This is a genomic window from Legionella steelei, from assembly GCF_001468005.1.
In the GTDB taxonomy this organism is placed as follows: domain Bacteria; phylum Pseudomonadota; class Gammaproteobacteria; order Legionellales; family Legionellaceae; genus Legionella; species Legionella steelei.
Genome location: NZ_LNYY01000019.1, coordinates 2,066,112 through 2,123,782 on the forward strand (window position 1 = coordinate 2,066,112; position 57,671 = coordinate 2,123,782).

Below are 57,671 nucleotides of genomic sequence, written 5' to 3' on the forward strand. Positions count from 1 at the left end.
GCGCTCTTCTGCAGATCTTTTTCCTTGGAAGGCCCTTTTGAAGGATGAAGTTGCTACACTAATTTTGGCTAATAATTCAGGATAGTGATTTTTAGGCTCTAATTTCTTAAAAAAAGCATCCTTGGTGACACCATCTTCTTCAAAGCTAACCTGAAATGTTTCGTGAGAGCTATCCGAAATCTTTTCTGAATATTTGAGTTGACTATGCCAAAGTGCCTTTTTTGGAATTCCCATATTTTAGTCCATTAAATCACAGTCGTCCTTTTAGAATAGTTCATATTAGGCAGAAATATTCAATAAGTTCAAGAATAATTTTCAAACAGATAACAAGGAAACTAAACAGAAAAACAGGTCATACAGGGCATTTCAGTAAAGAAAACCATTGCAACATTGATAGGGTTTTCCAGTTCCGGATCACACAAATTACCATCATAATTAAGGCAAAGATGCCCCGCCCAGGAGGGAGATGGGTTCCCAGGCTAAAGGCTGTAGCGTTCATTAGCTACATTGGATTTAACTCATTTAACAAATGGCATTATTGACCAAATACCATTTTCGTACTCTTCTTCAACTTCTGCTTCTTCCGCTTCTTCTGGTGCGATAAGCTTTAGTACGCTCCTATCCACCGCTCTTATTTCTTCTCCGGAGGCTGATTGATTGAAAAACCAGAAATTTCCAGTCCAGTGATGTTTAAGTCTATTCGCTCCAGTAAGCGAAAAGACACTTATGAATATATTAGCAATAGCAATTAAAACATCAATTACATCCTTGTAGATTCCCGGCTCAAGTTGAGGGTCGACGATCTTAAGAATATCCTTTTCAGCTGCCTGTAATCGCGTACGCACTTTAGTATGGGGATTCATAAGCCCATCATAAGCAAGCATGTACAACTTTTTTCTGTATGACTCTTGTGCCCCTTTCCATTCACCATGCATTTTCTGATAGGATTCGGAACTGGACAAACGCTCAGAAATTACATTACATTGTGCCTCAACTTGCAAAATCACTTGTCGGAAACGGTTAGCTCGCTCACTCTCTTCTGCCGCCAACTCAACCATTGCTGCCTTGTTCTTTAAATCCGACATTAATGCGAAATTCTGCATTAACGTAACACAAATAAATCGCTCGCGTAAACATTGAGCTAAAACCAGTTGCAGTGGATCTTTGATGTCCTGCACTTGATGCCCTTGAGTTTGTACTCCGATCACACCGGCATAAAGAACTTTTATCAATGTTTTTCTATGAGTTTCATCTTCTATATGAGCCAACTGCGGCAAAAACAGACGCAATGCATGTCCCTTATTATCTTTCCCTAATACCAACTGATATTCTTGAGGCGTAATACCGCCCGTTTTCTTTAATAGAAACAGTGCCGTATTTGCAGCCAGCAACTCTTGGGTATTTAATTGATATAAACGCGCACCAAGCGCAGCATACCCTTCGAACTCTTTAGCAAAATGATGTTTAATTGAGTCCTGTAAATGCAGGTGAGGGTCTAAAACATGTTGCTCAAGTTTTTTAATATCAATAGTTTTTGTTTGATCTAAAGCAACTAGACTCGAAGCCATTAAAGGATAGGCTTCTGCTTCAGCACGGATATGCTGATACGCATCCACAGACAACTCTTTTCCTAACTCATTTTCTTTAACCCAGAAAATCAAACACAGCCGCTTACAGTCTTCATCAGGGAAATTATGAATGGTCATTAATTCGGCAAGTTTTGCAGGATCTTTAAAACATTCTTTGGCCTCTATAGCAAGTGCCGGCTCCAAGTCAATGAGCCTGTTTAAAGCTTGATAATAAGCAGCATTCGATAAAATAAGACGAATTTCTTCATCAGAATATTCCTGCTCTATTAAGAAGGGGATTAACTTAATTTGTGTTTCATCCCACATATAAGCGCTGAATTTGTTTATCAGTTCTCGATTAGTGAGTAATTGCCGATTTTGTTGCAGCAATCCTTTTTCATAAAATACGATGATAATTTTTAATAAACTTTTATTAATGCGCTCATCATCGGTGAATTGCAGTGCCTCAAGTTCCTGGCGTAATGGACTGGGCGGGTCGGCCAACAAATCTTTGAGTGTGTTACCCGACAAAGGAAATTCGTCTTGTATTTTATATTGAACAATCCTATCTAGGGCAAGATTATCTGCAAACAATGCGGGTAAATTAAGTTCAGCAAACGGAATAGGCCCGCGCAGCGTTACGCTTTCTTCATTGACTTGTAATTTTCGCATCAACAACGCAATACGTTGAACACGTAAATTAATTGCATTATCCCCATTGACTGCATGTTGCAATAAAGAACGGGGCAAAGTAGAACCAAGCTGCTGTAATAGCGGTTCTACAGAGGGGACTACGGAAACAGCCACGCCAGAATTAGGCACTTTAATAAATGGGCTTAAATCAAAACTGGATAAACAGAAAATCGACCTATCTTGGGGAACTGCATGGCCATTTTTGCCTAGAACCATGACCCATTGTGTCGGATCATCCTTGCGATACATCACCAATAGCCCACAATTCTCTCCTGCATCATTAACGTAGGAAAAACTCTGACGCACTAAATTCGTATGGCTAACGTCTGGATCTTCCCCCTCTTTTTTGAGCGGATTAGGTCCAAACAAAAAGGCCGAGTTACCGGCAGTCATATTTCCTTGTAAATAATATTTGCCTTGTGACTGGGTATACCAAATCTTAAAATGTCTTATTGCTTGTTGAACTGTACCTAGAAAATTAACGGCGGGAAAATCTCTGTAAACTATTTTTGTGTCATCTTTTTTTTCTGCAATAGCCCAGTCCTGTCCAAATGCATGGAAAATTTGTTGTGCATTTCCCTGTACCCAATAAGGCATAATTCATTCTCAACATGACAGATTGGGAGTATTATACCAATATTTCAACTAATGGTGATGCATTTTTACAAAAAATGCATTTTTAATACCTAAAATTGTAGCCTGGGTGCAGCGCAGCGGAACCCGGGAATTCATAAATAGATTTTTTAGCAAGAAAAAAATATGAAATGCAATATCATAGGCGCAGGCCGATTGGGTAAAAATATAGTATTGGCCTTATCTAAGGCGCAACTTATCAGCTCATTTGCCATTTGTAATCGTAGTTTAGAAAGCGCGCAAAAGGCCTGCCAGGAACTTGGTCTTGGGCAGGCAATCACTAAAATAGAGCATTTACCTGCGGCTGATGTGACCTGGCTCTGCTGTAATGATGATGCCATGAGCGATGTGGTAGCCACACTGGTGCAATCCCAAGTTTTAAAACCAAACTCATTTGTTATTCACTGCAGCGGCGTGCTTAATTCTGATTTGCTCAAGCCCTTAAAAAAACAAGGCTGCTTCGTTGCCAGTTTGCATCCGCTTAAAGCGTTCAAAACCAATTACCTCGATGCTTCGGCATTTAAGAATCTCGATTGTGTTTTAGAAGGTGATGCCGAAGTTTGTGAGTGGTTAACAAGCTCTTTTAGCCAATTAGGCGCTCAGCTCATTGCAATCGAACCTATAGCCAAAGCCGCCTACCATGCCGCCGCGTGCATGGCATCAAATTACTTAATTACCTTGGCAGCCTGTAGTGAAGAATTATTTCTGCAAGCAGGAATTCCTCCCCAACACAGTCGAACAATGATAGTCAACTTAATGCAAGGAAATTTAAATAATTTATTACAAACCGAACACATTGCCGACTCACTCACCGGTCCCTTGGTAAGAGGGGATGTGCGAACCCTTGCCCTGCATTTACAAGCTATAGAAAATCCCGAGATAAGACGTTTATATCAAAGTGCGGCCTTGAGTACATTGTCATTAACTTCATTATCTGAGGAGATAAAAGAGCAAATTAGAGCGCTTTGTAGTTTGAATGAAAATTAATTTTTTACTTAGTTAATGTTTAATTGCCCTGGGTTACGGACTTCGCCCTCACCCAGGGAAAACAATTACCACAGTTACTATATTACTCTTCGAACTACACTTGGATCTGTAGATGTAGATGTGGGATCTGAACTCACTCCAACACCAACTCCGCTGTCTAGATTACCCATAGTTGAAACTACTGGTTTTTTCTTTGGTTCTTCTACACTGCCAGCGTGTGTAAACCTTAATCCATCTCTTAGAACACCTGGACTACCAACACCAAAATCTTCTCCAGGATGTTGTGGCTCGTCTCTACGTACTTCCTCTCGTACGTGTACTTCTTCTCCTTTAAGTTTTCCTTGAGCTTTTTGCGCTTTTTTAAGTTCTTTTTGTGCGAGTTTCTCCATCGCACCTTTTTCAAACAAATCCTTTTCCTTCCCTGTTATTGGTTTGCCGTCTTTCTTCATAAATAATGGATCTTCATTGAGCACATCAAGTATTGCTTCGCGCGTTTTTTTCTCCTGACCTTTATGCGCTTGGGTTTTACTGGCACCAGTAGCATCAAGATGCATCTCTCTATCTGCCGCATTATTGGTGTCAAATGCAGACAAAACAAATTTTCTCCATGGGGGGATTGCGAGGAACGGTAAAGTTGCAATCGCAACTACTCCTAAGAAGAATTGAGTTGCGCTACGCAAGAAATCACTTTTAATGTCTTGTATCCATGAGAAACTAGCAACTTTTGCGGCACCACCTTGGTCTTCACGTGAAATGGCTGCAGCACCACCATGCAGGTTGCATTTACTTACGCCGACAGCAATTGCCTCACGTAATTTATCTGGATCAGCTGAGTTACCATTCGCATATTGGGTTAGTTGCGAATAAATAGCTTCCTCATGTGCCTTTAATTTAGCCCTACCGCCGTGCTGCACACGTTCATCAATACTTTTCAATAATGCAAAGCGTAACATGACGTCCTGATTGCGCTCATTACCGCTTTTACAGCCGCCAGTTGATGCATATTCAATATACATACTCAGAGTTTGCGCAAGTTGACCGTAACGAGAGTCCCAATGCTGATTGGTAGCAATCATGCGTGCCAAGGCATTGGACGCTAAGGTGGGTAAATCCTCCGTCTCTTCATTTTTCTGACTTAAATCTTTTGCTAACTGCTTTTTAAAGTTCCTAATATCATAAATTAAAGCCAAACCCTCATCTGATGCAGCGAAATATTTCTCTCTATCTTTTGGATCCTTAGTTAGGAAAGCGTTATAAGCCTGAAGCACTGCTTTATTTATGTCAGCAACTTGCTGTTTTATTTCCGGACTTAAGACACTATTTTCCTGTAGGGCATGCAGCATGGCCATTTCGGTACTTAAAGTAATATCATCCAGCTCCACAGAGCCAGTGACATCTAAAAAGCTTCTATCTACCTGATAACCTAAATCCCGAGTATGACGATTGGTTCCTATATTTTGCACGTATAAAAAGTTATTTGTTGGTTCCTGTTGTTGTAATTGTTCTTTTGCAGCCTCTAGTTCATCGTGTAGTCTGTTGTATTCTCTCTGCCATTCCCCATCGTCCATCATCATAGGTCCGTCTTTGGTATAAGCATCAAATTGAGCTTGCAACTCTTTTACACGATCGTAATAGCGTGCATTAAATTCATGCATAGCCTGCATCATGTATAGCGCACTAGCTCTTTGACGGTTATTTCTATCTCCTATTAGAGGCACACTATCAAAAGCCCCTGAATGGAATGAAGTAAATAAATGTTCTACGACAGGACCATCTTTGCCGCCACGCATCGCCCGCATTTGATCATGAAGGAAACCATATTTCTTTACTAAGTCGCCTCTAATTTCCTTGTCCGTCATTGACCTTAGCTGCCCATCTTTTCCTACTACTTCATGAAAAATCAGGGCTGGGGAAGGGATACGCGCACTCATCGCAGAAGTAGGTTGCAGCTCACCATTTTTATCTCGATAGGTATAGGCAACGCGTCTGTAGGCGGCTTGGTCTTCTGCTCGCTTCCCTGGTAAAAACTCAGGCTTTTCATGTGCTGTTTGCTGGGTGCCGCTGATGAGCATGCCTTGTTGCAGGTAATTAGACGTGTAAAAATAATCGTATCCTGTAGCAGTATGCGCGGTAAATTTATGTTTATCTAAGCTGCTACTTAATTGTTGCATGTACTTTAAAATTTCGTCGCGGCCCAATTTTTGTTCTTTTAAAGGGTCGACTTTTTGTTCTTTTAAATATGCAACCACTTCTTCTATAACCGCTTTTTTTGCAGCAGCAGCTAATTCGGTTCTTGCTTTTGCTAAACTCTTGTTCAGTTTTTCTACATCAACAACCCCTGTTTTTCTATCAGTCGCGTTCTTAACCGCTTCCTTATAAACTTTAGCCACTTCTGTCTGCAGTTTTTGTGCTGCTTTATGGCGAATATCTTGCCAAGCATCTTTACTAATCGTTCGCTTGTCTGTACCAAAGGTTATGGAGCGTCTCTCACAAGTTCCAGCCATTAAACACATATGAGCATAAGTTTCTTCAAAAGACGCAACCTGACTTGCTCTTTGATGAGAGGGGAGTGGCTGGGGACCATATTTTGCTAGAAAACTGTCCCTTAGCTTCATATGTACATCAGAGCCTTCTCCACTTAAATCAATGGAGCATAAAGTGGTATCAGTGGGAGTACGGCCACCAAGGGTGTCTTTGAGTGCATCTTTAAGATCGATACCGACTCTTCTAACAGCAACATTCGGTCTACCTACTGCCTCCTCCATCTTCTTGAGAACTTCGTCTTGTTCTTCTTCACTTAGCGTCAATTCATAAACCAAACGTCCTTGAGGATCAAATAATAGATTATCTTGCAGTATTGGTTCTCTGGTGTCTCTTTTTCTGGCTGTTACTACTTTTTCCAAAACTTTTTGCTGGAGGTACTCTTGATAGATAGCATTGGCTTTAGCTACATTATATCGCTGGCGTTCAATCAGTATTTCTTGGCGTACCTCAGGAGACAAATTATCGAAATCTTCATTTATAGTGTCTAAAGCCTTTTCTGCGTTGCTTTTATCCTGTATTACAGGATGTTGTTCTATCACTGCTTGGCGTGCGGCTGCTTTTGCATTTCGTTCGCGATCTTCTCCGGCCTGAAAGAGTAGCTTCTGATAAATTGCGATTTTGACATCATCTTCTAAAGCCTGAAATTGTCGTAGATGAGCAAACTCACCAGCATCAACAAACTGTTTAAATTTTTCTGAGAGTGACATACACCGACTCCTAATTGGCCCTTATGTTTATATTTTAGCACTAAAATATTATGTAAACCTTACGTTCAGACAAATTGGGCAGTTTATTGATAGTAAGCAAGATTTTTTAACGAAATTGAGTAATAACAAGAAAAAAAAGTGGCCTGGGTGCAGCGCAGCGGAACCCGGGTTGGCCGTAGAGAAGTAAGATCCCGGGTTTCGCTGCGCTGCACCCAGGCTACAAAATAATTGGAAGGAGGCGCCTAAAGCCCAGCTTCATGCAAATGTTCCGCCTTGGCATTCTTCTTTGCTTTTCTTTTTTCTTGCCAAGTGACCAACATCACGAAAAAGGCCGGCACAAAGACTACTGCCAGACAGGTTGATGCCAGCATCCCGCTACACACAGCAATACCAATTGAGCGTCGCGCGTTGGCACCAGCACCAGTAGCGAAAACGAGCGGCATCACACCGAGAATAAATGCAAATGAAGTCATCAAAATAGGGCGAAAACGGGTCTTAGCACCAATGACTGCAGCTTCCATAACCGATTTATTATGTAGCTCATGTTCTTCTCGTGCCACCTCTACAATCAAGATGGCATTCTTAGCCGCCAGGGCAATCAACAGTAATATCCCAATCTGGGTGTACATATTATTGGAAAGACCCAAAGCAGATAAGGCCAATACAGTTCCAATTAAGGCTAACGGTACGCTTAACAAAATCGCTGCCGGTGCGATCCAGTTTTCATATTGTCCCGCTAAAATCATATACACCAAAACGAGTGACAAAAGAAAAATATAATAACTCATATTCCCGGCAATTTTTTCCTGATAGGCAGTACTCGTCCATTCATAAGATACGCCTGCGGGTAGCACTTCTTTAGCAACGCGTTCCATCGCCTGCATGGCTTGACCCGAGCTATAACCTTTCGCCGCCATTCCATAAATATTACTGGAAGGATATAAGTTATACAGGGAAATAATCGGAGGACCTACTGTAGGTGACATATCGGTCAGTGTTCCTAATGGCACCATTTCACCGGCTTTATTGCGAACATAGAAATTACGTACATCACCAACCGTCATCCGTGAGTCCGCATCCGCTTGCACATAAACTTGAAAGACCTGTCCGAATTTTGAAAACAGGTTCACATAAGAGGAGCCCAGATAAGTTTGTAATGTTTCGGTTGCATCGCCAACAGTCACGCCCAACGTTTCTGCTTTAACCCGATTGATTGGCGCCGCAAGCTGTGGTGCTGAGGCACGAAATGAAGTCATCAATCGTTGCAACTCCGGTTGCTGGCTTGCATAGTAAATCAACTGATCCGTCGCTGCTTGTAATTTGCGATAATCAAATGAGCCATCTTGCAGTTCAAGTTGCATTTGGAAGCCGCCTGAAGTACCTAAACCCTGTATGGGTGGCGGGATCATCACCAATACTTTAGCGCCTAAGGTTTTTCCGGCAATCTCATTCAGCTTATTGTATAAGGAAAGTAAATCCTCACCTTTACCGCGCACACTCCAATCTTTAAACATTACATACAGAACCCCCCCATTGGCAAGGCTTGCACTATTATCTAATAGAGAGATCCCATCAATGGTAATGACATTTTCTATACCGCCAATTTTGGAAACTTGGTCGCTTAAATCATGTAACAGCGCTTCGGTGCGCCCTAAACTGGAGCCATCGGGTAATTGTACGTTCAACATCGCATAACCCTGGTCTTCAATGGGAATAAATCCCGTTGGGATGCGACTTAAGCCGATAATCGCCAAAACTACGAGGGCAATACCAACGAAGCATACGGCCTTATTTCTATGAACAAGTCGGTCTATGAAGTTAATGTAGTTATTTTCTATAGGGTAGTAATATTTATCAAATAAACGAAAAATGAAATTTTTCTTTTTCTTAGTATCAACGGGCCTAAGCCACATCGCACATTGAGTGGGTTTCAAGGTCATGGCGTTGATCGCACTGATAAATGCCGTTGCGGCAATAACCAAGGCAAATTGGGCATACATCGAGCCGGTTAATCCTGGCATAAAACCGGCGGGAACAAAGACAGCCATTAATACCAGCGTAATGCCAATAATAGGCCCTATTAATTCGGCCATCGCATTAATTGCCGATTGTTTGGGCTTAGTACCGCGCTCAATATGCTGGGTCACGCCCTCGACAATAACGATCGCGTCATCAACCACGATTCCGATTGCTAAAACAAGTGCAAATAAAGTTAATAAGTTGATGGAATAATGCAAAATAAACATGGCGAAAAACGCACCAATGATGGTCACGGGTACGGTGGTCGTCGGAACTAAGGTCGCACGCGCGTTTTGTAAAAAAAGTAGAATGACAATTAAAACTAAAATACCTGCTTCAAACAGAGTTTTATAGACCTCATCAACTGATGCTTTTACGAAAATAGTGGTATCAAAAGGAATGGTATACTCCATACCTGGAGGAAATTTTTCTGCCATTTTTGCCACGGCTTTACGCACTTCGTTTGCAACTTGCAGCGCGTTTGCTCCTGGGAGTTGATAAATACCAATAGCAGCCGTCGGTTTGTTATTCAGTTTTGCCAGCTGGCTGTAGCTGTTCGAACCTAACTCGACCCTCCCCACATCACGGATGCGTACAATTTGCGCACTACTGCTTTGATTGGCACTTTGATTGGGTTGCTGCGCTACTGTTTTCACAATAATATTTTCGAATTGACTTGCATCAGCAAGTTGTCCCGGCACATTCACTGTAAATTGATACGATTGCTTCCCTACCGCCGGTGGCGCAGCAACTTGTCCGGAAGCAACCTCTTGGTTTTGATGGCTAATGGCTTGCAGAACATCACTTGGATTCAGTGAGTAGGCCAACATTTTTTTAGGATCCAGCCAAACACGCATTGCATAAGTACCGGTTCCAAAAATAATCACATTACCTACACCAGGCAGCCGTGCCAGCTCATCTTGCATATTAATTGCTGCATAGTTATCAAGGAACAGCCCATCGTATTCACCATTTTTGGACGTGAGCGTAATAAATTGCAAAATTGCCGTCGATTTTTGCTGTACCACCACACCTTGTTTTTGCACTGATTGTGGTAACTGCGCCATAGCAGCTTGCACCCGGTTTTGTACCAGTACTTGTGCAAAATTAAGATCCGTACCAATAGAAAAAGTAACAATTAGCGTATAGGTTCCGTTATCCGTACTGGTGGATTGCATATACAACATGTTTTCCACCCCGTTTACTTGCTGCTCAATGGGCAGGGCGACGGTTTTGATTAATGTTTTTGCATCAGCACCAGGATATGTGGTTGTCACCTGAATGGTTGGGGGAACAATAGCAGGATATTGAGATACCGGTAGGGCAATAATCGCCACCAGTCCCAGCAACACGATGAGTAGCGCAATAACATTTGCCAATATAGGCCGCTCAATAAAAAATTTAGAAATCATTCTGCCGTCTTCTCACTTTGTGTAACATCACTCAAACAACGCCCCTGGCACATCTAAATTAATGCTTGGCTTTTCCATTGTCTTTATTGTCTTTATTGTCTTTATTGTCTTTTGGCAGTGTAGTCTGCTCTCGTGGCTCAACCTTATTGCCAGGAGTCGCGTTTTGCAGGCCATCAATAATGACTCTGTCTTGCGCAGTAAGTCCCGAAGTTACCCCGCGCATTCCATTCTCTACACTACTCAAAGTGACTCTTTTCAACACGACGACATTGTTGTTGTCTACAGTCAATACATAAGCACCGATTTGATCATAAAGAATAGCGGAATCAGGCACGGTTAACTGCTCTTTAGGTCTAGATATCGCCACGCGTACTTGCACAAAAAGTCCTGGTACAAAAACATAATCTTTATTTTGCAGTAGTGCACGCAACTCCATGGTGCCTGTAGATGCATTAAGGCCTGTATTCACAAAATCAAGTGTCGCTTTGTATTTGAAATCCGTATCACCTTGTAAGCCAATTTCGACAGGAATTTGTTTAATATCTTCTGGCTTAAACCCACTTGCACGAGCTGCCGCACGTAATCTGATTAAATCAATTTCATTCAGATTAAAGTAAACATAGATGGGATCAATTTGCTGTATGGTTGCTAAATTCGTAGCTTCACCGTGACCGACGAGATTGCCAATATCAACCAAATGTCGACCAATGCGGCCATCAAATGGGGCTGAAATATGGGTATAACTGTAATTAATGGCCGCATTTACTTCATCGGCCTCTGACTTATCTAATTCTGCAGCAATCTCTAGCGTTTTGGCATACCATTTTTCGACTTCATTTAGGGAGGTAGCATGCTCTTTATACATACGCTGTTGGCGTGCATACTCCGATTTGTTATAAACAAGCGAGGCCTTTGCAGCAGTTACAGTCGCCTTAGCGGCCCTAAGTTTTTCAAAATAAGGTTCGGGCTGAATTACAAAGAGTTCTTTGCCTTTTTTTACAAAGCTACCATCAACAAACTCAATTGAATCAAGAAAGCCTTCAACACGTGCAACCAAGTTCACTGAGTTATAAGCAACCGTATTCCCTGTTTGGGTAACATATTCAGCCATTTCTGCACGGATTGGTTTTTGCACCACCACCGCAGGCGGAGGGATCGTTGGCACTTTGCTTTTGCCAAAAAAATGCACCATCAAATAGATGAGAAGTAAAATAGCAACTGCTATCCCTACCATTTTGACTGACTTTGAATCTTTATTAAAGTTCATACCCGCTACCATTTTATTTATTTCCCAAATTTCCTTTTCTTTAAAGGTGAGGGTATATGCCTCATCCAATCCTATTTTTTCCTTACCATTTAGGTAAATAAAGTTCCTTTATTCTTTCCTTTTTAGTTAGAGGTGCTTCATGATTTTGCTGCTTGAGCAAAGTACCCCAATTTGTTCGTGCTGCCATTTCTGCTTTAATTTGTAGTGGCACCACATCATTAATACCACGTATTTCCCAGCCACCGCCAAGTGCTCGATAAAGAGCGACTAATGCCTGTGGAATATTCGCTTGTGCATTGACTAATGAAGTCTGTACACTCAGCTGCTGCTGCTCAGCATTGAGTACCGGCGTAAAGTCTGTTTCTCCGTTAATATAACGAATTATTGCCAGTTTTAATGTTTTAGTTGCAGCGGTATTCGCTTTAGTTAAGGCATGCTCTGCTTTTTTTGCTTCAATATAAGCCGTAATGTTGTTTTGCACTTCTTGCTGTGCTTTTAACACTAAATTAACGTAATTTAATACAGACTGCTGGAAGACGGCATCTTGTGCGCGTACCGCGTTGGTGATTTGGCCATAATTGAGGATGGGCCAAGACAGGGTCGGGCCAGCAGTGATTGAGCGATTCGACCAATTAAATAGCTCTGAAAGCGAGTTTGAGCCGATATTGTTTGAAGAAAAAACAAACGTTCCATTTAAGGCAAAAGATGGGAAGAGATTCGCTTTTGTTGCCCCGATTTTAGCAGATTGTGCTATAGCATCTAAACGGGCTTGATGGATGTCTGGCCGACGCGCTAATGTCTCTTTAGGGATGCCAACTGCTACCGATGAAGGCGCTTTGGGAATTCCCTTGCTTTTCTTTAGCTGTCCATCAACACCATTGGGCACCGTACCTAATAAAAGTGCCATGGCATTTTTTTGTTGCTCCAAACTATTTGCCAGTGGCGGTAAAGAGGCTTCTGTTTGTGAAAGCTCAGTCTGGGCTTGCTCCACATCAATTAAGTTGGTTTGACCCGCATTATATCGGGCTTTGGCTATTTTTAATCCTTCCTTCTGCACTACGATGTTGGCTTTTGTTACCTTGATTTGTGCTTCATAGGTACGAATTTGGATGTAGGTGCTGGCAATATCTGCAGTAAGTGTGACTAAGGCATTATCATAAGCAGCAAGCGAAGATAAAAATGTAGCATCATTAGCCTGAATTGCTCGACGATATTTACCCCAGAAGTCAAGTTCCCAATTCGCGGAAAAACCCATTGTGGCAGTTTCAAAAGTGGAAGGCAAAAGCGTTTGCAGCTCACTACCACCAAGTTGATAATAGGTGAAATTACCAACTGCGGCCTGTTGTTGCGGATACAACATACCAACTGATTGCGCCAAAAGAGCTCGAGTTTGTAAAACCCGCACCCCAGCAATCTGCACCGTCAGATTACTGTGATATCCTTGATCAATTAATGAAGTAAGCACAGGATCATGAAATACATGCCACCATTTGGCGGTTCTGAATGGGGTTTCTTTTACTGTTGCATCTTTTTTCGGCCAATGTGCTGCAACCGGTTTTCTGGGCTCTTTATAATTAGGACCAACCATAAAACAGGCACTAAGCAGCAGACAAGCAACAAAGGTAAAAATTTTTAACATGAGTGCTAAGATTTCCCTATCTAAACTATTTTCCATTATTGGCAATGATTAGCCATTATTACTTCTCAGAACTGTATCATTACTCAGAATTATTTGATAGATCACTAGGTTAAATATCGGATTAAGTGGCTTATTCACGTCGAGAAATCCCGGGTTACGGCTTCGCCTTCACCCAGGCTACAAAGATTATTTTCTACTTCAATTATTCTGAGGTAATAACTTGCAATTGAGTCACGTTTTGCAAGCCACGCGGCAATCGATTGCCTCGACGCCCACGCTCACCTTTGTAATGCTCCAGATCAGCCCCTTTCAAAGTAAAATGACGTTTACCAGCATGTACAGTAAGGGAGTCATCTGCAGAAAGTACTTGCAAATCAATCACATACTCTTCACGTGCTGCGGCTTTAGCAGAAGGGATACTGATCAACTTATTTCCCTTGCCGCGAGATAATTCAGGCACCTCTTTGGCCGAAAAAATGAGTAAGCGACCAGCGCTGGTAGCACAGGCAACAAACAACTCATCATGTTTAGGGAGTATTCGCGGTGGTAAAATATTACTGGCATCAGGCAGCCTAATACATGCTTTTCCATTGCGATTTTTTACATAAAGATCGGCGATTTTAGCAATAAATCCATATCCTGCATCACAAGCTAATAACACCAATTGTTCTGGCTCACCGCCAACTACCGCTTCAAACAATGCACCTTCGGCAGGATTAAGTTTACCGGTCAAAGGCTCACCTTGTCCGCGCGCAGAGGGTAAAACATGGCCAGGCAAAGAATAGACCTTACCTTCACTATCAAAAAAGAGAATTTGCTGGTTTGAGCGCGCCATGGCCTGTGCTTTGAACTCATCACCTGCTTTATAACTGAGCTCACTTCCAAGGACATCAAAACCTTTAGCGGCTCTTACCCAACCTTTTTTGGAAAGCACAACCGTAATCGGCTCATTGGGTAAAATATCTTCTTCTTTTAATGCCTGTGATTCTTGGCGGACAATAATTGGTGAACGACGCGCATCACCAAACTCATCTCTATCCTTAATAATTTCGTCCTTAACCAACGTTTTTAGGCGTTGTTCTGAGGCGAGAATGCTCTGCAGATTATCGCGTTCAGCACAAAGCTCATCCAGCTCACCACGTATCTTTATCTCTTCCAATTTGGCCAAATGGCGCAATTTCATTTCTAAAATGGCTTCCGCCTGGCGATCGCTGAGATTAAACCGGGCCATTAATCCTTGTTTAGGGTGTTCGTGTTCACGAATAATGGCTATGACTTCATCAATGTTCAGATAGGCAATCAGTAATCCTTCAAGCACATGAATGCGATCCAGTACTTTGAGCAAACGATATTCCAAACGTCGTCTTACGAGCGTGATTCGATAAGACAGCCACTCGGTTAGGATATCCAGTAAATTTTTTACTTTGGGTTTGCCATCAAGTCCTATCATATTGAAGTTAACTCGATAACTTCGCTCCAAATCGGTCGTGGCAAATAAATGCGACATTAAGCCTTCCACATCCACTCGATTTGAACGCGGGATAATGACCAAACGGGTTGGATGCTCATGATCAGACTCATCGCGCAAATCCTCGACCATAGGCAATTTTTTCTGTTGCATTTGCAATGCAATTTGCTCGATTATTTTGGCACCAGATACCTGGTAAGGCAGGGCAGTAATCACAATATTTTGCTTTTCCTGACGGTATACCGCTCGCATTTTAACGGAACCATTACCTGTCTCATACAAAGTAGCAATTGCTTCAGGTGGCGTAATGATTTCAGCCTCAGTCGGAAAATCAGGCCCTTTAACGTACTGAGTAATTGCAGCTAAATCCGCTTGCGGATTATCCAGTAAATGCACGCAGGCGTTGGCTACTTCGGTGAGGTTATGCGGGAGAATATCCGACGCCATGCCCACCGCAATACCAGTTGCGCCATTTAATAATATATTAGGCAGACGCGCTGGCAATAATGAAGGCTCTTGTAGCGTTCCATCAAAGTTGTCGACCCAATCGACGGTACCTTGTAATAACTCAGAAAGGAGTACTTCCGCGTAAGGAGATAATCGAGCTTCAGTGTACCTCATGGCCGCAAAAGACTTAGGATCATCAGGAGAGCCCCAGTTTCCCTGGCCATCAACAAAAGGATAACGATAAGAAAATGGTTGCGCCATTAATACCATGGCTTCATAACATGCGCTGTCGCCATGCGGATGGAACTTACCCAACACATCCCCAACCGTACGCGCTGACTTTTTATATTTGGCTGTTGCTTTCAAACCAAGTTCAGACATCGCATAAATAATGCGCCGCTGCACTGGTTTTAATCCATCGGCAATATGAGGTAAGGCTCTATCTAAAATAACGTACATTGAATAATCAAGATACGCCTTTTCTGTAAACTCAGTTAATGCTTTTCGTTCTGTAACGTCATTCATCGTTTTTTTATTCATGAAAATAATAAGTACTATTTAACCACTGGGATGCTCTGTTGCAAAGTAATTTTAGCAAAGTTCGCTTAGTGCATATATAGAAACAGCCTATATATTGTGAATAACTTTGTTCTGCTTGCTCGAACAATGACAGGATATTTCCTAACTTATTGAAAATTAAATGATTTTAAAATATGCTGTTTTTTAAATCATTTTCGCCCTGTGGATAACTTTGTGTATTATGCTTGAATAAAAATGTTAAGTCATTGTAAATCACATAAAAATCACTAGCGTTTCTTCCCGCCAACTGCCTGTTGCCATGAATTACACGGATAATGATATATAATTAAATAAAGAAAAACATGATTAATGGCCTGTTATGGATGACAGCAAAAAGAGAAATCAAGACTCGCTATTTACTTACTCGACTTCACGATTCAGTAAATTTTTATTGTATTTCATTTTCATACCAGCGCTTGCACTCGTATTAATTATTAGTATTTCCTCTTATCGTCAAGTAGATAAACTGGTCGAGGCGAACAGTTGGGTAACCCATACTTATGAAGTGATTCAATCCGTTGATCAGGTACTATTCTCCATTGTTAATATTAATTCCTTACAAAGAGGCTATCTGATTTCTGGTGATGACCAGTTCATATCATCTATTGATAAAATAAAAAGCGGCTTGAAACAAAATTTTGATAATTTATTTGAGCTGACAAAAGATAACCCGCCACAGAAGGAACGAATAGCTCATTTTATTGATTTAATCAATCAAAGGCTTAGCCAATTAAATCAAACCATTCAATTAAAAATGAATAACAAGCTCAATACACAAGAGGGGATGGATTTTTTCCGTCAAGAGGCAGACCTTTCAAATCAAATTAAAGACGCAGGCCAAGAAATAAAATCAGTTGAATTAGTACTGCTAAATGGAAGAAATGACATCGTACTTGCTAACGCGAATTTTGCAAACTTTATTATTATCTGTGGAAGCATTGTGAGTATAGTTGGTTTAATTTTAGCCTTCATCCTCGCGAACAAAGAATTATCTCGCAGTTTAAAAGCAGAACGTGATAGGAAATATGTTGGGACTCAATTAAGAAGTATTTTAGAAAGTGCAACAGACATGATCGCTGCTGTGGATAATAATCATTGCTATCTTATCTTCAATGAAGCATATCAACGTGAATTTAAACGTTTATTTGGCCGACATATAACCATAGGCATGAATATAGATGCTGCTTTTGCTGATATCTCCAGTGCAAAAAGTAAGTTAGTGGAGATATGGAAAGAGTCACTAAAAGGCGGGGAGTTTGTAAGAAATATTGAATTTGAAGCACATAAGCAGCATAACGTCTATGAAATTACTTCCAGCTTAATTAAAAATGAAAATAACGAAATTAGTGGGGCAGTGCATATTATTCGTAATATTACCAAGCAAATTGCAGAGCAAATCGAACTTAAAGAATCTTATGAAAAGCTCAATGCCGGAATGCTCGCGTTGCAAGATAAAAACGAACAAATCACTCTTCTTGTGGAGATGAGTGACATTATGCTTGCATGCAGCTCTCAAGATGAGTTAAGTCATGTCATGACAAAATACTGTCAGCGCATGCTGAATTTTGCGAGTGGTTATTTATATGTCATGCATCCCTCAAAAAACTATTTGGAAATTGCGACAACCTGGGGTACCCCCAACGACCAGGGAAATACTTTTTCTCCTGATGAATGTTGGGCAATTCGCTTGGGAAGGGTTCATCATGTACGTCCATCCCACAACGAACTAATTTGCAATCACGTGCACATCACCAATGAGCAAAACACAGTCTATCTTTGCGTTCCCCTAATGGCTCAGAATGATATTTATGGTTTATTGTATTTGGAAATTACCCAGGAAACTCCCGTTGCATTTTCTGAGAATCAACAACTATTCATTAATGCGTTCTCTGAATTAACTGCTTTAGCCTTTGCAAATGTACGCCTAAGAGAAAACCTCAGGTATCAATCGATGCGTGATCCTTTAACCGGCTTATATAACCGTCGATATCTAGAAGATTTTCTCTTAAAACAAATTCATCAAGCAGAACGTACAAAATCACCACTTTCCGTTTTAATGCTCGATCTAGATCACTTCAAAAAAATAAATGATACCTATGGTCATGATGCAGGTGATGCAGCTTTAAAAGAGTTAGGTAAAGTATTGCAAGATGATATTCGCGTTGGTGATATTGCCGCGCGCTATGGCGGTGAAGAGTTTCTTGTTGTCTTTTATAGTACCGATGCAGAAACAATTAAAACACGCGCTGAGAGCATTAGACATGAAATTTCACGCCTGCAAATAAAATATGGCGCCCAAGTCGTAGGTCCTATTACCGCATCTATTGGTATTTCCGTTTTCCCGACGCACGGACGTACCCCAGAAGAATTAATCGAATCAGCAGACAAAGCATTGTATTTTGCAAAAGCTAATGGCAGAAATCAGGTGGTTTTATTTTCAGATCTTGAAAAGAAAAAGTATCGTGGCAATGGGAAAAGGAATGAATACAACAAGTCTTCTGATAATAAGCTAATGTGAGTCGTAAAGTCCGTAGGAACGCAAGCCCGGGTTACACTGCACTGCAAGTATACGTTTAAAGAAAATTTGGTGGTTTCAAAGAGATATAGAACTTCTTTCTTAACAAAGTAAGAAGTTCTAACAATTAAATTTGCAATTACTATTTGATATTTTTTCTAACTTTTTGAATCAGGCGAATCTGTGCAACAGCTCGAGCGAGCTCTGCAGCAGCAACCGAATAATCCATTTCACCGCCTTTACTAGACATTGCCGCCTCAGCTTGCGCTTTTGCAGCAAGGGCAGCTGACTCATCTAGATGCTCAGCTCGTTCAACTACATCTGCAAGGACAGTAACGCTGTTAGGTTGAACTTCCAGCATACCACCTTGAACGTAGTAAATTTCTTGCTGACCACCAGGCAAGGTAAGTCTTACTTCGCCTGGTTTTAGAACGGTAAGTAAAGGTGCATGACCTGCTGTAACGCCTACTTCACCTAATTCTCCGGTTGCAACAACCATTTCGACTAAGCCAGAGAATATTTCATGTTCAGCACTAACAATATCTAAGTGCGTTGTTCTAGTCATATTTGCTTACCTCACAAGGTCTTAGCTTTCGCAACTGCTTCCTCAATGCTACCAACCATATAAAATGCTTGCTCAGGTAAATCATCATATTCACCAGCGAGAATGCCTTGGAAGCCTTTAATTGTATCTTTTAATGATACGTATTTTCCTGGAGAACCAGTAAAGACTTCAGCAACGAAGAATGGTTGTGACAAGAATCTTTGGATTTTACGCGCACGGGTAACAACACGTTTATCTTCTTCAGATAACTCGTCCATACCAAGAATCGCGATAATATCTTTTAATTCTTTGTAACGTTGCAATGTTTGCTGTACACGACGAGCCGTATCGTAATGCTCTTGGCCTACAATAAGTGGGTCCAATTGTCGTGAAGTTGAATCTAAAGGATCAACCGCAGGATAAATACCTAATTCAGCAATTTGTCGTGACAATACAACTGTCGCATCCAAGTGAGCAAACGTCGTTGCTGGAGATGGGTCAGTTAAGTCGTCAGCAGGTACGTATACTGCTTGAATTGAAGTAATAGAACCTGTTTTGGTTGAAGTAATACGCTCTTGCAACATACCCATTTCTTCAGCCAGCGTTGGTTGATATCCTACCGCCGAAGGCATACGGCCTAACAGCGCTGATACCTCAACCCCTGCTAGAGTATAACGATAAATGTTATCAACAAATAATAATACGTCACGGCCTTCGTCACGGAATTTCTCAGCCATAGTCAAGCCAGTTAATGCAACGCGTAAACGGTTACCTGGTGGCTCATTCATCTGACCATAAACTAATGATACTTTATCCAATACATTAGAGTCTTTCATTTCATGATAGAAGTCGTTTCCTTCACGAGTACGCTCACCCACACCCGCAAATACTGAGTATCCACTGTGCTCAATCGCGATGTTACGAATTAATTCCATCATGTTAACGGTCTTACCCACACCGGCACCACCGAACAGTCCGACTTTACCCCCTTTAGCAAAAGGACAAAGCAAGTCAATAACTTTAATACCTGTTTCAAGCAACTCTTGGCTGCCTGCTTGCTCTTCATAACTTGGTGGCTTACGGTGAATTGACCAATGTTCTTCTGCGCCGATGGGGCCAGCATCATCAACTGGACGACCTAGAACATCCATAATTCGACCTAAGGTTTTCTTACCAACAGGCACTTGAATAGGATTCTCTGTATTTTCAGCTTTCAGACCACGCTTCAGTCCTTCTGTTGTTCCCATAGCAATAGTACGTACTACGCCATCACCAAGTTGTTGCTGTACTTCAAAAACCAAATCACCATCAACAAGTTTTAATGCATCATTGATTTTAGGGACATTATCACGGGGAAACTCCACATCCACAACCGCGCCAATAATTTCTACTACAGTTCCTAAGCTCATTTTATACCCTCTTATAAAGCGGCTGCGCCACCGACAATTTCTGCCAATTCTTGTGTAATTGCAGCTTGTCGAGCTTTGTTATAAGCCAATTGAAATTCTTTAATCAAATCACCGGCATTATCCGTTGCATTTTTCATTGCAATCATTTTCGCCGCTTGTTCACAAGCAATATTTTCAACCACTGCTTGGTAAATTTGTAATTCGATAAAACGTTCTAAAAGATTATCCAGCAATTCCTTAGCATCAGGTTCATATATATAGTCCCAATGATGCCCCATTGTCTTGCTGTCTTCTTCTGATTTTGGCAATGGTAGTAATTGTTTCACCACAGGCTTTTGCGTCATGGTGTTAACAAATTCGTTGTATACCACATGTAGCGCGTCAATAGTGCCTTTGTTAAAAGCATCAAGCATTACCTTAACGATACCAATAATGTCATTAATACTTGGCGTATCACCAAGATGGTCTACAGAACCAAGAACATTACTGCCAACACGCTTAAAGAACGCTTGTCCTTTACGGCCAATGACTGCAAGATCAACCTCTTTGCCTTGTTCTTTCCAGTGACGAATAGTACGCACTGTTTCACGTAGTAGGTTTACGTTTAAACCACCACATAATCCACGATCTGTAGTAACAACGATAAGACCGATACGATTAACCTCACGATGACTCATAAACGGATGTCTGTATTCTGAGTGCGCGCGAGCAATGTGCTTTACTACGCTGTAGATCTTACTAGCATAAGGTTTAGATGCGCGCATTCTTTCTTGAGTTTTGCGCATCTTACTTGCTGCCACCATCTCCATTGCACGAGTTATCTTTCGAGTTTTATTAATACTCGAAATTTTCGAACGGATTTCTTTTGCTCCAGCCATAATATCACTTCGCCTTAAATTGACTTACCAACTTGCTGTACGCTTAAAGTCTTCTACAGCTTTTTTCAATTTTGCTTCAATGTCATTATCGTAAGCACCTGCTTCATTGATCAGTTGTAACAGATCAGGATGTGTGCTGCGCATATAGTCATGTAACGACGCTTCAAATGCAGCAACTTCATTTACAGGTACATCATCCAAATAACCTTTTTCAACCACAAACAATGCTGTACCCATTTCAGCAACAGATAATGGAGAGTATTGTTTTTGTTTCATAAGTTCAGTGATTCGTTGTCCACGCTCTAATTGCTTACGAGTCGCGTCATCAAGATCTGAAGCAAATTGCGAGAACGCTTCTAATTCACGGAACTGAGCAAGTGCTAAACGAGTACCACCACCTAACTTTTTCATGATTTTCGTTTGTGCCGCACCACCCACACGAGATACAGAAAGACCTGAGTTAATAGCAGGTCGAACACCTGAGTTAAACAAATCCACATCAAGGAATATCTGACCATCTGTAATGGAAATAACGTTAGTTGGTACGAACGCAGATACGTCACCCGCTTGAGTTTCAATAATTGGTAATGCAGTTAATGAACCTGTTTTACCTTTTACTTCGCCCTTAGTCAGCTTTTCAACTTCATCAGCATTGATTCGTGCAGCTCTTTCTAATAAGCGTGAATGTAAATAGAAAATATCCCCAGGGTATGCTTCACGACCTGGTGGTCTGCGCAACAACAAAGATATTTGACGATATGCCCAAGCTTGTTTGGTTAAATCATCATAAACAATCAATGCATCTTCACCGTGTTCCATGAAGTATTCACCCATGGTACATCCAGCATAAGGAGCAATAAACTGTAATGCAGCCGAATCAGAAGCTCCTGCTACGACGACGATGGTATGCTCTAAAGCACCATGTTCTTCCAGTTTACGAACGATTGCCGCAACAGAAGAAGCTTTTTGTCCTATTGCTACGTAGATACATTTAACGCCAGTACCTTTCTGGTTGATGATCGCATCAATAGCAATCGCAGTTTTTCCTGTTTGACGGTCGCCAATAATAAGCTCACGTTGACCACGTCCAACTGGAATCATCGCATCAATAGCTTTTAATCCGGTTTGTACGGGCTGATCTACTGATTTACGCGCAATAACGCCAGGAGCCACTTTTTCAATTGGTGACATGCCTGCAGCATCAATTGGTCCTTTACCATCAATTGGATTTCCTAAGGCATCAACAACTCGGCCTAAAAGTCCTTTACCTACTGGAACTTCAAGAATACGACCAGTACATTTACCTTTTTGGCCTTCAGCTAAAGAAGAATATTCACCAAGAACAACCGCGCCCACTGAATCTCTTTCGAGGTTAAGAGCCAGACCATAAACGCCGCCAGGGAATTCAATCATTTCACCAGCCATTACGTCTTCAAGGCCATGTAAGCTCACGACACCGTCTTTTAAGCTAACAATAGTACCTTCATTTCGTGCTTCAGATACTACACTAAAGTGTTCTATTTTCTTTCTGATTAATTCACTGATTTCAGAAGGATTTAATGCTACTTGTTCTGACATGGAAACTATCCTCTAAATTATGCGGCCAATTCAGTGCTAAGCTTATTAAGCTTGCCACGAACTGAACCATCTATAACTAAATCGCCCGCCCGAATTATTGCTCCACCAAGCAAGGAAGGATCAATACTGATTTTTAACGAGACCTTACGCTGTAAGCGCTGACTTAATGATTCGATTAATCGTTGTTGTTGTGCACTAGATAAATCTGAGTAACTGCTTACATCAACATGCAGCGTTTTTTCTTGCTCTGCACGATGTGCTTCATAGAGTGCATAAATATCAGGTAGCAACATCAATCTTTTATTTGTAGCCAGTAAATTAATTAAATTGTTTAATGGCATATTTTCATTTGATTTTGCACCCATTGCTGCTTGCAACAGCTCAATGTGCTGCACGACGGTTGTTGCTGGATTCGTAATAAAATGCTCAGCCTCTGGCGTCAACACAGCTTGTGCAAGATTTCTCAAATGTGCTGACCACTCAGCTAATTTTTTTTCCCCTAAGGCATATTCAAAAATTGCTTTAGCGTAGGGTCTGGCTATGGTGGTACTATCAGACATTTTAAATCTCTTCTATCAAGTTATCTAACAATGCAGTGTTTGCCTTAGCATCTACTTCGCGCATTAAAATTCTCTCAGCACCAGTTATAGCCAAGTTTGCTACTTGTTTACGCAACTCATCTTTTGCATGGTTGATTTGTTGCTGTAATTGCTCTTGTGCCAATTTCACTTGTGTTTGCGCTTCATGTTTTGCTGTTTCTTTAGCTTCTTCGATTATTTGCGCAGCACGCTTATTTGCTTTTTCAATGATATCAGCTGATTGAACTTTGGCTTGCTTTAATTCATCTTTTACACGATGTTGTGCCAATTCCAATTCTTTTCGACCTCGTTCAGCAGCAGCAAGACCATCAGCAATTTTGTCTTGTCTTTCTTCCATTGCCTTTGCCAATGGAGGCCATACTAATTTCATGGTAAACAAAACAAACGCTGCAAAAACGAGCATTTGTACAATTAGTGTTAAATTAATTTCCACCGTTTAATCTCCTGTAACAATTAGGGCGCTTAGCGCCCCGATCATGTGTTATCAAGAACCCAGGTTGCTTAGGAAAGGGTTTGCGAAAGTAAAGAACAATGCGATACCCACTCCAATCATGGTTACGGCGTCTAACAAACCAGCAACGATGAACATTTTTACTTGTAACATTGGAACCATTTCTGGCTGACGCGCTGAGCCCTCAAGGAATTTGCCACCAAGCAAACCAAATCCTATCGCTGTGCCCAATGCACCCAAACCAATTAACAAGGCAACCGCAACAACGGTCATACTTTGAACTTGTGCTATTAAACTAGCGGCTTGCATATTTATCCCCTTTACAATGGATGAAAATTAAATCGGTTAATGATCTTCGTGTGCTAAACTCAAGTAAACAATCGTTAGCACCATGAAAATAAATGCTTGCAATGTAATTACCAATATGTGGAATATTGACCAAGCCAGCGCCAAAATAAATTGTGCTGAGCCCAAAGTCACGGTACCCAGAGTTGATGATGTTGCAGCATTTAAGGTTAACAGAGCGATCAATATGAATATCAATTCGCCTGCATATAAGTTTCCAAATAACCGCAGTGCTAATGAAATGGGTTTCGCAATAAGACCAACCACTTCCAGCAACAGGTTAAAAGGTATGAATCCGGGATGATTAAAAGGCTGTAATGTGAGCTCTTTTATGAACTTTTTGGGGCCTTTTATCTTAATACTGTAAAAAATGATGAGGATAAATACAGAAATTGATAAACCAAACGTTAAATTCAAATCGTTTGTTGGTACCACTTTAAGGTAATGAATACCTCCCGTCTGAGCAATTGCAGGTAATATGTCTACGGGTAATATGTCCATAAAATTCATTAAGAAAACCCACAAAAATATTGTGAGTGCCAGCGGACCTATTAAATTATTTTTACCATGGAAGCAATCTTTTACCTGATTATCTGCAAACTGCAGCATAATCTCTGCAAAGTTCTGCATCTTACCAGGAATGCCTGTCGTAACTCTGCGTGCACCAAAATACATCAGCGCACAAACAATAACTCCTAAAACAACTGAGAAAAACAGTGTGTCGAGATTCAATGTCCAGAAACCACCCGAACCCAATTTCATATCACTAACGTTATAAGTAAGATACGTTAAATGATGTTTGATGTAGTTTGTGCTAGATACCATTTCAGTCACTTTCAGGCCTATTCTGTTTATTTATAATAATCAACGGGGTAAACCAATGCGTCATCTGTATCATAATATATGATGCAAAAAACGCTAGCGGCGTAATTTTAAATAGTAAAAACACCGCGGTGAATAGGAATATGGATATCACTATCTTTAACGCTTCGCCCTTGTAGAAACTATTTACGATCTGCTTGGCCGAGCGAGCACCTTGATACTTAAACAGTTTGCTTGCAAAAAACGCGTTAGGAACAATACAAACGATGCCACCAAGCAAAGCTGAGCTTGCCGCATTAGTATCATATACTAGTGCACATAAAGCTGCGAAGACCAATGTAACGCCAGATTGTACACACCATAGTCGTACAATGCCGCGCTTACTTAGCTGTTTGTTCACATATTCACCTAAGTTTCACCGCGCGAATTATAAAGTAACTGGTATAAATAATCAATGCCATTTTTTATACATGCGTGATTATTTACTACCAATGACCTATATTAGACGCTGATGCCCAGGGTTCTTGAATAGGTAAAGGTTCGCCTTTTTGCAGCAATTCGATAGAGATATTATCTGGCGAACGAATAAACGCCATATGGCCATCTCGAGGAGGCCTGTTAATGACTACCCCTGCATTTTTTAATCGTTGGCATGTCGCATAGATGTCATCTACTTGATACGCTAAATGGCCAAAATTACGACCTTCTTTATATTCTTCGGGATCCCAATTATAAGTAAGCTCGAGCATAGGTGTATTTGTGTGGCTTTTGTGCTCTAAATCACCCGGTGACGCAAGAAATATCAAAGTATAGCGGCCTTTTTCATTCGGCGTGCGTTTGACCTCAACCAGTCCCAATTTATTGCAAAAAAAGTCCAGTGACTCATCTAAATTAGATATTCGCACCATCGTATGTAAATAATTCATCCCTTTTCTCCTTTATTATTGGCATTTATATCCCGTTAATGCCGCTTACAATAGATTTTAACGTCTATAATTATAGTGTGGAACTTATTATCACAACTCAGGTAATAAGTAATGTTATTAACCTCGCAAAAGGAAAGAACATGCCTGATAAGATCCAACACACTGCAGCCAGTATGCAGCAAAAAATGCTCGCTCGTTATAGCGATGGATTATCTCATAAACATAACAAACATCACCTAGAATATCGACAACACTGTAGATCCCACCCATGTAATCAAAGTAATGGCTTAAATGAAGAAGATGGATTAACTGGTTCTACGGGATTATTACGTCAATTTAAATTAAGGAAAATACGTAAACGACCTGACAAAGGACATTTCCATTAACAACATGCATCCTAGGAAAAGCAGTTGGATGTATTTACCCTTGCATCAATTGCTTTTCTAGGGTTATCCAAAAGAATTATTTTGATACGTAAAATATTTAAGAATTTTTACTACTTGCGTCACATCACTTGTTTGTCTTGCCATATTAACTACTTTTTCAGCTTGTTCTTGATGCACATCTCCCATTAAATAAACCACTCGATCAGAAGTTACTACCTTAAATGCGTTCGGATCAATAGAGCCATCAGCAAAAATTTGGCTGCGGATCTTCGCTGTAATCCAACCGTCTTGCACTGAATTTGATCCTGAGGCACTTACTCCTACCTGATTAAACATCCGTCTATAGCCTTTTACTAAAGCCAATCGTCGTTTTAATTCGACACGCATTTCAGGAGTGGGTACATGGCCAGCTAATAAAACATCTCCGTTAAACACCGCAATATCAATCACACAATTGTTATTTTTAAATTTATTATCAATCGTGATCGCGTTATTTACTTTGAGGTATAAATTGTAATCATCCAATTTTTTATACACATCGTGTCTATCATAAACCATAGTGGCACCTGTCCATAAGCTGCTTATGCAGCCAGACAGACACAATAGAACCAATGTAAGTAGAACAGCAAAACATCCGTGTTTTAACATTTTATTTAATGAATATACTGGAAAATTTTAACCACTTTATTTACACCATTAACTCGGCGTGCCGCATCAACAGCAAGCGCTGCCTGGTGATCATTGACGATGCCCATGAGATAAACCACTCTATTTTCTGTGACCACGCGGATAGAGCCTGATTCAAGTCCTTTTTTAGCCAGCAATGCAGTACGAACCTGACTGGTAATCAGACTGTCTTTTGAACGGGCGGTCAGAGGTATGGGGTAGCCAACCGATATTTCATTGTAAACACGATGCACACCTGGGCCCCCGCGTGCAATTTTTTCAGCCAAATTACGTAAAGACGGCGTAGGCGTTTGTCCGACAAGCAATACAACACGGTTAAAACTAGTCACAATAACGCGGGAATCACTAAACTGACGGTTAGTTACTATTGATTTATGAATGACATGAAATAATCGAGCGTCGGCTTCCATTGTAATTACGCCGCGTCGATCATAAACCATTCCAGCAACAGCACCTGTTACAACAGCAGCAACACATCCTGTTAACAGGGAGGCGACCAAAAGAAAAGCAATCGATTTTAATCTAAATTTAAAACTCATTTTTTTACCCCAAAACCTGACCAAACAATGATTGGTCAATTAAATCACAAAAGCAATGTAAGATGAACAGGTGCATTTCCCTAATTCGCGCCGAATTATCGGATGCAACACGCAGCTCAATATCCTCGGGACCCAAATGATTGGCAAGCACCCCTCCATCTCGGCCACTTAAGGCAACCGTATCCATTCCGCGTTCATTTGCGGCATGAAGCGCATGCAACATGCTGTCTGAATTACCTGATGTAGTTAATAAAAGTAATACATCATTTTCTTGTCCAAATGCCTGAATTTGCCGTGCAAAGACTTGGCTGTAATGATTGTCATTTGCAGAAGTGCTTAAACTGGTTGCGTCGGTACTCAAATTAATTACGGGAAGCGCGGGTCTTTCTACTTCAAATTGATTCAACATAGCACTGGCAAAATGCATGCAGTTAGCACTTGAGCCCCCATTTCCACACAATAATATCTTTCCATCCGCAAGCAAACAATTCACTAAACGTTGCCCAGCTTTGGCAATCGCATCAGATAAAGAATCAGCGAGGGCTATTTTGGCTTCTATGCTCATACCAAATAAATGCCTTACTCGTTCTTCCAGTTGTACCGTCATATCAAACCTCTATCACTTATTTTTTGTAGCCTGGGTGAAGCAAAGCAGAACCCGGGGCTTCCTGGTACATTTTCTCCACACCTTCACCCAGACTACAAAAATATTTACTCTGTTAATCAATAATCTGCACCAAACGCATCCTTTATCCAATTAATGGTCGCTGATGTGCCATCAATACTTACAACATCAAAACGAAGGGCAAATTGGTCATACTTTTTATGTTTCAGCAAATAGTATGTAGCCGTCTTGAGTATTTTCTGCTTTTTTGCATAAGTAACACTGGCAATGCCGCCACCAAACTGGGCGGATACCCGTGAACGAACCTCTATAAAAACCAGTTCTTCCTGATCACGCATAATTAAATCAATTTCGCCCAGGCGGCAACTGTAATTTTGCGTCATTAACTTAAGTCCTTGCTTTTTTAAGTATGCTAAAGCCTTTTCCTCAGCAATGCGTCCTTTCTCTTGAGTTATCAATTACACGGTCTCACCCAAAGAATGGACAAGTCCTTGTTTGAACTGTCCCCACTCCAATACACGTGCCACCTGTTGCGATGGTTTGAGATATAAAATACCATCTCCATTATGCGATTGATCTGCTGGGAATAACATCAATTGGTTCAATTGGGTTGCCAAAGTATAACTGTCTATTCCTAAAGCATACAATCGATTATAACTGTTAAATTGTTCTGGCCAATTGCGTGTACCGGCCTGATGTGCGAAAACCCAGGGGATGTCACAGAAAATGATTCCATCAAGATCTTTATCTTTCAATGGATTAGCACTACCACCATACACGCTGGCCGTAGCATAGACAGGAACATCCCCCGCATAATAATAATTGAGCAGCGGCATAATTTGCCGTGCTTTAGACGGATAGGCTAACAGAAAAATCATATCAAAATCTTGCCTGCGACTAATAACCGGTTGGATTTTCAGTCCTAATAATTCTCTTATTTTTTTCTCACGTTGCTGGCTGTTGCTGATTTGCAGAAAATCTTTCATTTTTTTATTCAAATCATCATTTGCAGCATATGAAAAAGTATCCACAACACGTCCACCACTCTTTTGCCATTGTTGCGTAAACGCGTGAGTGACTTCCTTTCCCCAATCAGTACCAGGCGCAATAATCAATGCACGACTATATCCTTTATTTTTTGCTCTGAGCGCAACCTGAATCGCTTCATTTACCGGTGAAAGGCCAAATGAATAAGAGTTTTCCTGGATATTGGCATCCGCATCATTTAATAACAGGGTAGGGACAGGGTGGGCTAATGCCGCAACTACTGCTACCTGTGATTTTGTTAATGGTCCCACAACATAATCCGCCCCTTCATTAAGCGCAGTTTGATACAAAGAAGCCACATCACCTTTACTGGTATCATAAGTTTTTACCTGCATGGAGGTCTTGTTATTATTCTTATATGCTGCCATAAATCCATCGCGTACTGCGGTTCCTGGTCCTTGTAACGCGCCACTTAAAGGAAGCAAAAGCGCAACCTGTTTCGGCTGAGCACGTATTTTATTGGCAATTGAGTCTAATGGATTAGGCAAAATATGATTTGCCGGATGCTCATTAAAATGAGATTGCCACTGATCTAAAGCAGCAAGCAAAGACTGTGGATTATCTCGATACTTGCGTGAAATTAACGCGAGCTGTAGCCAGCCTTGTAACACAGATTGATCAGATGCTTTAGTAGCCAAAGAATTTAATTCAGTTTGTGGCATATGCGTTAAAGTTAACCAAAGTATACGGCGATTATTGGCTTGACTCTCGTCATCAACCAGCAATGACTCAAGTTTGATACGCTCATTAATGGACTCCAATGGCTTATCAGTACCACGATAAGCTTGTGCCAATAACTCATGAAATTGAATCTTTTGGTATAGAACAAAGTCATCACGCTCCGTAATACTGGCTAATTTATTTAATGCCGTTTGTGGACGGTCGCGAATGAGATCAATTTGTGCCAACAAAAGATTTTTTTCATTCTTAAGTGTCGGTGTTAAATCTGTAGTCTGTGCTAAAATAGCAGCGCCTTGTCGCCATTGACCTTCTGAAATCAAATGACCCGCTGCGAGGAGTAACGATTGTTGCTTGTCACTGCCTTCTTGATTTTTGGCTTGTATCAGGTAACTTGCGGTAGATTTAGAATATGGGTTTGCTATTTTTTTCTTCTCTACTTTTGGTGCAGTTACGGGTATAGGTGTTGCCATTTCAGGCGGGTTAACTGCTGTAGTACATTGACAAAGAAAAAGGGTTGATGTCAGTAAAAAAAATGCGCGAATTTTTATTGTTTTAATAAACATATTTTTAGACATTGAATAAGCAATAACGCAAGAGGATAAACCATGACAAACTCACTAGCAACAGGCATAGGAACTCTCTATATCGTTGCAACTCCAATAGGAAACCGTGAGGACATTACCTTTAGAGCATTAGAAGTACTTAAATCAGTTGATTTTATTTTAGCGGAGGACACCCGCCATTCCATACAGCTACTCAGTGCTTTAGGAATAAAAAAAAATCTTGAATCACTGCATGCGCATAATGAAAATGACAAAAGTAAACACATTATCGATGAGCTTTTAGCAGGAAAATCGATTGCCTTAATTAGTGATGCAGGCACCCCATTAATTAGTGACCCTGGATTTTTATTAGTTAAATTAGCCAGGCAGCAACACATTCCAGTTGTGCCTATTCCTGGGGCTTGTGCATTAATTACTGCACTTTGTGCAGCAGGCATTCCTTGTGATTCTTTTCTTTTTTTAGGATTTCTTCCGGCAAAACAGCAAGCACGGAAAAGCAAATTGCACGCCTTGCGCACCGAACCACATACTTTGGTTTTTTATGAATCAACACATCGTATTCTTGAATGCATCACAGACTTAAGTGACGTTTTTGGTGAAACAGGTGAGATGGTTCTCGCCAAAGAATTAACCAAAACGTTTGAACGTTTTATTACAGGTACGATAATGGACGTTAAAAATTGGCTGTTGGCAGAGCCAGCACATGTTAAAGGTGAGTTTGTTGTGCTCATCCCTCCTCGTCCCGTGGTAGCTGAACCAGATGCTCATGAAAAACTACTTTCCGTGTTGCTGAGTGAGTTACCTCTGAAACAAGCAGTAACTATTGCCTGTAAGCTCAGTGATGGCAGTAAAAACGAATTGTATGAAAAAGCTTTAGCGATAAAAAACAAATCAACGTAGCTTAGGCGCCTTGTATCCCAGATTACGCTAGGCTAATCCAGGATACAGTACTGTAATGGAGAGACCCCTCATCACACTTGGGATTTTAAGTATTAGGTAATTCGTTGACAAAAATAGTTCAATAACCGTAGGCTGGGCTGCTAAGCCCAGCATGTAACAATGCCAATTTATGAATATGATGAGTAAGTTACTTGTCAAATTGAGATTATCGTGATGACTTTCATGATGAGCATTTTGAAGGGTAAGAATTAACTCAGCAAACGCTGGACTTAACAGCCCAGCCTACACTTGCTAAAGTACTGCGATGACAGATCCCTTGTGGCACTCGAGATGGCGTAACTACATTAATTACGCAAAACAACAGCTTCTTTCATTAACCTCAATTGCCTCATCCTTGTAGACTACTGTACCCTCTATAATAGAACCATCTTCATCAGGCTTTTCTAAAGCTAACTGCGCTTCTTTTTTGCTCTTATGCTGATCATAAGCATGATAAATTTCATAACCTAGATACAGCGCAGTTAAAACAATCGCCGCCGGCCAACATACCGCAAAAGTGGCAATGATAAGGGTAGGCATAACCGTATTTTTGACCATCGTAAAAATAAAATCATTATACGCTGCTTCGTACTCTTTAAGTGCGAATTGCAGATCTTTTCCAGTGCTTTTAGCATCATCTAAGCGTAAGCTTTTTTCTTGGAGTTTCGAATAAGCATCCGAAGAAAGATACATCGCGACAGCAAGAGTACAAACAAAAAAGCAGGCAACAGCGATTCCTGGCCCTGTAAACAATAGCGAGGCAGTAAATCCAAGCATCAATAAAGCCGCTGCAGCCGCGGTAAAATAAAAAGTTGCCTGTTTTGTCTGCCAGCCAATTTCCAGTTCTTTAAGTTGCAGTTCGAGCATTTTTTTATGCTGCTCTATATCCAGCCCTTTGAACTTCTCTGGGTGCTTTTTGAGTTCTCGCAACTCATTGTCGTATTGCTCTTTCTTTGTTAAATACTCCTGTTTTGCTAAATGACATTTATATAAAGTCATGCAAACGTCAAAGCCTAAAAAGATGGCAGTTATAATCCCCGCAGTAGGATCTGGGATATGCGTAATGTGATTAAAATTAGTAATAAAGTTTACTGTTGCCCATACTAAGTCATTCGCAAAATTACAATGACGCTTATAGAGTTCAAATTTAAACCGCTCAAGCGCTGTAGTTTTATCCTTTTCCTCTGCCTCTGTTGGAAACCAAGTGTGGCGAACTAAATGACCGAAATCTATCGCAAAGCGCATTAAAAACAAGCCCACACTAAAATAATTCAGTACACCATTCGGTGCTTTAATAAAATCAATTATTTTCTGAGCATCGGTATGTGTCCCGAGAATTGCATCCAACTTTTCAAGAATTTGTAGCTCTTTTGCTAAAGTAAAACCCGTAGTTAGGGTGAGACGGCAAAAAACCCAATACACACGACATAAGTTTGCATAAGCCACATAATCACGAATTCGCGATAAATGTGCGGGCGCAGTCCATAAATTCTCAAACCCCTGGGCAAAACTCTTTTTTAACGATTCGATAAAATCGTCTTCCTTCTTAGCCTCTTCTTTCGCTTTTTTCTTAGTTTCTTCTTGCTTTTTTACTATGTGTTTCTTAATTTCTGCCTTCGCATCCTTATATTCCTTTTCTTTAGCCTGATGTGAATACGCTTTATAAAAGTTTTCCAAAAGAGTCGCACAATAGTAACAATAGATCCAAAACGCTTTATTATTTTTATCTCTCTGTCGTTCCAGCACAGCAAACATTTGGCTGAATTCTGCCTCAAGCGCTTTTTGGTTTTCTAATAAAAAAGAATAACCAAGTCCATCTGCTCGTCTTTCAAGGTCCCCAAGATTTTTAAACTGTTTATCATGAAGTTGCGTAAAAAACTGAAACTTATCATTACTAACCGCCTCATTTTGTTTTGAATAAGCCATGGCAACCTCACAAAAAATACACAGGGAGTTTTATTTCTACGATACGGTATCATTTGGTTTTTCTTTTGACAAGAATTTTTTGTTTGTTTTTTTATCACAATGTTTCAAAACGGTAAAAATGTTTCAAAAAAGTAAAGAAGTGGTAAGTAGTAATGCATCAACCCATTTTTTGATTAAAAAAAAGGAGGCTCTACGAAGTGTGTGTCCATGTACTGAACGTTATGGCGAAGCAGTGCGTAGGATTAAGAGGTGGATTAAAAAATTATTTATTGAACAATAACTTACTTTTAAAACTGATGAGGCATTTATTGATGGCACAAAGAAACAGAGATTGAACTCATACTCTTTTGATGGTACAGGATGTGATTTAAATCGTGTAACAATTTATCACACTAAGTTCGATGGAATTAAAACGAATTAGCCTTTATTTAACAAAGACATTCCCATATTTATGCCTTGGTCAAGCATATCTTCACCTTCATCTACTAGTGATCCCATTTGATTCTGACTCTGATCCTGATTCTGTTGTCCACCATTTCCATGGCTTTGAAAAACATCATTTACCTCGTCGGGCAACATAGATGTGGCTATCTGCATAGGATCTAAATCTGATTCAGAAGGAGCACTCATTGATAAACTTTGGTCATCATCAGAAGATTGGTCATCTCCTTGTTTTTGTAGCAAATTTTCAGCACTTTTCACCATATTTTCAGCATCATCGGCTAATTGTGTGGCTACTCCTTCGGCTATCTGGGCCATAATAAATACCTCTTTTATAAGCACCTACATTAAGAATAGCACAAATAATAAACACCCTGAATTTATCAATACATTCAGCTCCCATTGAGGGCCTCTCAATATCAATAAATTTATTTACCAATACAAAAACTGGAAAAGATGCGTCCTAATAAATCATCGGAACTGAATTCGCCGGTGATTTCACACAAACATTGATGTGCTTGGCGTAAATCTTCTGCTAATAATTCTCCAGCACGATGTTCAAGCAGTTGTTGTTGGCCAATAGATAGTATATTTTTTGCCTCATCTAATGCTTGTAAGTGACGTCTTCTTGCAAGAAAGTGTCCTTCGCTCGGTTGATAACCTACAACTTGTTTTATTAGTTGTTTCAGTCCATCAACTCCTTCTCCTGATTTTGCAGAGATATAGACGCTATGATCCTGTATTTGCATAGTGTGTCCTAAGGTATCAATTTTATTGAACACGGTAATAATAGGAACTTCCGAAGGTAGTGCAGACTTAATTTCTTTAGTTAAATGATGATGCTGTTCCAAATCATTCACATCAACAACAAGTAATACACAATCGGCTTTCTTTAACTCTTGCCACGCTCGTTTAATTCCCTCTTTTTCGACTACGTCATTAGACTCACGCAAGCCCGCAGTATCAATAATGTGTAGCGGGATGTCATCCAATAGAATATGTTCACGCATCACATCACGCGTAGTACCTGCAATTTCAGTCACTATGGCTATGTCACGTCCGGCCAAACAGTTGATTAAAGTTGATTTACCCGCATTAGGTTTCCCTGCAATCACTACTGATAAACCTTCGCGAAGGATAACACCTTGATTTGCTTGAGCACGTATTGCTTCTAATTCAGTTAAAACAGCATGTAACAAATGTGCAACTTTACCGTCATTGAGGAAATCAATTTCTTCCTCTGGAAAATCAATTGCAGCCTCTACATACAAGCGTAAATAGATAATTTTTTCATTTAATTGATTAATTTTATTTGAAAATTCACCTTGTAATGATTTTAAAGCCATGCGTGCTGCCGTTTGCGAACTGGCTTGAATTAAATCAGCGATTGCTTCAGCTTGCGTCAAATCAATTTTATCATTTAAAAAAGCGCGTTCAGAAAACTCCCCTGGTCGCGCCAAGCGTGCTCCAAGTTGAATGCAGGCTTTGGTGAGCATATCGAGAACCACAGGAGAACCATGCGCTTGAATTTCAACAACATCCTCGCCAGTAAAAGAATGTGGTGCTTTGAAATAAATCATTATCCCTTGATCAATTAAAGCATCGAATTGTTGGGATTCTTCTTTCTTTGACAATGAATAAAAGGAACAAAAAGTCGCCAAACGAGGTTTTAATGTCTTATTGCCATTAAGAGAAACAGCAGTGGAGTATGCTTTTGGTCCTGATAAGCGGATAATTCCTACCCCACCTCTTCCAGGTGGGGTAGCTATAGCAACTATAGTTTCTGTAGACATTTATTTAGCAGGAACAAGTTTTTTTGCAGGTTTTTCATCAGAGTACTTACGTGTAATGTACCATTGTTGCAATATGGATAAAGTATTATTCACAATCCAGTACAATACCAAACCAGCTGGAAAACTCCAAAACAAGCCTGTAAATAACACCGGTAAAAACATCATGATCTTTGCTTGCATCGGATCTGGAGGCGCTGGATTTAATTTTTGTTGAACCAGCATCGTCGCGCCCATAATTAATGGCAATACATGATAGGGATCAGCCGAAGCCAAATCTTTAATCCAGAAAATAAATGGTGCTTGTCTTAACTCAACACTTTCTAATAAAACCCAATACAGAGCAATAAAGACAGGAATTTGAATCACGATAGGTAAACAACCACCTAAAGGATTTACTTTTTCTTGCTTGTATAACTCCATAGTAGCCTGGCTGATTTTGGCTTTATCATCACCATAACGTTCGCGCAAAGCTTGTAATTTAGGTTGTAACTTACGCATCCCAGCCATTGATTTATAGCTGGTAGCAGACAATCGATAAAATGCTAATTTAATTAAGACTGTAACTAAAACGATAGACCAGCCCCAGTTACCAACAACATTATAAATTGCTTTCATCAACGAGAATAATAAGGACGATAAAAACCATAAAATTCCATAATCCACAGTCAGATCAAGCGAGGGGGCAATGCTTTTTAATACGCTGGTGATTTCTGGACCTAGATACAATTGAGCACTAACTGTTTTTTGCTCTTCAGGCTTCAGGGTAATCGGTTGTCCAACAGCACCAATGGTATAATCGTTATTCACAGAGCGAGTGTAAAACTTATTATTCGAATTCGCATCTGGAATCCAGGCACTTAAAAAGTAGTGTTGCTGCATGGCAATCCAACCACCTTTACTATCTACATCCAGATTGGCTTTATTCATATCGCTAAAGCTTACTTTTTGATAGCGGTGTTTTCCTGGTTCAGAATAGGAAGCACCTGTATATGAGCCAACATGAAATACACTTGATTTGTCTTCTTTGGGTGAGCTACGTAACAGTTGCGTGTTCAAATAGCCAGTCCAGTCGGTACTGCTTTTATTAACAATTTTGTAATGGACATCAATGAGGTAGCTGCCTTTAGTAAAAATAAGTTCTTTTTTTACTTCGAGCCCTTGATCAGTTTTTCCGCTTAACGTGACGACCAATTGCTTCTGATCAGGAGTCAATTCGTATTGTTGTTGCGGTGTTGTGAAATTCAAATTGAGCATTTGCACATTTTGTCCTGAAGGAACAAAAAGACTGCTGTTAGCAACATAACGCTCACCAGGCTGATTTTGTAATAGAAGAAACGGTTTATTTTTTTCGTCTACACTTTGAGGATAATCAAGGAGTTGTCCAGAAACTACGTCGCCATGTTGTAAATCAATGCTCACATCTAAAACATCTGTTTTAACACGAACTAACGGTGCATTACTGTTTTTAGTTTGTTCTACAGTAGGAGATGCGGGAGTTGATGTAGGAGTACTCGTATTGTTGGACGGAGCTACTTGGGGTAACAATGGTTGTGCATTATTCTCTTGGCTAACTGCATTTTCAATTGGCAAATGCTTAGGAGGATAATCTACCTGCCAGGCATTCCAAAGTGATAAACCAACTAGCGCAAGCGCCATATATAAAACAATACGTCGTATATCCATCAATGATTCTCGTTGTTGGGGAGTACCGGATCGTAACCACCACGTGACCATGGGTGGCAACGCAATACTCTTTTTAAAGCCATCCACAAACCTTTGGTTATGCCACATTGTTGGATAGCACTTTCGGCATATTGTGAACAACTTGGGTAATATCGGCAACTTGGTTTTAACAAGGGGCTAATCAAATATTGATATAGTTTGATGGGTAAACAAACTATTTTTCGTAACATGAGATTAATTTTTTCCATGTTTTGCCCATTCTAGCGTTTATAATCGCATTTGTTTGTTTTGCTACGCCTTGTCTTGCTAAAAAAACCACATCTACTGCAGGTAATTCTTCTTGTCGAAAGCTTTCTCTTAACAGCCGTTTGATACGATTTCGATCATGGGCTTTTGCTATCAATTTTTTTGATAACGCCAGCCCAAGTCTTGCATAACCTAAATGATTCTCTCTAAAGAGAATGACAAAGTCGGATGTTACTATTTTTTTTGCTTGTTCAAACACATGATTATAATCTTTTTTTGTTAATAATCTTTGTGTTTTTTTAAATGCAGACACTTACGCAGTCAAACGTTTACGGCCTTTAGCACGACGACGTTTAATTACTAATCTACCTGCACGAGTAGCCATACGCTCACGAAAACCATGATCACGTTTGCGTTTTAAATTACTGGGTTGAAAGGTACGTTTCATGATGAACCTGCTAATAAAATTATGAGGTTGGCAATGATAGAGAACTTTTTTTCTACTGTCAATTTTGGATTTTGATTATTTTTTGTATATTTTATCTTTTTTCATGTTGATTTACTTGTTTGTTAATAACTTCATTAAATTTATTTTTTAAATTTTTTATTATTATTATGTTCCTTATTCTTTGTGAATAACTTATATATTTGATTATTAATCAACTAGTTAATTTAAATGTAACTTTGTTTGTAAACTCTTTTGAAGCCTGTGATCTAATTGTAAGTATTTTTATTTTTTGATTTATTCATTGTTTTATTATCAGCTTATTCCCGTTATTCGATCGGGGTTATTCATAAGTAACTTGACACAAGGTGATTTAAATTCCGCCATTTTATTGGCTTCTTGATGTGCCGAAATGAGTTAAAAGCTTTTTTAATCACAGTTATTGTTTTATTTCCCCCCTTTACACTAGCGTAAAAGAGGCCAAAGAATGTTGATTGCCTTTTTAAGAAATAAATAAAGTATTAGTTTGGTTTTAAAAAAGTTTATTAATTTCATTAGGACGAATCAGTCTAATAAATCACATTCTCTTATGATTACTCAGGTGACCACTGGTACCGGCATTTGTGACAATTACCGAATAAAGGCAGCTCATGTATTCTCTCACTCAAAGTAAATCGAGCCCAATTACCGAGAAATATTTCCCAAGGACTACCCATTGTTTGTGAAAGCAGTAATAAGAATGAATGTTACCGGCCCCCAAAAAAAACTGATATTGCTGGCAGGTTAAAAAAAATCTTAGTGGCCTATTAATAAATTCATTAAATATATTTTCTTAATTTTTTGTTATTATTATGTCTCTTGTTTCTTGTGAATAACTTATATATTTTATTATTAATCAAATAGTTAATTTAAATATAACTTTGTTTGTAAACTCTTTTGAAGCCTGTGATCTAATTGTAAGTATTTTTATTTTTTGATTTATTCATTGCTTTATCATCAGCTTATTCCCGTTATTCGATCGGGGTTATTCATAAGTAATTTGCTACAAAATGATTTACTTTCTATCATTTGTTTTTTACCTTATGCAACGGATTTTATAAAAACGCATCCTAATTTTCATTTTGTAATGAAGCATAAGTTAGGTTATATATTTTATGGTTACTCACATTGAACAGGGATGAAACTATGTATCTAAAGCTCATGGAAGGAGTACAGCGTTTTCAAACTCAAGAATATCAAAAACGGAAAGAGTTATTTACTACTTTGGCAAATGGACAACGCCCTACGACTCTTCTCTTTGCCTGTTCTGATTCACGCATCATTCCAGCTCTTGTTACGCATACAGGACCTGGAGACATATTTATTACCCGTAATGTTGGTAATATTATTAATCCGTACTCCACAGATCCTTCAAGTACTGCAGCAGCTATTGAATTTTCAGTTAAAGTACTGGGCGTACAAGAAATAGTTGTATGTGGTCATTCTCGTTGCGGAGCCATGGGGGCCTTGCAAACCTCTAATCTTGAAGAGACTTTACCTGCTGTTGCTGACTGGTTAGCAGAAACAAAATCTATGCTGAATGTGCAGGATGATTTACATCATCATTCTTTAGCATGTATTACAGAAAAAAATGTTCTAACACAAATTGCAAACTTAAAAACACATCCTGCTGTCATCGAACAACTTGAAAAGGGTAAGTTAAGCATTCATGGTTGGATTTATGAATTTGAAACTGGGCAAATACTAGCCCATGACCAAGCGACAAGCCAATTTTTACCTATCGAGCAACTAAACCACTCTTTAGTAGATAGCAATGCCTTGTTGACGAGTAAACTATTAGATGGCGTGCTACATTTTAGAAAAAATGACTTCCCTAAAAAGAAGGAACTATTTCAATCTTTAGCACAAGGACAGCATCCCAAAGCGCTTTTGTTTTCTTGTTCTGATTCGCGAGTGATTCCCTCACTCATTACGGATACTGATCCTGGCGAGCTATTTGTTACTCGCAATGTTGGTAATCTTGTACCTTTTTATTCGTCCACGCCCTCTGGAGAGGCAGCCGCAGTGGAGTATGCAGTAGATGTATTGGGCGTTAAAGACATTATTGTCTGCGGTCACTCCCGTTGTGGGGCAATGAAAGGATTAATGAATCCTCATCTAGATAAAGAATTACCAGCCGTTGCTTCATGGTTAATTTATGCAAAACCTACGCTAGAAAAACTTAAAATAAAATTTCCCGAGTGTACGGAACATTCTTTGGTTTGCACGACTAAAGAGAACGTTTTAATGCAAATAGAAAATTTGCAAACACACCCTGCTGTCATTAGGAAGCTTGCGAATAAACAGCTTAAACTACATGCCTGGTTTTATGATTTTGAGTCAGGGGAAATGTTGATTTATAGCCAGAAAAAAGAAGATTTTATTTCTTTTAATGATGCAATAACAGAAATACTCCTCAGCGATGAAGTATTCACCAAAATGCGTGCCATTGTTGTAGAAGAGGCCATGAAATATTTAAAAAATTTAGCCTCACCAAAAACTGCAGATGCGTGCATGATGGTGATGCCAATATTGAATTGTATCCGATTTAAAGGAATCTCGGTAATTTGGGAACAAATTAAAGCACCTATAACATCAAGGATTAAAGAAGAGTTTGGCAAATTATGTCCACATCATACTGATGAACGGTTAACTTCACTGATTGAAAAGGGCTTAGAAGTGACCCTACCTGATATTAGGGACTTACAAAAGGATATAATGGCCTCCCCTGGTTATTATAAATTCAGTGGTTACATGATGAGGCATTTTATTACTATTGCAAAACCACAAGAGCCGCCTATGCAAAAAATAGAGTGTGCCCAAACCATTTTTCGCTTATGAGATTACATATCCCTCACTGTTATTAAGCGAAACAAATAGCTATTCTGTAGGGGGCATGCATCACTTATCGGGGTTGTCGAACTAGAAATAAAAATGGCAAATTTCCCCCTTATTCTAACCCTCTCCCACTAGTGGGCGTTGTTGAAAAAAATCGTGTGTCATTCCCGCCTGCGCGGGAATGACACAAATGCAGCTTGCTGACTATGGCGCTTTTTCTGTGCGAGCTGGAAGAATAGCTGATTAAATAGGAATCCTGGTTGCTTGCAACCTGGCTTGTTCTCATAACGACTCATCTGGTCTTAAGGTAAGCACCTCATATCCATTTGCAGTGACTAAAATGGTATGTTCCCATTGTGCGGATAATTTGCGATCTTTGGTAACAACAGTCCAACCATCTCCTAAAGTTTTCACTTCTTTGCGACCTAAATTGAGCATTGGTTCAATGGTAAAAGTCATTCCTGCATGTAATGGTAATCCGGTATTTGCCTTGCCAAAATGCATCACATCAGGTTCTTCCCACATTGAACGACCAATGCCATGACCACCATACTCACGCACTACTGAATATCCATTTTGTTCAGCATGTGTTTGGATTATGTTTCCTATATCACCAAGCCGCACTCCTGGACGCACTATTGAAATGGCTTTATAGAGACACTCTTGGGTAGTGTCTACTAATTTTTTAGCAAAAGGTTTTACAGGACCAACGAGAAACATTTTACTCGTATCGCCGATATAACCATCCTTTTGTACCGTCACATCAATGTTAATAATATCGCCATTTTTAAGTATTTTATCAGAAGGTATGCCATGGCAGACCACATGATTTATCGAGGTGCAAATGCATGCAGGAAAACCATAATGGTTTAATGTTGAGGGGATTGCACCCAAATCGTTAATGATGTATTCACGACAAATTTGCTCCAGCCTACTGGTACTGATCCCAGCAACAACATAGGTTTCTATCATGTGCAGTACTGATGCCGCTAAATTACCGGCAACCCGCATTTTTTCTATTTCTTCAGGCGTCTTCACTAACATCGTGTATCTCACCTAATGATGCTTGGTTGATTAAAATTTTGAGCATTTCAGCATAAGTAATGGATGGATTTTCTTCTGCCAGTTTCCCTATTCTTATCCAATATTCTGCTTGCGAGTTAATTGAGCGGCTCATTGCTCTTGCCATCAGTTTTGTTGCCTCGTGTAATTCATCAGAAATTTTTACGATACCCATATTGTTCTCCAAAAAAAAGGAAGAATATAGTATTTTGATATTAAATGCTATATTTTGCTATAAAGTATATTTTAGGCAACGCATGCGCTTAAACAAATATATTCTTTCACACGAAAAACCTGTTTAGACTTTCGATTTTAGAAACGCAAATGAGTCTTAGTTGGGCAAAGTGGAGATGAGTAAGTTTGTGTTGGTGTGAAAAAAAAGCGTAATAGGGGAGAGGTAAAAGTTTAATGCGCAATAAGGATTAAGACTCGTTTCCATTTTTGCATGTCAGAAATTTGTTCCTCAATTTCCATAAACCTCCAGCCATTCTCTGTTTTATTTAATCCCTTTGGGCATGCCTAATACGATTTTTTTTAAAAGGGTGCTTATTTGTTCTTGCTCCTCTTCATCAAGGATTTGCGTTACCGCAGAATTTAGAGCTGCCCACATTTTTTCAACTTCTACTCTTAATTTTTTTCCTGTAGCAGTGAGATTGACCTGCATTACTCTTTTGTCGGTGCTAGATGGTATTCTGGTGATATGCCCCTGCCCCTCTAATCTTTGTACCATTTTAGTAACTGTGGAGGCATCCAGGCCAAGCCTGCAAATGAGTTCAATCTGACTTTGTCCATCGCGGTCCCATAATTGCATGAGCAAAAGCTCTTGTCCGGGATAGAGATTAAGAGGTCGTAACAGTTCGCTAGCCATTCCCCTATGCGTTCTGGCAAGCAGAAAAATCAGGTAACTGAGCTCATTACCTTTGACCGCATTCGGAAAGCGTAAAACGTCTTCATCTGCGCAGGAACTTTTTCCTTCTTCAGTTTTCCCTTTCATATTAACCAATGGAGGCTCCCCGGTTATTGGTCTTGACAAATACTTGGTCGACCAACTATATTTATAATTAGTTGGTCGGCAAATATATTTTGGTACATTGCCCTAAAATTTGCAAACTAGATATGGAAGGTAATTTGTTATGAACAGTTTAATACTCTCAAAGCCGCTCACCAAAGGAACGCTGATATTTAAAAACCGGGTTTTTATGGCGCCCATGACACGCTCACGTGCCACACAGCAAATACCTATTGATTTGATGGCTGACTATTATGCCCAAAGAGCATCAGCAGGACTTATTTTTACAGAGGCAACGCAAGTAAGTCCGCAGGGTGTAGGCTATATATTTACCCCGGGAATCCACAGTCAGGAACAGGTTTCAGGCTGGCAAAAAGTCACTCAAAAAGTTCATGCCCAAGGAGGTAAAATTTATTTACAACTTTGGCATGTAGGTCGGGTTTCTCATCCTGACTTTCATGGTGGCGCGCTGCCTGTCGCGCCTTCTGCTATCGGCTTTTCAGGCCAGTCTTTTACTCTTTCAGGGCCTAAGGATGTGGTGACGCCAAGAGCCTTAGAACTGTATGAAATTAAAGAAATTATTGCGGATTTTAAAAAATCGGCACAACTGGCTAAAGACTCGGGTTTTGATGGGGTAGAAATTCACGGCGCTAATGGATATTTGCCAGCACAGTTCTTGGAAGATGGCACCAACAAAAGAACGGATGAGTATGGGGGATCCGTAATTAATCGTGCCCGTTTTTTAATTGAGTTAACGCAGGCAGTGATTGACGTATGGGGACCAGAACGCGTTTCTGTCCGTATATCACCCAATAACCCATTCAATGGAATGCAAGATTCTAACCCAAAAGAGATATATCTTTACCTTGTTGAACAGTTGGAAAAGCTGCATCTGGGAATGTTACATCTCGTTGAATCCGCACAACTTCCTGAGGGAGTAGAACCACTAGCACCGGCAATAAGAAAATTATTCTCTGGATTCCTGGTACTTAATGCGGGCTACAATCAGCAAACAGCCGAAGCGGCAATTAATGATGGCCTCGCTGATGCAGTTTCTTTCGGTAGTAAATTTATTGCTAATCCCGATTTACCCGAGCGTTTTGCAAAAGATTTTCCTCTAGCTATTCCAGATCCTGCAACGTTCTATGGAGGCGCTGAAAAAGGGTATACAGATTATGTTAAAATGGAAATAATGGGTTAAAAATAGGAGCCCGACCCGAGTAGGTCGGGCCTTGGTCCGACAAATGTGTTCCGGATTATCAACGGTAGCAATCCGTTTTACAGCGGAGCAATTTGAATTAACAAACCAGCGGGGAGAACTTCTTGGTTTTGGAGAAAGGACTCACTATTAAACTGTTTTAACCATTCATCCAGATTTGTAATCTCACTTTGAAGCAAGTTGGGTCAAGACCTAACCTACATTTAATAGCTTATTATATAGGTTAATTTCGGTCTTGATCTGGATTCAGATCTCTAAATACACACTGTTTGTTTTTACAAAAAATCGAAACTTGCAAACTAAACGTGCCATCGCGAAAACGGTGAGAAACATAGCCGAGTACATGCTCTTGTTTGGTGTCGGTTGCTTTGTACAAGGAGTAGCCGATACCGGCTTGATCGCAACCTTGTTTTTTGGCAATCACCAATTGTGTATTCTCTCCCGGTAAAATTTTGTCTGGCCCACTTTCAATAATACATCCCGATTCTGGCCACATTCTTGTTTTAATAAGCGTATATTTTTCCGCTCCTTTATTACTTTCGTTAATGAACTTAGAGCTGTAATTATCCTCCGCATAAGTTATTGCAGGTAGATATAAGGTAAAAAAAGTAAGGGAAGAAAGTAGAAAAAACCGCTTGGTTCTCATTAACATATAAGTTCCTTTTTGATGTTCTTAAATTTATTGTAGTGGAAAATGAAGTTTTGCTTGAAAGAGCAGATAAAAATTCTTCTTCCTGATGTGTAGGTATCACTTGTTTTGGGACAGCATGTTTCAGTACAATTTAAGTTTATTGCTTAAATATTAAACGTTTTAGACGAAGGTAAGTTCCTCAAGTGTTTTAGAGGGAACTTTTTGTCTGTGATGGTTTTTCAGTACAGTAGGATTTGCCAAGTGATTAAATCTCACCAAAATTTACCCATTCATCCTGCACTCACTCCATATGTAAAAAGCATAGACATTGAATTATTTAACCCAAATACAACCGCAGATGCTTTGTCTTATAGAGTTTTACCTGATTTCTTTGTCGTATTAGGCTTTCAATGCGGTGGTTCACTTTATATTTTGGAACAAGATACAAAACGCCAACTATTCCACTGTGGGATAAGTGGGATGCAAACACAATATCGGATATTTCAACCAGAAACTGTTGATACAAAAACGGTTTTAGTTACACTTTATCCTTGGAGCATCAATGCATTTTTTAGAGAAGATGCTTATCAGTTCACCAATCAGGCATTAGGGTTAACAGAAATAATAAAACGTTCATCTGTATTAGATATACAGGAGCAACTCAACCCAATTACAGAACCCAGTGAATTGGCGTGTATGGTGCAAAGGTTTTTACTTAACTTACTGAAAACAAATAAAGCACAATTGCCTCCTCCGGCCATTATAAATTTAGCTCAACAATTTCCATGCCTTGATACTACGATCTCTGTTGAGCAGCTTGCTAAAAAATATGCAATGAGCAAGCGTAGCTTAGAGCGGAAATTGAAGAGCATGATTGGCATAAGCCCTAAACAGTTTTTGCGCTTGAGTCAATTTCGACAAGCACTGCAACAGATACAAAATGGAACCCATTGGGAGTATCTCATTGATCATCTCAATTATTATGATCAAGCCCATATTATTAATAGCTTTAAACAGTTCTCGGGATTTACGCCTGGCCAGTTTCATGCTGCACATATAGCATTGTCCACTAAGATTTAGCTACAAGAGTATATATATTCGTGGATTAAGCCGAGTAATCTTAGTGGGTGATGCTATAAATATAAAATTGTCGCGTTTTTCCAATATTGGATGTAAATAAAGTGGCATAGTTCCTTTATCAAAAAATGATTAAGGAGAAAATATTATGTTTCATGTGCAACCCAATACTATTGCTGTCATTAAAAAATCATTACATGCTGGTTTTAAAGGGCAGACGACTTTTCCTGAGCATGTTAAAACGATTGCCGATGTCGGTGTAACACGCTATATAGTCGACATACTTCAATCTAAGGTCATCTACCATTTTGCAGATAATAATATTCATACAGAAACTTTACCTGCAACTTATAAACAATATAACTTCAGTTTCTTTGATCCGTCAGAGGTTAAAAATGCGATAAAGGAAATACAACAGCAAGCGATTGATTATCCTACTTTTCTTGCACGTATTGCTTCAGCGGGCACCAAAAGTTATGAGGTTAATATCACTAAAGGTAGAATCATATACCAAGGTGAGAATGATAGGTGTATAGAAGAATTTCCAAAACTCATTTAAGACAACAATCGAAACAGAGGTATAGGTCGGGCTTTGGCCCGAGCCACGCTTGAAAATCCTTTTGCTCGAAAACATATAATCTATTCATCTCTTCTGGTACAGTTCAGCTATTAAAAAACAAACTAAAACACGAGCATGGCACTATCTACAAAAGCAATTTTGAGCGCACTAGGGAAGTCCACTGCCTCAGCAAACGAGTTTCCTATTGATGCCAATGAGCTGACAACAGAGTATGCACTTGCTGAGGCGATTGGCGCGCAACATGTGTCCTTAGAAGATACGGATATGGTTGTGATTCTTTCTGGTCGCAGCGGCTTTGCAGGGACCTATTTGGAGGCAGCAGATAAATTCGTTTTATGTGAAAAGGAATACGATGAGACCGATACGATTCGGCGGATGGATTATGGCGTTAACATTGCAAAACAATGCACACAAAACAATCGCAACCACGGCATTAATAAACCTGTTTTTGTTTATTTTAATGGGGTTCAGCGACAAAATGATGAGCTGCGAAAAATATTAAAAGCAAAAGGAGAGTACAATGGGTATCCTGCCGCGCTAATTATTATTGACGGGATTCCGTTTGACAATACTCTAGGGCAGGTTCTTGGATTGAGTCGCTTTCTCGATATGCACTGGGCTAATTTTTGCAAAACTTACAACTTATCACGCTCACCAAATTTAGTTCTTTGTTCTAGCAGTTATCATGTTCCGCGAGTAACGCTTGCCCATGGTGCAAATTCACCATTACTCACCACTTCTTTTTGGCAAAACCAACCGGAGTTGGTAAAAAAGTTATCTGCTGATATGCGTCACTATATTTTAAATCCCGGTGTAACGCTTAAAAAATCAAAGTTAACGGTATTGGGTTGCGACAGACAAATTACAGCAAATCCATGTTGGGAAAAAGATTTAAAGGGTGATATGGAAGCTCGGGTTCGCTATGCATATCTACAAAAAGTTCCCTCCATTGCGCAAAAGCGTGCCGATAATGATGTGACCGTTAGAAATGCGCTCGTGTTAAAGAGTTTTTATAATCTGTTCCGAGATATGTTTTTTGAAACAGCTAAAAAGCCACAATCTGCTAAGGAGCAAGTCAAGCAAACGCAACAAGACAAGGAAAGACAACTCTGCATGTCATTAAGCTAAATGCGACGAGTAAGTTGATGATGTTATTGACATAAAATAACTTTAAGGTTTCCTCATCTATAAAAGCTTGTTAGAATTCAGTCTCAGTGTGGTTTTCTGTTTACGGATTTTCCTAATAATTTAAGGATGAAATATGAAGTGGAATTGTTACTCAAAACTTTCAATAGCTGTTGGATTTTCGCTCATTAGTTTTTCCTCGTCGTCAGCCCAGCTCATATATGGATTACATCAGGCCCAGCAATTTAGAAGTAATGCAGCTGGTGATTTTTATATTCAACTCGCGAGTTATAAAAATAAATCCTATGCGTTACGTGCAAAATCGCGAGCACAAAAGAAAACAAGCTATCCTGTGTTGTTAAAGAAAAAAAATGGTTACTACCAACTGTTACTTGGTCCACTACATTCTGCAACTGAAGTAAGAGCTGCTGGTCAAAAATTTGGTGGTGGCTTACCTGTTGTACAAGCTCGCCATAACGTGTCTCTAACTCAAACGAAAACAGCACATCATCCTGTGCCAGTGGCGCAAAATTCTGAACGTGTTGTCGTAACCAAAAAAGCCCCTGTTTATAAAGATAAGGATGGTGTTCCTCCAGCAAATCACTGGTTTATTGGTGTGGGCGGAGGATGGATGGATCCTTTTGGGACGAATACTGATAACTTTGCTACTTCAGGAATGCCTGGGTTTCCAGATGACCGCTATGCTAGCAAAAGTTCAGGTAGTGCGGGACAAATTTCCGGTTTTCTCGGTTATCAATGGCGACGTCCAGCACTTTGGCTTCCGGCAACCAGTTTAAGCTTTGAATATACCTATACGTTTCCTTTAAGTATCGATGGCCATATATTTGTTAATGACCTGCCAGATACGGATAACTTCACTTATAAGTATGATATTTCACAACAATTATTCATGGCAAAACTGAAGTTAGATGTATACCAATGGAAACAATTCATGCCTTATATTTCAGGTGGTATAGGCGCTGTATTAAACCGTGCTTCTAATTATTCTGATAGCCCCATTCCTGGAGCTACCCTGATGAATCGGCGTTATGGTTTTACTTCTGCAACGACAACACAATTTGCTGGTACTTTTGGTGCAGGCCTTGATTATTGGCTTAATTACAACAGTCAAATTAGTGTTGGCTATGAGCTGGCTTATTATGGAAAAGCCAAGACAGGTTATGGTGAAGGCACACTGAGTAATGACCGTCTTGAAAATAATCTGAATTCGAATGCTGTTGTTGTAAAGGGAACATATTTCTTTAATTAATTACTGATTGAAATGTTCAATATTGGCGAAATTTTTAAAATTATTTAAGGATAAGACTGTGACACAATACATACGTTATTTTATTTTCAACATCTTATTTTTTTTGTCGATGACTGGTCACGCGGTGGATAAGATTGTTTGTGATATTACGAATACTGGAATTCCTGAGCGGCCTGAGGTTGGTCAGGCTTATGCCAATACTTATACATGTCAAAATAGGAACCCTATGCATTTTCCAGCCATCCAATTGGCAGGTGTAGTACTGGGAAATTCAATTGGCACAAGCGTGACTGGAAGTTGTGCAACCCAAAAAGTTGCTTCAGGTCAAAGCTGCCAATTTATGGTCAATATTAATCCGTTAAAAACAGGGACACAGACATTTCATCTGCAAGTGTTTGATGGCTCCATATATTACCTCAACCTTCCTGATATAACGACAACAGCAGTTTCTCCGCAACCCTCGGCAACGATTACCTGGCCTGGTTATAACGGTGGTTCTGCGCAAGCAGACAGTAGAGGAAATGGTGCTGGTAGCTTTATTGCCAATGCTACTGATAGTTCAGGTCATCAAATTAGGTATACATTTGCGATAAGTGGACCAGGAACTATTGTTGGCACGCAAACTGGAACCTTCACTTTAACTGGAGTAAATAGCTCCACAGTGATCACGATAACCGCTACCGCGGATGATGCCGCCCCAGTGGTTGGCACGCCAATTACTGTGCAAGTATCTAATGTGCCAATCAAGATACTTTCTTTTTACAATAATACTTCGGAAACGATTTATCCTGTTATCGAAGCACCAATCCTGACTGTTGATCCATGGCTGCAGGCACAGTTTGGAGTAGTTGATGTCGTTTATAATACTTTTGCAGCAACAAAATTGCACCGAGTTTATGTGAATGGAACTAACGGTATTCCTCCAATGCAATCTGCACTAGTATCCGTACCATTTTACAGCTATTTGGTTCCTAACCCGATGGGAGGGCATTATCCTGACCAACTCGTAGATTGGTGGTCTTCAATGCGTGTCTATATCTACGATGTGCAATCTTATTTAATCCAAACTCAGATTGAAGATGGCGTTAGTCCAGTTACTTTATATACTCCTGGTCCAACCTGTATTAGTGGTTGTTCACAAACAAGCGTCTATAGTGCAAATACTATAATGCCCACTAATGATCCTCAGCAGCTAACAGAATACACTTTTGCAGACGTGACTACTGCTGATCCGCCTCCATATCCAATTAATCGTACTACAGTAAACTATGATTATTCTGCTGTTGACCAGGTTTATCTGCCAGTAGCAATGGAGCCCTATGGTTCGAATTTAGTTGGATATACTGGAACAGTTGAGGATCTAACGAGCTTTAGAAATGGTCTGAATACCTTTTTAGCTGGAACACTGTGGCCTACCTATGCAGGACTTCCTTATCCGCGGATTCCTGGAGCCTATAATGTAGTCATAGGAAACCCACAACTAACAAGCACTACCGCGCAAACTGCGGCACTTACTGCATACTGGAACAATTGCAATAATGTGGCCAGTCCAGATTATACAAATTGTAATGCAGTATTTAATATGTTTAGTGCAAATTACGCCGCTTGTAATAGTGGTACGCCTCTGAGCGGACCATCTGCTCTGCCTATGGCAAATTTATACGGTTATTTGACTTTCTGTGATGCGCAACAACTACCTAGCAGTGGTGCTGGATTCGATGCATATACCGCGTTACAGAATAACTACAAAAATTATTCAAGCTATGCGCAAGATTTTAATCCTTATGTTGAGCTGATACACCAAACGCTGCAAATGAATGTTTATGCTTACTCTGTAAATGATGTGGTCGGATTTATAAATGCTATAGGTGATGGCCTTGTTATCACCGTTGGCGGTGCAACGGGTTTACCAAATTCCCAGCAATATGATCCACAAAAGGTGATTACTGTTAGTCCCGGGGCTGGCTCTACGGTTGTCTATACACAGTATGGAGTATGCTCGCATACCGCCTCATCGGGTCCACTCAGCGGCGTATTTACATTCCAGCTTCCAAGCAGTTCTTTTCCTTGTGAAATTACTCTAGAAGATTCACAAAATAAACTGTACCACTTCACGCTTAATTCTCCTGCACCGTTAACTACAGGAGGATCAGATATTAGCTGTGCTGCAGCAGATCAGCCTTGGTGTAGTGGTGTTGTAGTTGCCAATACACAAACGATTAATACCCCACCGCCAAATTCATAACTTATTTATAAATCGCGCAGGGGCCTTATAGGCCCCTGCCATATTCTTACATGCCGCTATCGTATATGGCAGTTTCAGCTAAATTTATAGAGCCCATCCGCAAGATTTCACTGGCGGTTGATTCAATCCAAATGTATTTTGCAACTTTGCAGATGATATGTGTCATACTGCTTATTTCATTGTTGTGAATGTACTACATCACGCTTATAATTGAAGTGTATTGCCGAAGTAATCCCATTTTCTTGGCTTGGCTTTTGAAATATCCACACTTTTTTCTGTGGATAACTTTTCTTTATTCTCAAGCCTGAGTATAATTTGCTTGCAGCTGCACCTTAGTGAACTGAAGAAGTTTCTACTTCTTTACTTCATGCGAAGTAATTTCATGCTTAATTATCTTGCTGACCAAGTACTTTCAGTGGCATATTTAAATGCTGTGGATAATTAGTTTTAATATTCTTTTTACCACCCTTCTTTGATGAGGAGTTATGTTGTGTCAGCATCTGTTTGGCAAAAATGTTTAGGACTGTTACAAGATGAGTATTCTGCTCAACAATTTAATACCTGGCTGCGTCCTTTACAGGCTCATACAGATGAGCAACGTTTCATTTTATTTGCACCGAACCGATTTGTTGTTGATTGGGTAAAAAAGCATTTCTTTTCTCGAATTGAAGAATTGATTAAACAATTTTGCGGTGATGAGATTAAATCAATTTCTATTGAAATTGGTAGCAAGACTTCCAGCACTGACTCTGATTCAAGTTCTTCAGGTTCATTTACAACTGAAACAAAACCCTCGGCGCCAACAAGCGCTGCAGCGATTAAGGCGGCACCTAAAAAAGCGGTTGATTATAAGAGCAGCCACTTGAATAAAAAATTTGTTTTTGAGAGTTTTGTTGAAGGTAACTCTAACCAGCTTGCTCGAGCGGCCTCCATGCAAGTAGCGGAGCGACCTGGTGATGCATACAATCCTTTATTCATATATGGAGGAGTGGGTTTAGGAAAGACACATCTGATGCATGCTATAGGTAACTCTATCTTAAAGAATAATCCGGATGCCAAAATTCTTTATCTGCATTCTGAGCGGTTTGTTGCCGATATGGTTAAGGCAATTCAGACTAATTCAATCAATGAGTTTAAACGTTTCTATCGTTCATTAAATGCTTTGCTTATTGATGACATACAGTTTTTTGCGGGGAAAGACCGATCGCAAGAGGAGTTTTTCCATACCTTTAATGCCTTATTGGAAGGGCAACAGCAAATTATTTTAACAAGTGATCGTTATCCTAAAGAAATTGAAGGGATGGAAGAGCGTTTAAAATCTCGCTTTGGCTGGGGATTAACTGTTGCCGTTGAGCCACCAGAGCTTGAAACACGAGTTGCTATTTTAATCAGTAAGGCCGAACAGTCGAATATAGAATTGCCTTATGAGGTCGCGTTCTTTATTGCCAAACGGATTCGCTCCAACGTTAGAGAGCTAGAAGGTGCATTACGCCGTGTTATTGCTAATGCGCATTTTACGGGAAAGCCAATTACTATTGAGTTTGTGCATGAAGCTTTACGTGATCTTTTGGCCCTACAGGATAAATTGGTTACTATCGAAAATATTCAAAAGACGGTTGCTGAGTATTATAAGGTCAAGGTGGCAGATATATTGTCAAAGCGACGTAGCCGTTCTATTGCAAGGCCTAGGCAAATGGCTATGGCGTTAAGTAAAGAGCTAACCAATCACAGTTTGCCAGAAATTGGTGATCATTTTGGTGGCCGTGATCATACAACGGTTATTCATGCATGCAGAAAGGTTAGAGAGTTGATTCAGGACGATAGTGATTTTGCTGAAGATTATAAAAATTTAATGCGTATTTTGTCTTCTTGATGAGATGAGATCGTTTGTTGAAAACTCATCCCGAACTTGGTGAGGATTTCCAGACGTGTGGTATGAGCATTATGGTAAAATAGAAGGATCTCTCAAGTGATCCTTTGTCGTTAAACTCCTCAAGATAACGAGGTTGTGCGCGATTACTTTTTCGTTATTTTAGGTGAATATGGAGTTCTATCTTGTTTGAATTCGCGATTAAAAAAGAGGACTTACTTGCCCCAATACTTACAGTAGCTGGTGCTGTGGATAAAAAACAATCTTTAGCTATTTTGTCAAATTTTTATTTTAAATTAGCCGAGGGCTTATTGACAATTACTGCTACCGATTTAGAAATTGAAATCTCCGCCCAAGTTGCCTGTGAATCTGGAGAACAGACTGGAAGTATTACGGTACCTGCTAAAAAATTTATTGATATTATTCGTTCTTTAGACGATGAAGCCAGTCCTAATGTAATTGTGAATAATAGTCTTCTAACCATTAAGCAAGGACGTAGTTCGTTTAAGCTTGCAACTTTACCTGCGGATAGTTACCCTCTTAGTGAGGATGAGTGCAATGAAGTTGAGTTAACTATTCCTCGTTTGGTTTTACTCAAGTTGTTGCAATCGACTCATTTTGCAATGGCACAACAAGATGTGCGTGTATTCCTTAATGGTTTATTTCTTGATTTTGAACCTAATCTTATTTCTGCCGTTGCGACGGATGGGCACCGAATGGCGATTTGTCGTCATCAGTGCGCTAATTCTAATGAAAAAAAACTATTGCTACCCAAAAAAGGGATTCAAGAGCTGCTACGACTTCTTAATAGCATTGAAGATGAGGAAGTTTTATTAGCGGCAGGTAAATCACATTTTAAATTAGTGTCGCGTCAGTTTGTGTTTTTATCGAAATTAATTGAGGCACGTTTTCCGCCTTATAATAAAGCAATTCCCAAAAATCAGGATAAACAGATCATTATTGATTGTTCTGTGTTTAAACGCTCATTGTCTCGAATCGTTATTTTGGCGCATGAAAAATCACGAGCAGTAATGTTGCATCTACAAGCTGGTATGCTCACTTTAATTGCGAACAACAATGAACAAGAAGAAGCGGTTGAGTCTTTAATTGCCGAAACTCAGGGGGATGAATTAAAAATTGGTTTGAATGCCACATACTTGCTTGATGTGCTTTCACATTTTGGGGACGGACAAATCCGTTTATCTTTATCGAATACGGACAGTAGTATTTTAATTGAATCATTAGATGATGATAATTATCAATACATTATTATGCCTATGAAGATATGATCCTCTCTGAATTAAAAATTCATCATCTACGTAATCTTTCATCAGTGCATCTTGCTTTAAGCCCCAGATTTAATTTTATCTGTGGGCCAAATGGAAGTGGTAAAACATCCATTCTCGAAGGTCTATACCTTTTAAGTTGCGGCCATTCATTCCGCTCTCGCGAAATCTCGCCAATTATCTCCTATGAACAACCTTCACTGACGGTTTTTGCACGCGCACAACAACAAGAAACAATCAGTATTCAAAAATCTTATTCTGAGCCAACGCAAATTAAACTGAATAATCAATTTTGTTCTACCACTAGCCAATTGGCCTATGCTTTACCTTGTCAGGTTTTTTATTCCGATATCTTTCAAATTATCGATGCAGGACCTTCAATACGCCGCAGCCTATTGGATTGGGGATTGTTTCACGTGAAACATAATTATCTTGCGCTTTGGAAAGAATATAAAAGAGTGCTGAAACAGCGTAATGCTCTTTTGCGGCAGCATGCTGCTTATGAGCATTTTATCCCCTGGGATAAACAATTAAGCCAATTAGCAAGCCAGCTGCATTTGCTTAGAGAAGAGTACTTTGCACAATGGGAGCATGCATTTAGCGATGTACTCAAAGAGCTAAGTACACTTGCTTGTAAGATAGTTTATTATAAAGGTTGGGATAAAAAAAATCTTGGAAAGGACCTAGAGCACATATTAAAAGAAAGTTTTATCAGTGACAATCAAAAAACTTACACGCAATTTGGTGCGCACCAAGCAGATATTTTGATTGAGGTCCATGAAAACAAAGCCAAACAAGTCTTATCACGTGGCCAACAAAAAATTATTTTATTTGCATTGCGTTTGGCTCAGGCAAACTTGCTCCAACAAGATTGCCTCTATTTGATTGACGATCTACCTGCAGAACTTGATGAGGAGCATCAAAGTAAACTAATGGCTTATTTGACAAAAAGGGCTGGGCAATATGTCATTACTTCTACAGCCTATCCAGCATCGCTAGTGGCCATAATTAGTAAACAAGAGCATTCAATCGTTCGTATTAATGAAGGTATCTTAAACCTAGAAAATATAGTTACCTAGCCTGAGTACTGCGTAGCAGGGCCCGGGTAAATCTAAGGCGCTGACATGTCCGGATTTCGCTACACAATTACTTTTTAGGTTAAAACAATAATAAATGTTCCACGTGAAACAAAAAAAGAAAAATGCCAGCCTAAAGTGAATAAAAAACAGAAAATCCACGTTTAAAGTGCAGCAAATAACTAATTTCGCTTAGCATCGTTCATATTCATGTAAAGATTCTTGATGACATATAAACGTAGCACAAAATATGCTATGATTAAGCATTTAGAATAGAACACCATAAAAGTGTTAAGAGGCCACCTAATGAGCGTTGATGCCAGTTACGATTCAAATAATATTAAAGTCCTAAAGGGTTTAGATGCAGTAAGAAAGCGACCGGGAATGTATATCGGTGATACTGATGATGGCACCGGTCTGCACCACATGGTTTTTGAGGTTGTAGATAACTCTATAGATGAAGCACTGGCGGGCTATTGCAAAGAGATTTTTGTAACCATCCATTCTGATGAATCAATCACAGTTAAGGATGATGGACGAGGAATTCCCGTAGATATTCATAAAGAAGAAGGGAAATCTGCTGCCGAAGTAATCATGACGGTTCTGCATGCCGGGGGTAAGTTTGATGATAACTCCTATAAGGTATCTGGTGGACTACATGGTGTGGGCGTGTCAGTAGTTAATGCGTTATCCGAAGAATTGCATATGACGGTGCGTCGAAATGGGAGAGTACATGAGCAACACTATCGGCATGGGGTTCCAGACGCGCCTATGGCAGAAACAGGTGATGCAACTACCACCGGAACGCAAATTTGGTTCAAACCGAGTGCTGAAACTTTCTCTAATATTGAATTTCACTACGATATTTTAGCAAAACGGCTAAGAGAGTTATCTTATTTAAACTCCGGTGTGTGTATTCACTTATATGATGAGCGCTCACAAAGACAAGATACTTTCCATTATGAGGGTGGAATAACAGCGTTTGTAGAGCATCTCAATAAAAATAAAAACGTCATTATTCCGACCGTTTTTTCCATGATCACTGAAAAAGATAACATTGTTGTTGAACTCTCAATGCAGTGGAATGACTCTTATCAAGAAACTCTTTATTGCTTCACAAATAATATTCCGCAGCGCGATGGCGGAACACATATGGCTGGTTTCAGAGCCGCCTTAACCCGAACTCTAAATAATTACATCGAGAGTGAAGGGTACGCTAAAAAAGCTAAAGTATCACCAACGGGAGATGACGCTCGTGAAGGATTAACGGCAGTACTTTCTGTAAAAGTACCCGATCCTAAATTCTCTTCACAGACAAAAGATAAACTTGTTTCTTCTGAAGTAAAAGCGGTTGTTGAATCTGGTGTTGCCGAAAAATTTAATGATTTCCTCCTGGAAAATCCATCCTGTGCAAAAGCCATTGTTGGTAAAATCATTGATGCAGCGCGCGCGCGAGAGGCAGCGCGACGTGCTCGAGAAATGACAAGGCGTAAGGGCGCCTTAGATATCGCTGGCTTGCCTGGAAAGCTTGCAGACTGCCAAGAAAAAGACCCTGCTTTATCAGAACTCTATCTCGTAGAGGGAGACTCAGCAGGAGGCTCGGCAAAACAAGGGCGAGATAGAAAATTCCAAGCGATTTTACCGCTCAAGGGAAAAATATTAAACGTTGAAAAAGCACGTTTTGATAAAATGCTTTCATCGCAAGAGGTTGCTACACTAATTACTGCATTAGGTTGCGGTATAGGACCTGATGAATATGATCCAGATAAAGTACGTTATCATCGTATCATCATTATGACTGATGCCGATGTGGATGGATCGCATATCAGAACGCTGCTTCTTACTTTCTTCTACAGGCAGACAACGGAGTTGTTGGAGCGCGGTTATATTTATATCGCACAACCACCATTGTATAAAGTGAAGCGCGGAAAACAAGAGCAGTATGTGAAAGATGATGAGGCCTTGTTTGAATATTTAACACAAAGTGCTTTGGATGGTGCAGCTTTCTATCCTGGAAAAGATATTCCACCAATTACTGCTATGGCTTTGGAAGAGCTGGTTCACCAGTATCGTCGCGCTGAGAAGATTATCAAACGCTATAAAAGAAGATATCCAAGTGATATTTTGAAGCGTGTAGCCTACTTACCCATATTGCAGAACGAAGATTTTAGTCAGCAAGAAAAAATTGCAAGTTGGTGCAAACAATTGCATTTGAGCCTGCAACAACTTGGAAGTAAGACAGAGCAATATCAGGTTGAGGTTCACTCACTCGAGGATAGCAATCAGTTTATACCTAGAATAATTGTTACCCAG

General features: G+C 39.9%; 49 protein-coding genes (2 of these 49 cut by a window edge). 16 read left to right on the forward strand and 33 right to left on the reverse strand.

Annotated elements, in window-relative coordinates; all coding sequences use genetic code 11:
- Positions 1-234, reverse strand: partial view of a hypothetical protein gene (locus Lste_RS13120; protein ID WP_058511375.1) — the beginning only. 2,634 nt of this gene lie to the left of the window's left edge; the window shows 234 of its 2,868 coding nt (coding positions 1-234); it begins with the start codon at positions 232-234; the stop codon falls past the left edge of the window.
- A 284-nt stretch (positions 235-518) separates the two neighbouring features.
- A complete protein-coding gene (locus Lste_RS13125; RefSeq protein ID WP_058511376.1) occupies positions 519-2,858 on the reverse strand; it encodes a hypothetical protein in 2,340 nt (779 codons plus the stop codon).
- A gap of 162 nt (positions 2,859-3,020) precedes the next feature.
- Between Lste_RS13125 and Lste_RS13130 the strand changes: the two genes are divergently transcribed.
- The gene (locus tag Lste_RS13130; RefSeq protein WP_058511377.1) at positions 3,021-3,881 is read left to right on the forward strand and encodes a Rossmann-like and DUF2520 domain-containing protein; all 861 of its coding nucleotides are present in this window, start codon (positions 3,021-3,023) and stop codon (positions 3,879-3,881) included.
- A gap of 77 nt (positions 3,882-3,958) precedes the next feature.
- On the opposite strand, the gene Lste_RS13135 is transcribed toward Lste_RS13130, so the two are convergent.
- The 5 genes from Lste_RS13135 to parC all read right to left on the reverse strand — a co-directional run bounded on the left by Lste_RS13135 (position 3,959) and on the right by parC (position 15,924).
- Positions 3,959-7,132 carry a hypothetical protein gene (locus Lste_RS13135; RefSeq protein WP_058511378.1) on the reverse strand — a complete coding sequence of 1,058 codons (3,174 nt, stop codon included), beginning with the start codon at positions 7,130-7,132 and terminating at the stop codon, positions 3,959-3,961.
- Positions 7,133-7,374: 242 nt separating this feature from the next.
- Positions 7,375-10,563, reverse strand: a complete 3,189-nt coding sequence (locus Lste_RS13140) for an efflux RND transporter permease subunit (protein WP_058511379.1) — start codon at positions 10,561-10,563, stop codon at positions 7,375-7,377.
- A gap of 58 nt (positions 10,564-10,621) precedes the next feature.
- Entirely contained in the window at positions 10,622-11,830 is a 1,209-nt protein-coding gene (locus tag Lste_RS13145) for an efflux RND transporter periplasmic adaptor subunit (protein WP_237760483.1), read from the reverse strand.
- Positions 11,831-11,912: 82 nt separating this feature from the next.
- Entirely contained in the window at positions 11,913-13,469 is a 1,557-nt protein-coding gene (locus Lste_RS13150) for an efflux transporter outer membrane subunit (protein ID WP_058511380.1), read from the reverse strand.
- A 202-nt stretch (positions 13,470-13,671) separates the two neighbouring features.
- Positions 13,672-15,924: a DNA topoisomerase IV subunit A gene (gene parC / locus Lste_RS13155; protein ID WP_058511381.1), complete on the reverse strand. Its 2,253-nt coding sequence runs from the start codon at positions 15,922-15,924 to the stop codon at positions 13,672-13,674.
- Between the two features lie 358 nt (positions 15,925-16,282).
- Between parC and Lste_RS13160 the strand changes: the two genes are divergently transcribed.
- Positions 16,283-18,481, forward strand: a complete 2,199-nt coding sequence (locus Lste_RS13160) for a GGDEF domain-containing protein (RefSeq protein ID WP_058511382.1) — start codon at positions 16,283-16,285, stop codon at positions 18,479-18,481.
- A 139-nt stretch (positions 18,482-18,620) separates the two neighbouring features.
- Here Lste_RS13160 and Lste_RS13165 read toward each other — a convergent pair whose 3' ends face one another.
- The 10 genes from Lste_RS13165 to Lste_RS13210 form a co-directional block, all read right to left on the reverse strand.
- The gene (locus tag Lste_RS13165) at positions 18,621-19,043 is read right to left on the reverse strand and encodes a F0F1 ATP synthase subunit epsilon (RefSeq protein WP_058511383.1); all 423 of its coding nucleotides are present in this window, start codon (positions 19,041-19,043) and stop codon (positions 18,621-18,623) included.
- Between the two features lie 11 nt (positions 19,044-19,054).
- Entirely contained in the window at positions 19,055-20,431 is a 1,377-nt protein-coding gene (gene atpD / locus Lste_RS13170; protein ID WP_058511384.1) for a F0F1 ATP synthase subunit beta, read from the reverse strand.
- Between the two features lie 11 nt (positions 20,432-20,442).
- Positions 20,443-21,309: a F0F1 ATP synthase subunit gamma gene (gene atpG, locus Lste_RS13175; protein ID WP_058511385.1), complete on the reverse strand. Its 867-nt coding sequence runs from the start codon at positions 21,307-21,309 to the stop codon at positions 20,443-20,445.
- A gap of 24 nt (positions 21,310-21,333) precedes the next feature.
- A complete protein-coding gene (gene atpA, locus Lste_RS13180) occupies positions 21,334-22,887 on the reverse strand; it encodes a F0F1 ATP synthase subunit alpha (RefSeq protein WP_058511386.1) in 1,554 nt (517 codons plus the stop codon).
- Between the two features lie 17 nt (positions 22,888-22,904).
- Positions 22,905-23,447: a F0F1 ATP synthase subunit delta gene (locus Lste_RS13185; protein WP_058511387.1), complete on the reverse strand. Its 543-nt coding sequence runs from the start codon at positions 23,445-23,447 to the stop codon at positions 22,905-22,907.
- 1 nt (position 23,448) lies between these two features.
- Positions 23,449-23,919: a F0F1 ATP synthase subunit B gene (locus Lste_RS13190; protein ID WP_058511388.1), complete on the reverse strand. Its 471-nt coding sequence runs from the start codon at positions 23,917-23,919 to the stop codon at positions 23,449-23,451.
- A gap of 51 nt (positions 23,920-23,970) precedes the next feature.
- The gene (atpE, locus tag Lste_RS13195; RefSeq protein WP_006869493.1) at positions 23,971-24,246 is read right to left on the reverse strand and encodes a F0F1 ATP synthase subunit C; all 276 of its coding nucleotides are present in this window, start codon (positions 24,244-24,246) and stop codon (positions 23,971-23,973) included.
- A 36-nt stretch (positions 24,247-24,282) separates the two neighbouring features.
- A complete protein-coding gene (atpB, locus tag Lste_RS13200; RefSeq protein ID WP_083503965.1) occupies positions 24,283-25,107 on the reverse strand; it encodes a F0F1 ATP synthase subunit A in 825 nt (274 codons plus the stop codon).
- 1 nt (position 25,108) lies between these two features.
- Entirely contained in the window at positions 25,109-25,504 is a 396-nt protein-coding gene (locus Lste_RS13205; RefSeq protein ID WP_058511389.1) for a F0F1 ATP synthase subunit I, read from the reverse strand.
- An 85-nt stretch (positions 25,505-25,589) separates the two neighbouring features.
- Positions 25,590-26,030, reverse strand: a complete 441-nt coding sequence (locus Lste_RS13210) for a VOC family protein (RefSeq protein WP_058511390.1) — start codon at positions 26,028-26,030, stop codon at positions 25,590-25,592.
- 140 nt (positions 26,031-26,170) lie between these two features.
- Here Lste_RS13210 and Lste_RS13215 point away from each other — a divergent pair, with 140 nt between their 5' ends.
- On the forward strand, positions 26,171-26,416 hold the full coding sequence (locus Lste_RS13215) for a hypothetical protein (protein WP_058511391.1): 246 nt from the start codon (positions 26,171-26,173) through the stop codon (positions 26,414-26,416).
- 63 nt (positions 26,417-26,479) lie between these two features.
- On the opposite strand, the gene Lste_RS13220 is transcribed toward Lste_RS13215, so the two are convergent.
- The 5 genes from Lste_RS13220 to Lste_RS13240 form a co-directional block, all read right to left on the reverse strand.
- A complete protein-coding gene (locus tag Lste_RS13220) occupies positions 26,480-27,064 on the reverse strand; it encodes a BON domain-containing protein (RefSeq protein WP_058511392.1) in 585 nt (194 codons plus the stop codon).
- Between the two features lie 5 nt (positions 27,065-27,069).
- Entirely contained in the window at positions 27,070-27,642 is a 573-nt protein-coding gene (locus tag Lste_RS13225; RefSeq protein WP_058511393.1) for a BON domain-containing protein, read from the reverse strand.
- A gap of 4 nt (positions 27,643-27,646) precedes the next feature.
- Complete coding sequence (locus Lste_RS13230) at positions 27,647-28,249, reverse strand: D-sedoheptulose-7-phosphate isomerase (protein WP_058511394.1); 603 nt, start codon at positions 28,247-28,249, stop codon at positions 27,647-27,649.
- Between the two features lie 116 nt (positions 28,250-28,365).
- Positions 28,366-28,722 (reverse strand): YraN family protein, encoded by a 357-nt coding sequence (locus Lste_RS13235; protein WP_058511736.1) that lies wholly within the window; start codon positions 28,720-28,722, stop codon positions 28,366-28,368.
- 3 nt (positions 28,723-28,725) lie between these two features.
- On the reverse strand, positions 28,726-30,570 hold the full coding sequence (locus Lste_RS13240; protein ID WP_237760484.1) for a penicillin-binding protein activator: 1,845 nt from the start codon (positions 30,568-30,570) through the stop codon (positions 28,726-28,728).
- 30 nt (positions 30,571-30,600) lie between these two features.
- Between Lste_RS13240 and rsmI the strand changes: the two genes are divergently transcribed.
- A complete protein-coding gene (rsmI, locus tag Lste_RS13245) occupies positions 30,601-31,458 on the forward strand; it encodes a 16S rRNA (cytidine(1402)-2'-O)-methyltransferase (protein WP_058511395.1) in 858 nt (285 codons plus the stop codon).
- A gap of 348 nt (positions 31,459-31,806) precedes the next feature.
- Here rsmI and Lste_RS13250 read toward each other — a convergent pair whose 3' ends face one another.
- Complete coding sequence (locus tag Lste_RS13250) at positions 31,807-33,423, reverse strand: hypothetical protein (RefSeq protein WP_058511396.1); 1,617 nt, start codon at positions 33,421-33,423, stop codon at positions 31,807-31,809.
- Here Lste_RS13250 and Lste_RS13255 point away from each other — a divergent pair.
- Entirely contained in the window at positions 33,422-33,703 is a 282-nt protein-coding gene (locus Lste_RS13255) for a hypothetical protein (RefSeq protein WP_058511397.1), read from the forward strand. The genes Lste_RS13250 and Lste_RS13255 overlap by 2 nt on opposite strands.
- Positions 33,704-33,840: 137 nt before the next feature.
- On the opposite strand, the gene Lste_RS13260 is transcribed toward Lste_RS13255, so the two are convergent.
- From Lste_RS13260 to rpmH, 6 genes are all read right to left on the reverse strand, one after another.
- On the reverse strand, positions 33,841-34,182 hold the full coding sequence (locus Lste_RS13260; protein WP_058511398.1) for a hypothetical protein: 342 nt from the start codon (positions 34,180-34,182) through the stop codon (positions 33,841-33,843).
- Positions 34,183-34,292: 110 nt separating this feature from the next.
- A complete protein-coding gene (gene mnmE, locus Lste_RS13265; protein WP_058511399.1) occupies positions 34,293-35,657 on the reverse strand; it encodes a tRNA uridine-5-carboxymethylaminomethyl(34) synthesis GTPase MnmE in 1,365 nt (454 codons plus the stop codon).
- On the reverse strand, positions 35,658-37,340 hold the full coding sequence (gene yidC / locus Lste_RS13270) for a membrane protein insertase YidC (protein ID WP_058511738.1): 1,683 nt from the start codon (positions 37,338-37,340) through the stop codon (positions 35,658-35,660).
- Entirely contained in the window at positions 37,340-37,588 is a 249-nt protein-coding gene (gene yidD / locus Lste_RS18910) for a membrane protein insertion efficiency factor YidD (RefSeq protein WP_082650793.1), read from the reverse strand. Before yidD ends, yidC begins: the two co-directional genes overlap by 1 nt.
- Entirely contained in the window at positions 37,555-37,899 is a 345-nt protein-coding gene (rnpA, locus tag Lste_RS13275) for a ribonuclease P protein component (protein WP_058511400.1), read from the reverse strand. The genes yidD and rnpA overlap by 34 nt, the downstream gene beginning before the upstream one ends.
- Positions 37,900-38,034, reverse strand: coding sequence for a 50S ribosomal protein L34 (gene rpmH, locus Lste_RS13280; protein WP_019232681.1), 135 nt, complete (start codon positions 38,032-38,034; stop codon positions 37,900-37,902).
- Between the two features lie 1,182 nt (positions 38,035-39,216).
- Here rpmH and Lste_RS13285 point away from each other — a divergent pair.
- Complete coding sequence (locus tag Lste_RS13285; protein WP_058511401.1) at positions 39,217-40,911, forward strand: carbonic anhydrase; 1,695 nt, start codon at positions 39,217-39,219, stop codon at positions 40,909-40,911.
- 279 nt (positions 40,912-41,190) lie between these two features.
- On the opposite strand, the gene map is transcribed toward Lste_RS13285, so the two are convergent.
- The 3 genes from map to Lste_RS13300 all read right to left on the reverse strand — a co-directional run bounded on the left by map (position 41,191) and on the right by Lste_RS13300 (position 42,964).
- Entirely contained in the window at positions 41,191-41,952 is a 762-nt protein-coding gene (gene map, locus Lste_RS13290) for a type I methionyl aminopeptidase (protein ID WP_058511402.1), read from the reverse strand.
- Positions 41,933-42,145 (reverse strand): ParD-like family protein, encoded by a 213-nt coding sequence (locus tag Lste_RS13295; RefSeq protein WP_058511403.1) that lies wholly within the window; start codon positions 42,143-42,145, stop codon positions 41,933-41,935. The genes map and Lste_RS13295 overlap by 20 nt, the downstream gene beginning before the upstream one ends.
- 321 nt (positions 42,146-42,466) lie before the next feature.
- Positions 42,467-42,964, reverse strand: coding sequence for a MarR family winged helix-turn-helix transcriptional regulator (locus tag Lste_RS13300; protein ID WP_083503966.1), 498 nt, complete (start codon positions 42,962-42,964; stop codon positions 42,467-42,469).
- A gap of 139 nt (positions 42,965-43,103) precedes the next feature.
- Here Lste_RS13300 and Lste_RS13305 point away from each other — a divergent pair, with 139 nt between their 5' ends.
- Positions 43,104-44,180 carry an alkene reductase gene (locus Lste_RS13305; protein WP_058511404.1) on the forward strand — a complete coding sequence of 359 codons (1,077 nt, stop codon included), beginning with the start codon at positions 43,104-43,106 and terminating at the stop codon, positions 44,178-44,180.
- A 241-nt stretch (positions 44,181-44,421) separates the two neighbouring features.
- Here Lste_RS13305 and Lste_RS13310 read toward each other — a convergent pair whose 3' ends face one another.
- Entirely contained in the window at positions 44,422-44,850 is a 429-nt protein-coding gene (locus Lste_RS13310) for a hypothetical protein (protein ID WP_058511405.1), read from the reverse strand.
- A 240-nt stretch (positions 44,851-45,090) separates the two neighbouring features.
- Between Lste_RS13310 and Lste_RS13315 the strand changes: the two genes are divergently transcribed.
- The 9 genes from Lste_RS13315 to gyrB form a co-directional block, all read left to right on the forward strand.
- Entirely contained in the window at positions 45,091-45,909 is an 819-nt protein-coding gene (locus Lste_RS13315; protein WP_058511406.1) for a helix-turn-helix domain-containing protein, read from the forward strand.
- Between the two features lie 145 nt (positions 45,910-46,054).
- Positions 46,055-46,465 (forward strand): DUF1398 family protein, encoded by a 411-nt coding sequence (locus tag Lste_RS13320; RefSeq protein ID WP_058511407.1) that lies wholly within the window; start codon positions 46,055-46,057, stop codon positions 46,463-46,465.
- 135 nt (positions 46,466-46,600) lie between these two features.
- A complete protein-coding gene (locus Lste_RS13325; RefSeq protein WP_058511408.1) occupies positions 46,601-47,614 on the forward strand; it encodes a hypothetical protein in 1,014 nt (337 codons plus the stop codon).
- 133 nt (positions 47,615-47,747) lie between these two features.
- Complete coding sequence (locus Lste_RS13330) at positions 47,748-48,881, forward strand: SPOR domain-containing protein (RefSeq protein ID WP_058511409.1); 1,134 nt, start codon at positions 47,748-47,750, stop codon at positions 48,879-48,881.
- Positions 48,882-48,939: 58 nt separating this feature from the next.
- Positions 48,940-51,126, forward strand: coding sequence for a hypothetical protein (locus Lste_RS13335; RefSeq protein ID WP_058511410.1), 2,187 nt, complete (start codon positions 48,940-48,942; stop codon positions 51,124-51,126).
- 490 nt (positions 51,127-51,616) lie between these two features.
- A complete protein-coding gene (gene dnaA / locus Lste_RS13340) occupies positions 51,617-52,999 on the forward strand; it encodes a chromosomal replication initiator protein DnaA (protein WP_058511411.1) in 1,383 nt (460 codons plus the stop codon).
- A gap of 182 nt (positions 53,000-53,181) precedes the next feature.
- The gene (gene dnaN / locus Lste_RS13345) at positions 53,182-54,285 is read left to right on the forward strand and encodes a DNA polymerase III subunit beta (protein ID WP_058511412.1); all 1,104 of its coding nucleotides are present in this window, start codon (positions 53,182-53,184) and stop codon (positions 54,283-54,285) included.
- Positions 54,282-55,361 carry a DNA replication/repair protein RecF gene (gene recF, locus Lste_RS13350; protein WP_058511413.1) on the forward strand — a complete coding sequence of 360 codons (1,080 nt, stop codon included), beginning with the start codon at positions 54,282-54,284 and terminating at the stop codon, positions 55,359-55,361. The genes dnaN and recF overlap by 4 nt, the downstream gene beginning before the upstream one ends.
- 303 nt (positions 55,362-55,664) lie before the next feature.
- On the forward strand, positions 55,665-57,671 hold the 5' portion of the coding sequence (gene gyrB / locus Lste_RS13355) for a DNA topoisomerase (ATP-hydrolyzing) subunit B (protein WP_058511414.1). Its footprint extends 411 nt past the window's final position; 2,007 of the gene's 2,418 nt are visible here — the first part of the coding sequence; it begins with the start codon at positions 55,665-55,667; its stop codon lies off the right edge, out of view.

Excerpts from the sequence above, each read along its gene's own strand:
- Lste_RS13220 (WP_058511392.1), bottom strand. The coding sequence starts at position 27,064 with ATGTTAAAACACGGATGTTTTGCTGTTCTACTTACATTGGTTCTATTG.
- Lste_RS13330 (WP_058511409.1), top strand. The coding sequence starts at position 47,748 with ATGAAGTGGAATTGTTACTCAAAACTTTCAATAGCTGTTGGATTTTCG.
- Lste_RS13185 (WP_058511387.1), bottom strand. The coding sequence starts at position 23,447 with ATGTCTGATAGTACCACCATAGCCAGACCCTACGCTAAAGCAATTTTT.
- Lste_RS13135 (WP_058511378.1), bottom strand. The coding sequence starts at position 7,132 with ATGTCACTCTCAGAAAAATTTAAACAGTTTGTTGATGCTGGTGAGTTT.
- map (WP_058511402.1), bottom strand. The coding sequence starts at position 41,952 with ATGTTAGTGAAGACGCCTGAAGAAATAGAAAAAATGCGGGTTGCCGGT.
- Lste_RS13305 (WP_058511404.1), top strand. The coding sequence starts at position 43,104 with ATGAACAGTTTAATACTCTCAAAGCCGCTCACCAAAGGAACGCTGATA.
- Lste_RS13210 (WP_058511390.1), bottom strand. The coding sequence starts at position 26,030 with ATGAATTATTTACATACGATGGTGCGAATATCTAATTTAGATGAGTCA.
- mnmE (WP_058511399.1), bottom strand. The coding sequence starts at position 35,657 with ATGTCTACAGAAACTATAGTTGCTATAGCTACCCCACCTGGAAGAGGT.
- Lste_RS13300 (WP_083503966.1), bottom strand. The coding sequence starts at position 42,964 with ATGAAAGGGAAAACTGAAGAAGGAAAAAGTTCCTGCGCAGATGAAGAC.
- Lste_RS13150 (WP_058511380.1), bottom strand. The coding sequence starts at position 13,469 with ATGTTAAAAATTTTTACCTTTGTTGCTTGTCTGCTGCTTAGTGCCTGT.
- Lste_RS13230 (WP_058511394.1), bottom strand. The coding sequence starts at position 28,249 with ATGACGGTACAACTGGAAGAACGAGTAAGGCATTTATTTGGTATGAGC.
- yidC (WP_058511738.1), bottom strand. The coding sequence starts at position 37,340 with ATGGATATACGACGTATTGTTTTATATATGGCGCTTGCGCTAGTTGGT.
- Lste_RS13130 (WP_058511377.1), top strand. The coding sequence starts at position 3,021 with ATGAAATGCAATATCATAGGCGCAGGCCGATTGGGTAAAAATATAGTA.
- Lste_RS13320 (WP_058511407.1), top strand. The coding sequence starts at position 46,055 with ATGTTTCATGTGCAACCCAATACTATTGCTGTCATTAAAAAATCATTA.
- Lste_RS13240 (WP_237760484.1), bottom strand. The coding sequence starts at position 30,570 with ATGTCTAAAAATATGTTTATTAAAACAATAAAAATTCGCGCATTTTTT.
- atpG (WP_058511385.1), bottom strand. The coding sequence starts at position 21,309 with ATGGCTGGAGCAAAAGAAATCCGTTCGAAAATTTCGAGTATTAATAAA.
- Lste_RS13295 (WP_058511403.1), bottom strand. The coding sequence starts at position 42,145 with ATGGGTATCGTAAAAATTTCTGATGAATTACACGAGGCAACAAAACTG.
- Lste_RS13125 (WP_058511376.1), bottom strand. The coding sequence starts at position 2,858 with ATGCCTTATTGGGTACAGGGAAATGCACAACAAATTTTCCATGCATTT.
- atpE (WP_006869493.1), bottom strand. The coding sequence starts at position 24,246 with ATGCAAGCCGCTAGTTTAATAGCACAAGTTCAAAGTATGACCGTTGTT.
- recF (WP_058511413.1), top strand. The coding sequence starts at position 54,282 with ATGATCCTCTCTGAATTAAAAATTCATCATCTACGTAATCTTTCATCA.
- Lste_RS13165 (WP_058511383.1), bottom strand. The coding sequence starts at position 19,043 with ATGACTAGAACAACGCACTTAGATATTGTTAGTGCTGAACATGAAATA.
- rpmH (WP_019232681.1), bottom strand. The coding sequence starts at position 38,034 with ATGAAACGTACCTTTCAACCCAGTAATTTAAAACGCAAACGTGATCAT.
- atpA (WP_058511386.1), bottom strand. The coding sequence starts at position 22,887 with ATGTCAGAACAAGTAGCATTAAATCCTTCTGAAATCAGTGAATTAATC.
- Lste_RS13140 (WP_058511379.1), bottom strand. The coding sequence starts at position 10,563 with ATGATTTCTAAATTTTTTATTGAGCGGCCTATATTGGCAAATGTTATT.
- Lste_RS13160 (WP_058511382.1), top strand. The coding sequence starts at position 16,283 with ATGGATGACAGCAAAAAGAGAAATCAAGACTCGCTATTTACTTACTCG.
- atpB (WP_083503965.1), bottom strand. The coding sequence starts at position 25,107 with ATGGTATCTAGCACAAACTACATCAAACATCATTTAACGTATCTTACT.
- yidD (WP_082650793.1), bottom strand. The coding sequence starts at position 37,588 with ATGGAAAAAATTAATCTCATGTTACGAAAAATAGTTTGTTTACCCATC.
- Lste_RS13145 (WP_237760483.1), bottom strand. The coding sequence starts at position 11,830 with ATGAACTTTAATAAAGATTCAAAGTCAGTCAAAATGGTAGGGATAGCA.
- rsmI (WP_058511395.1), top strand. The coding sequence starts at position 30,601 with ATGACAAACTCACTAGCAACAGGCATAGGAACTCTCTATATCGTTGCA.
- Lste_RS13310 (WP_058511405.1), bottom strand. The coding sequence starts at position 44,850 with ATGTTAATGAGAACCAAGCGGTTTTTTCTACTTTCTTCCCTTACTTTT.
- Lste_RS13285 (WP_058511401.1), top strand. The coding sequence starts at position 39,217 with ATGTATCTAAAGCTCATGGAAGGAGTACAGCGTTTTCAAACTCAAGAA.
- Lste_RS13250 (WP_058511396.1), bottom strand. The coding sequence starts at position 33,423 with ATGGCTTATTCAAAACAAAATGAGGCGGTTAGTAATGATAAGTTTCAG.
- atpD (WP_058511384.1), bottom strand. The coding sequence starts at position 20,431 with ATGAGCTTAGGAACTGTAGTAGAAATTATTGGCGCGGTTGTGGATGTG.
- Lste_RS13225 (WP_058511393.1), bottom strand. The coding sequence starts at position 27,642 with ATGAGTTTTAAATTTAGATTAAAATCGATTGCTTTTCTTTTGGTCGCC.
- parC (WP_058511381.1), bottom strand. The coding sequence starts at position 15,924 with ATGAATAAAAAAACGATGAATGACGTTACAGAACGAAAAGCATTAACT.
- Lste_RS13255 (WP_058511397.1), top strand. The coding sequence starts at position 33,422 with ATGGCAACCTCACAAAAAATACACAGGGAGTTTTATTTCTACGATACG.
- Lste_RS13325 (WP_058511408.1), top strand. The coding sequence starts at position 46,601 with ATGGCACTATCTACAAAAGCAATTTTGAGCGCACTAGGGAAGTCCACT.
- Lste_RS13215 (WP_058511391.1), top strand. The coding sequence starts at position 26,171 with ATGCCTGATAAGATCCAACACACTGCAGCCAGTATGCAGCAAAAAATG.
- Lste_RS13260 (WP_058511398.1), bottom strand. The coding sequence starts at position 34,182 with ATGGCCCAGATAGCCGAAGGAGTAGCCACACAATTAGCCGATGATGCT.